This is a genomic window from Paenibacillus hunanensis, assembly GCF_014645615.1.
GTDB lineage: Bacteria > Bacillota > Bacilli > Paenibacillales > Paenibacillaceae > Saccharibacillus > Saccharibacillus hunanensis.
The window spans coordinates 346029-403699 of record NZ_BMMB01000006.1; the positions used below are offsets into that span (position 1 = coordinate 346029).

47 protein-coding genes and 1 other RNA gene (2 of these 48 cut by a window edge) are annotated in these 57671 nt (G+C 46.1%); 45 read left to right on the forward strand and 3 right to left on the reverse strand.

What is annotated here, in order from left to right:
* The 20 genes from IEX62_RS15040 to thiI form a co-directional block, all read left to right on the forward strand.
* Positions 1 to 22, forward strand: partial view of an HD family phosphohydrolase gene (locus tag IEX62_RS15040; protein ID WP_188776352.1) — the 3' portion only. Its footprint begins 2225 nt before the window's first position; the window shows 22 of its 2247 coding nt (coding positions 2226-2247); its start codon lies off the left edge, out of view; the stop codon is at positions 20 to 22.
* Positions 19 to 516 (forward strand): rRNA maturation RNase YbeY, encoded by a 498-nt coding sequence (ybeY, locus tag IEX62_RS15045; RefSeq protein WP_188776353.1) that lies wholly within the window; start codon positions 19 to 21, stop codon positions 514 to 516. Before IEX62_RS15040 ends, ybeY begins: the two co-directional genes overlap by 4 nt.
* On the forward strand, positions 516 to 893 hold the full coding sequence (locus tag IEX62_RS15050) for a diacylglycerol kinase family protein (RefSeq protein ID WP_188776354.1): 378 nt from the start codon (positions 516 to 518) through the stop codon (positions 891 to 893). Before ybeY ends, IEX62_RS15050 begins: the two co-directional genes overlap by 1 nt.
* Positions 894 to 1349: 456 nt before the next feature.
* A complete protein-coding gene (cdd, locus tag IEX62_RS15055) occupies positions 1350 to 1760 on the forward strand; it encodes a cytidine deaminase (protein ID WP_188776355.1) in 411 nt (136 codons plus the stop codon).
* A gap of 73 nt (positions 1761 to 1833) precedes the next feature.
* Positions 1834 to 2736, forward strand: a complete 903-nt coding sequence (gene era / locus IEX62_RS15060) for a GTPase Era (RefSeq protein ID WP_188776356.1) — start codon at positions 1834 to 1836, stop codon at positions 2734 to 2736.
* 394 nt (positions 2737 to 3130) lie between these two features.
* Positions 3131 to 3880, forward strand: coding sequence for a DNA repair protein RecO (recO, locus tag IEX62_RS15065; protein ID WP_188776357.1), 750 nt, complete (start codon positions 3131 to 3133; stop codon positions 3878 to 3880).
* Positions 3881 to 4906: 1026 nt separating this feature from the next.
* A complete protein-coding gene (gene glyQ, locus IEX62_RS15070) occupies positions 4907 to 5785 on the forward strand; it encodes a glycine--tRNA ligase subunit alpha (RefSeq protein WP_188776358.1) in 879 nt (292 codons plus the stop codon).
* A gap of 2 nt (positions 5786 to 5787) precedes the next feature.
* Entirely contained in the window at positions 5788 to 7863 is a 2076-nt protein-coding gene (gene glyS / locus IEX62_RS15075) for a glycine--tRNA ligase subunit beta (protein ID WP_188776359.1), read from the forward strand.
* 282 nt (positions 7864 to 8145) lie between these two features.
* Positions 8146 to 8625 carry a YaiI/YqxD family protein gene (locus IEX62_RS15080; RefSeq protein ID WP_284446255.1) on the forward strand — a complete coding sequence of 160 codons (480 nt, stop codon included), beginning with the start codon at positions 8146 to 8148 and terminating at the stop codon, positions 8623 to 8625.
* A gap of 42 nt (positions 8626 to 8667) precedes the next feature.
* A complete protein-coding gene (gene dnaG / locus IEX62_RS15085) occupies positions 8668 to 10518 on the forward strand; it encodes a DNA primase (protein WP_188776361.1) in 1851 nt (616 codons plus the stop codon).
* 41 nt (positions 10519 to 10559) lie between these two features.
* A complete protein-coding gene (rpoD, locus tag IEX62_RS15090) occupies positions 10560 to 11687 on the forward strand; it encodes an RNA polymerase sigma factor RpoD (protein WP_188776362.1) in 1128 nt (375 codons plus the stop codon).
* Between the two features lie 205 nt (positions 11688 to 11892).
* Complete coding sequence (locus IEX62_RS15095) at positions 11893 to 12723, forward strand: hypothetical protein (RefSeq protein ID WP_188776363.1); 831 nt, start codon at positions 11893 to 11895, stop codon at positions 12721 to 12723.
* The gene (locus IEX62_RS15100) at positions 12720 to 13490 is read left to right on the forward strand and encodes a tRNA (adenine(22)-N(1))-methyltransferase (protein ID WP_188776364.1); all 771 of its coding nucleotides are present in this window, start codon (positions 12720 to 12722) and stop codon (positions 13488 to 13490) included. The genes IEX62_RS15095 and IEX62_RS15100 overlap by 4 nt, the downstream gene beginning before the upstream one ends.
* Entirely contained in the window at positions 13466 to 14581 is a 1116-nt protein-coding gene (locus IEX62_RS15105) for a Nif3-like dinuclear metal center hexameric protein (RefSeq protein ID WP_188776365.1), read from the forward strand. Before IEX62_RS15100 ends, IEX62_RS15105 begins: the two co-directional genes overlap by 25 nt.
* Positions 14582 to 14880: 299 nt before the next feature.
* An RNA gene (gene rnpB, locus IEX62_RS15110) (RNase P RNA component class A) lies at positions 14881 to 15290 on the forward strand.
* A gap of 613 nt (positions 15291 to 15903) precedes the next feature.
* Positions 15904 to 16404, forward strand: a complete 501-nt coding sequence (locus IEX62_RS15115) for a YpuI family protein (protein ID WP_188776366.1) — start codon at positions 15904 to 15906, stop codon at positions 16402 to 16404.
* Positions 16405 to 16793: 389 nt separating this feature from the next.
* Positions 16794 to 17573, forward strand: a complete 780-nt coding sequence (locus tag IEX62_RS15120) for a GNAT family N-acetyltransferase (protein WP_188776367.1) — start codon at positions 16794 to 16796, stop codon at positions 17571 to 17573.
* Positions 17574 to 17876: 303 nt separating this feature from the next.
* Positions 17877 to 18755, forward strand: coding sequence for a lytic transglycosylase domain-containing protein (locus tag IEX62_RS15125; protein WP_188776368.1), 879 nt, complete (start codon positions 17877 to 17879; stop codon positions 18753 to 18755).
* Between the two features lie 400 nt (positions 18756 to 19155).
* Positions 19156 to 20304 carry a cysteine desulfurase family protein gene (locus IEX62_RS15130; protein WP_188776369.1) on the forward strand — a complete coding sequence of 383 codons (1149 nt, stop codon included), beginning with the start codon at positions 19156 to 19158 and terminating at the stop codon, positions 20302 to 20304.
* Between the two features lie 6 nt (positions 20305 to 20310).
* Positions 20311 to 21546: a tRNA uracil 4-sulfurtransferase ThiI gene (gene thiI, locus IEX62_RS15135; protein ID WP_188776370.1), complete on the forward strand. Its 1236-nt coding sequence runs from the start codon at positions 20311 to 20313 to the stop codon at positions 21544 to 21546.
* A 151-nt stretch (positions 21547 to 21697) separates the two neighbouring features.
* Here the strand turns inward: thiI and IEX62_RS15140 are convergent, their stop codons facing one another.
* Positions 21698 to 22378 carry a TerC family protein gene (locus tag IEX62_RS15140; protein WP_188776371.1) on the reverse strand — a complete coding sequence of 227 codons (681 nt, stop codon included), beginning with the start codon at positions 22376 to 22378 and terminating at the stop codon, positions 21698 to 21700.
* Positions 22379 to 22889: 511 nt separating this feature from the next.
* On the opposite strand from IEX62_RS15140, the gene IEX62_RS15145 reads away from it, so the two are divergent.
* The 4 genes from IEX62_RS15145 (at position 22890) to IEX62_RS15160 (ending at position 28591) form a co-directional block, all read left to right on the forward strand.
* The gene (locus tag IEX62_RS15145; protein WP_188776372.1) at positions 22890 to 23390 is read left to right on the forward strand and encodes a hypothetical protein; all 501 of its coding nucleotides are present in this window, start codon (positions 22890 to 22892) and stop codon (positions 23388 to 23390) included.
* A gap of 162 nt (positions 23391 to 23552) precedes the next feature.
* Positions 23553 to 25400 (forward strand): translational GTPase TypA, encoded by a 1848-nt coding sequence (typA, locus tag IEX62_RS15150; RefSeq protein WP_188776373.1) that lies wholly within the window; start codon positions 23553 to 23555, stop codon positions 25398 to 25400.
* Positions 25401 to 25625: 225 nt separating this feature from the next.
* Positions 25626 to 26771, forward strand: coding sequence for an LCP family protein (locus IEX62_RS15155; RefSeq protein WP_188776374.1), 1146 nt, complete (start codon positions 25626 to 25628; stop codon positions 26769 to 26771).
* A 482-nt stretch (positions 26772 to 27253) separates the two neighbouring features.
* Positions 27254 to 28591 (forward strand): PhoH family protein, encoded by a 1338-nt coding sequence (locus tag IEX62_RS15160; RefSeq protein ID WP_188776375.1) that lies wholly within the window; start codon positions 27254 to 27256, stop codon positions 28589 to 28591.
* A 401-nt stretch (positions 28592 to 28992) separates the two neighbouring features.
* Here IEX62_RS15160 and IEX62_RS15165 read toward each other — a convergent pair whose 3' ends face one another.
* On the reverse strand, positions 28993 to 30129 hold the full coding sequence (locus IEX62_RS15165) for a hypothetical protein (protein WP_188776376.1): 1137 nt from the start codon (positions 30127 to 30129) through the stop codon (positions 28993 to 28995).
* A gap of 128 nt (positions 30130 to 30257) precedes the next feature.
* Here IEX62_RS15165 and IEX62_RS15170 point away from each other — a divergent pair, with 128 nt between their 5' ends.
* The 6 genes from IEX62_RS15170 to IEX62_RS24030 all read left to right on the forward strand — a co-directional run bounded on the left by IEX62_RS15170 (position 30258) and on the right by IEX62_RS24030 (position 37632).
* Entirely contained in the window at positions 30258 to 31307 is a 1050-nt protein-coding gene (locus tag IEX62_RS15170) for a ketopantoate reductase family protein (RefSeq protein WP_188776377.1), read from the forward strand.
* The gene (locus IEX62_RS15175) at positions 31307 to 31699 is read left to right on the forward strand and encodes a DUF3397 domain-containing protein (RefSeq protein ID WP_188776378.1); all 393 of its coding nucleotides are present in this window, start codon (positions 31307 to 31309) and stop codon (positions 31697 to 31699) included. Before IEX62_RS15170 ends, IEX62_RS15175 begins: the two co-directional genes overlap by 1 nt.
* A gap of 199 nt (positions 31700 to 31898) precedes the next feature.
* Positions 31899 to 33566, forward strand: coding sequence for a peptide ABC transporter substrate-binding protein (locus IEX62_RS15180; protein WP_188776379.1), 1668 nt, complete (start codon positions 31899 to 31901; stop codon positions 33564 to 33566).
* Positions 33567 to 33990: 424 nt separating this feature from the next.
* Positions 33991 to 34923 (forward strand): ABC transporter permease, encoded by a 933-nt coding sequence (locus IEX62_RS15185; RefSeq protein ID WP_188776380.1) that lies wholly within the window; start codon positions 33991 to 33993, stop codon positions 34921 to 34923.
* A gap of 48 nt (positions 34924 to 34971) precedes the next feature.
* Positions 34972 to 35844, forward strand: a complete 873-nt coding sequence (locus IEX62_RS15190; RefSeq protein ID WP_229685836.1) for an ABC transporter permease — start codon at positions 34972 to 34974, stop codon at positions 35842 to 35844.
* Between the two features lie 21 nt (positions 35845 to 35865).
* Positions 35866 to 37632 (forward strand): ABC transporter ATP-binding protein, encoded by a 1767-nt coding sequence (locus tag IEX62_RS24030; RefSeq protein WP_188776381.1) that lies wholly within the window; start codon positions 35866 to 35868, stop codon positions 37630 to 37632.
* A 297-nt stretch (positions 37633 to 37929) separates the two neighbouring features.
* Here the strand turns inward: IEX62_RS24030 and IEX62_RS15200 are convergent, their stop codons facing one another.
* Positions 37930 to 38367 (reverse strand): hypothetical protein, encoded by a 438-nt coding sequence (locus tag IEX62_RS15200; RefSeq protein ID WP_188776382.1) that lies wholly within the window; start codon positions 38365 to 38367, stop codon positions 37930 to 37932.
* 341 nt (positions 38368 to 38708) lie between these two features.
* Between IEX62_RS15200 and bshC the strand changes: the two genes are divergently transcribed.
* The 15 genes from bshC to ftsZ form a co-directional block, all read left to right on the forward strand.
* Positions 38709 to 40355 carry a bacillithiol biosynthesis cysteine-adding enzyme BshC gene (bshC, locus tag IEX62_RS15205; RefSeq protein ID WP_188776383.1) on the forward strand — a complete coding sequence of 549 codons (1647 nt, stop codon included), beginning with the start codon at positions 38709 to 38711 and terminating at the stop codon, positions 40353 to 40355.
* 196 nt (positions 40356 to 40551) lie between these two features.
* Entirely contained in the window at positions 40552 to 41814 is a 1263-nt protein-coding gene (locus IEX62_RS15210) for an adenosylhomocysteinase (RefSeq protein ID WP_188776384.1), read from the forward strand.
* 281 nt (positions 41815 to 42095) lie between these two features.
* Entirely contained in the window at positions 42096 to 42920 is an 825-nt protein-coding gene (locus IEX62_RS15215; RefSeq protein WP_188776385.1) for a DUF2785 domain-containing protein, read from the forward strand.
* Between the two features lie 352 nt (positions 42921 to 43272).
* The gene (gene mraZ, locus IEX62_RS15220) at positions 43273 to 43710 is read left to right on the forward strand and encodes a division/cell wall cluster transcriptional repressor MraZ (RefSeq protein WP_188776386.1); all 438 of its coding nucleotides are present in this window, start codon (positions 43273 to 43275) and stop codon (positions 43708 to 43710) included.
* A gap of 21 nt (positions 43711 to 43731) precedes the next feature.
* Complete coding sequence (rsmH, locus tag IEX62_RS15225) at positions 43732 to 44700, forward strand: 16S rRNA (cytosine(1402)-N(4))-methyltransferase RsmH (protein ID WP_188776387.1); 969 nt, start codon at positions 43732 to 43734, stop codon at positions 44698 to 44700.
* Between the two features lie 16 nt (positions 44701 to 44716).
* Positions 44717 to 45127 carry a hypothetical protein gene (locus IEX62_RS15230; RefSeq protein ID WP_188776388.1) on the forward strand — a complete coding sequence of 137 codons (411 nt, stop codon included), beginning with the start codon at positions 44717 to 44719 and terminating at the stop codon, positions 45125 to 45127.
* Between the two features lie 17 nt (positions 45128 to 45144).
* Positions 45145 to 47589, forward strand: a complete 2445-nt coding sequence (locus IEX62_RS15235) for a penicillin-binding transpeptidase domain-containing protein (protein WP_188776389.1) — start codon at positions 45145 to 45147, stop codon at positions 47587 to 47589.
* A 169-nt stretch (positions 47590 to 47758) separates the two neighbouring features.
* Entirely contained in the window at positions 47759 to 49243 is a 1485-nt protein-coding gene (locus IEX62_RS15240) for a UDP-N-acetylmuramoyl-L-alanyl-D-glutamate--2,6-diaminopimelate ligase (RefSeq protein ID WP_188776390.1), read from the forward strand.
* Positions 49244 to 49248: 5 nt separating this feature from the next.
* Complete coding sequence (locus tag IEX62_RS15245; RefSeq protein ID WP_308422650.1) at positions 49249 to 50649, forward strand: UDP-N-acetylmuramoyl-tripeptide--D-alanyl-D-alanine ligase; 1401 nt, start codon at positions 49249 to 49251, stop codon at positions 50647 to 50649.
* A gap of 4 nt (positions 50650 to 50653) precedes the next feature.
* Entirely contained in the window at positions 50654 to 51625 is a 972-nt protein-coding gene (mraY, locus tag IEX62_RS15250) for a phospho-N-acetylmuramoyl-pentapeptide-transferase (RefSeq protein WP_188776392.1), read from the forward strand.
* On the forward strand, positions 51625 to 53097 hold the full coding sequence (gene murD / locus IEX62_RS15255) for a UDP-N-acetylmuramoyl-L-alanine--D-glutamate ligase (protein ID WP_188776393.1): 1473 nt from the start codon (positions 51625 to 51627) through the stop codon (positions 53095 to 53097). Before mraY ends, murD begins: the two co-directional genes overlap by 1 nt.
* A 147-nt stretch (positions 53098 to 53244) precedes the next feature.
* Entirely contained in the window at positions 53245 to 54372 is a 1128-nt protein-coding gene (gene murG / locus IEX62_RS15260; protein ID WP_188776394.1) for an undecaprenyldiphospho-muramoylpentapeptide beta-N-acetylglucosaminyltransferase, read from the forward strand.
* A gap of 100 nt (positions 54373 to 54472) precedes the next feature.
* A complete protein-coding gene (locus tag IEX62_RS15265; RefSeq protein ID WP_188776395.1) occupies positions 54473 to 55273 on the forward strand; it encodes a cell division protein FtsQ/DivIB in 801 nt (266 codons plus the stop codon).
* Between the two features lie 412 nt (positions 55274 to 55685).
* Positions 55686 to 56942, forward strand: a complete 1257-nt coding sequence (gene ftsA, locus IEX62_RS15270) for a cell division protein FtsA (RefSeq protein ID WP_188776396.1) — start codon at positions 55686 to 55688, stop codon at positions 56940 to 56942.
* A 59-nt stretch (positions 56943 to 57001) separates the two neighbouring features.
* On the forward strand, positions 57002 to 57671 hold the 5' portion of the coding sequence (gene ftsZ / locus IEX62_RS15275; protein WP_188776397.1) for a cell division protein FtsZ. 470 nt of this gene lie beyond the right edge of the window; 670 of the gene's 1140 nt are visible here — the first part of the coding sequence; the start codon lies at positions 57002 to 57004; its stop codon lies beyond the right edge, outside the window.

Genomic DNA, 57671 nt, shown 5'->3' on the forward strand with positions numbered 1-57671 from the left:
TGTAAAGGAGAACAAGGCATGAGTTTACAGCTCGCATGGGAAAATGAGCAAACAGAATATGAAATTACAGATAAGCTAATCGGTCTGCTGGAGCAGATTTTGCAGGAAGCCGGTAAGCAGGAAGGCGTAACCGAAGGTGAAGTTGCGCTGACTTTTGTAGACGATGAGGCGATCCATGAGCTGAATCTGGAATATCGTAATATCGACCGTCCTACCGATGTGCTGTCCTTTGCGATGAATGAATCGCTGGATGATGAGCCGCTGATTCATTATGGAGAAGGCGTTCCAGAGGCAGAAGGCGAGCCCGAAACAATGCTGGGTGATATTATCATTTCCATTCCGCGCGCCATTGTACAGAGTGAGGATTACGGACATTCGGTTGAGCGTGAGCTGGGCTTTCTGTTTGTGCATGGCTTCTTGCATTTACTCGGCTATGACCATCAGGACGAGGAGAGCGAAGCAGAAATGATGGGCAAGCAGGAGCAGGTATTGCAGCAGATCGGATTGACTCGCTAATGAAAAAGAGGACGTGGAGAGCCGTATTTTATTCCGCAACTGAAGGTGTGATTGCAACCTTCCGTACCGAGCGCAACTTTCGCGTTCATGTGCTAGCGACATTTGCCATCATTGCCGCCGCATGGTTTTTCCATGTAAGCGTGCTTGATTGGCTGCTGTTAACGCTTGCGATCGGCATGGTACTTGGTGCGGAGCTGATGAACACCGCCGTAGAGGCTGCCGTCGATCTCGTCTCTCCCGACTGGCATCCATTTGCCAAAAAAGCAAAAGACGCCGCCGCCGGAGCAGTCTTGATCGCATCGTTAACAGCCGCAGTCATTGGAATCATCATATTCTGGCAGCCCGTCCTGCAATGGCTAGCGACACTGTTCGGTTAGTAGCTAGCAGCTGACAACTGCTATGCAGCTTGCAAGTTACCGGTACCATGCGTATCGATAAGCGATTGATTCTACGATATACAGTATGCGAATAGATGAAATACGACTTCAACGCGTGCCATCTATAAAGCCCCTTGCCTTAGTCTATAGTACACTTCTTAAAATGCTCATTAGAAACCCTCTTGGGTTAACGAATAAGCATTTAAGGAAGTATATACTAAACTCAGGCAAGGGGCTTTTATAAGCTGAAATAATGATGTGCTTACCTCCTTATGCCTTCTTGGAATGATTATCTCTTACAGAAAGCATCTCCATAAACTCTTCAAATTCGAAATCTCCCGTAAACCCTGTCCGAATCCCCTCAAATGATGTAAAATAGAAGTAAACCCTTTTGGCGTCCGGCTGATCAAGCGAACGCCTTCATGCACCTATTCGATTGTGTACTGGAGGAACAACATGGAATCATCCCAATTGCTGCAAGAGGCGATTATTGCCCGTGCAAAAGCATATGTACCTTATTCCCATTTTTCCGTTGGAGCTGCGCTGCTGGATGAGGATGGCAACGTGCATCACGGATGTAATATTGAAAATGCAGGCTATTCTCCAAGTAACTGTGCAGAACGTACGGCGTTATTCAGCGCAATCGCACAGGGGCATCGTCCTGGCTCCTTCCGTATGCTAGCGGTTGTAGGGGATACCGATGAGCCGATTGCACCGTGCGGTGTATGCCGTCAGGTTATGGTAGAGCTGTGCACGCCAGATATGCCGGTATTGCTCGCCAATATGAAAGGCGATACACGCATGACGACTATTGCTGAGCTGCTTCCACACGCATTTGGACCGTGGAATTTAAGCGAACCTTCTTGATCGTTTTGGTTGAACGATATACTAATACAGGTATCTCTATCGCAATAGCAGATACCGATGAACGGAGTGTACTATGTCAAAAAAATCTTTTAAATCCGGTTTTGTCGCGATTGTCGGCCGTCCGAATGTAGGCAAGTCAACGCTAATGAACCAGGTGATCGGACAAAAGATCGCGATCATGTCCGATAAACCACAAACAACACGCAACAAAATTCATGGCGTCTATACGACAGACGACATGCAAATCGTATTCCTTGATACACCAGGCGTGCATAAGCGTCAATCCAAGCTGGGCGATTACATGAACCAGACGGCATTGAACACGTTGAATGAAGTGGAAGCAGCGCTGTTCCTGGTGGATGCAGCCGAAGGTCTGGGCGGCGGTGACCGTTTTATTATCGAGCATTTGAAAAAAGTCAAAACACCAGTATTCCTCGTATTGAACAAAATTGATCAGGTGAAGCCGGAAGATTTGCTGCCGCTGATCGATAAGTATCGTTCCCTGCACGAGTTTGCGGAGATCGTCCCAATCTCGGCTAAGCTGGGTAATAACGTCAATACCTTGCTGGAGCAGCTCGGTAAATATTTGCCAGCAGGTCCACAATACTATCCAGACGATCAGGTAACTGACCATCCAGAGCAATTCGTTTGTGCAGAGCTGATTCGTGAGAAAATTTTGCAAATGACACGTGAGGAGATTCCACACTCCATCGCCGTTACGATCGAAGATATGTACACGCAGGAAAATGGAGTTGTGAATATCTCAGCTGTCATTTTCGTAGAGCGTGATTCCCAGAAAGGGATCATTATCGGTAAACAGGGTGCCCTGCTGAAGGAAGTCGGCAAGCGTGCACGGATGGATATCCAGAACCTGCTCGGTTCCAAAACATTTTTGGAGCTATGGGTGAAGGTGAAAAAGGATTGGCGTAACCAGGATCGTGTGTTGAAAGACCTCGGCTTCCATAAGGACGCGTAAGCAAGGAAGAACGAACAGATAGTATAAAGAACGACAAGCGGATAAATACAGTCAAAAGTGATAAACAGACTGGATCTGCGATATTATCGCACCACGTACAATTGAACAAATTGCCATAACAAAAAGCTTCTTTTCTTATAGAAGCTACCGGAAGAGCCAGTAGCTGTTCATGTTATGCGATGGAAGGGAAACAGGGCATGTGATTGAAATGCCCTGTTTCTTTCGCTTAATTGGTACCTCGTTCATCTGTACCGAAGATAAGCCAGCATCATTTTTTTCAACAATAAGACAATCGCTCACGTATACGGCAAGCCATCTCATTTTAGAACGAATCGATCTCACACGATGGCGTGAACGACATACGATAGCGATCAACGAGATCGGAGGCTAGCGTGTGCTATACCGAGTGCAAGGAATCGTAATCCGCAGCATGGATTATGGTGAAGGCAATAAAATCATTACACTATGCACGGAGACGCACGGCAAGATTGCCGTGTTTGTTCGTGGAGCGAGAAAAGCTAAAAGTCGGCATGCTGCGCTGGTACAGCCTTTTACGTATGGCGAATTCAACTTTTTACGTAGCGGCACAAACATGGGCACGCTTAATCAGGGCGAAGTGATCGAATCCAACCACAAGCTACGTGAGGACATTATCCTTGCCGCTTATGGCGCCTATGGTTGCGAGCTAGTCGATAAAGCGTTACTTGATAACGAAACCGGACACTTCTGGTTTGATCAGCTCAAAGCCTATTTATCTTTTCTAAGCGAAGGACGAGACCCCGTCATCCTCACCGCTCTGTTCGAAATGAAAGTGCTACAAGCCGCAGGCTACGGCCCGCAGGTCGATGCGTGCATGTTCTCTGACGAGACCGAAGGCGATTTCTGGCTTAGCGTGCGTCTGGGCGGCATCCTATCCAAACGCGAACGCCGCCAGGACCCCGCAGCAATCGCACTTTCTCCAGGCGTACTGCGCCTACTGCGATTATTTGCCAGACTCGACATTCGCCGCCTCGGCAATATCGACGTACGCGAGGAAACAAGAGCCGAGATCAAGCAGATTATGAGTGCTTTCATGGAAGTACAACTTGGCTTAAAGTTAAAATCCCGACGCTTTTTGGAACAATTAGAGAAGTTCGAGATGTAATCAGTCGAAGGTAGTTGATTGTAGTTATATGATTCGTAGTCATATAATTCATAGTGATCGTAATGAGACTAGTATGTAATAGCAGTAACGAGATGTAGTACCTAGACCAGGTTAAAGATTAACTTTGTCCATGTACTGGCACGTCCATAATTCAGTAGTTGAAGCGAATTAAAGGTCGAAATGAATTCCAATCAAGGTACTGATATTCAGATAGCGATTTGCCTAAAGAAAAAAGGAACCTGTCTCTTCGCATTTTTCCCTATACAGGCATATGATGCTATAAATAATGCTGAAATTTTTCAATAACGCCCCATAATTTTGTCTGAGGTTCTGAGGTTCTGAGGTTCTGAGGTTCTGAGGTTCTGAGGTTCTGAGGTTCTGAGGTTCTGAGGTTCTGAGGTTCTGAGGTTCTGAGGTTCTGAGGTTCTGAGGTTCTGAGGTTCTATACGCAACTTATATGATGCGAGAAGCACAGAACGAAGGGAAGGAAATAAGGGGAAAGGACGATTTTGGAGGTGCGGGAATCTACATTAACAATCTAATCTAGTAGATTCCCGCACCTCCACTGAGTCCGTCCCCTTATTCCTTAACGAAGTGGTGTCTGCATCCCAACACAAGTTAGCGCAATAGACTGCTATCATCCAGCCGCCGTATTGACGAACGATGTCAATTCCGGTATGATCAATTCTATATTGTGGCGCTAATGGTGCCACACATGATGCATTGACCGGAAAAGTAAGCTAACGATATTCGTCCCAAGCGAATCAGGGATCGTGGGAGCCTGATGACGACCGATAGCCGAATGGCATCCGCGAGCATATGAGCTGAATACGGAAAAGTGGATGACATGCCCAGCATGTCTTCAAGTAGGGTGGAACCGCGGGAAATGAACCTCTCGTCCCTATGTCTGTGACCAGGCGTAGGAACGGGAGTTTTTTGCGTGCGTTGCAGATAAAGATGCCGTTTCAGCGTCACATTTGCCAACCCGGCACCTATAACGAAGATAATGGAAAAGGAGTAATGTCGATGAATTTCCAGCAAATGATTTTGACGCTGCAAAACTTCTGGGCTGCGCACAACTGTATTATTGTGCAGCCGTATGACACTGAAAAGGGTGCAGGTACAATGAACCCGATGACCTTCCTGCGCTCTATTGGCCCTGAGCCATGGCGTGTAGCTTATGTAGAGCCTTCCCGCCGTCCTTCTGATGGTCGTTATGGCGAGAACCCTAACCGTCTGTACCAGCATCATCAGTTTCAGGTGATTATCAAGCCGTCTCCAGATAATATCCAAGAGGTGTATTTGGAAAGTCTGCGTGCGCTTGGCATCGAACCGCTGGATCACGATATCCGTTTTGTTGAGGATAACTGGGAGAACCCGACACTCGGCTGTGCCGGTCTGGGCTGGGAAGTATGGCTGGACGGTATGGAAATTACGCAGTTTACGTATTTCCAGCAAGTCGGCGGAATCGAAACAAGTCCGGTATCCGTTGAGATTACGTACGGTATGGAGCGTTTAGCTTCTTACATTCAGGAGAAGGAAAATGTATTCGATCTGGAATGGGTAGAAGGCATAGCTTATGGTGATGTATTCCATCAGCCAGAGTTCGAGCATTCCACGTATACCTTTGAAGTATCCGATGTGTCCATGCTGCTAGGCCTGTTTAGCACCTATGAGCAGGAAGCTAAGCGTGCGATGGAATTAAATCTCGTATTCCCAGCATATGACTATGTACTGAAATGCTCGCATACCTTCAACCTGCTGGATGCACGCGGCGCGATCAGTGTCACCGAGCGTACAGGCTATATCACACGTGTCCGTAATCTGGCGCGTCAGATTGCTACGACATATCTGGAAAGCCGCGAGAAGCTTGGCTTCCCGATGCTCAAGAAGGGAGAGGTATAATCATGGCAAAGGATCTATTGCTTGAAATTGGTCTGGAAGAAGTGCCTGCTCGCTTTTTGCGCGCAGCAATGAACCAGCTGCTCGATAAAACGGTAAAATGGCTGGATGATTCACGTCTGGCACATGGCGATGCCAAAGTATTTGCCACTCCACGCCGATTGGCAGTATGGGTAAAAGATGTAGCCGAAAAGCAAGAAGACATCAACGAAGAAGTAAAAGGCCCTTCCCGCAAAATTGCACAGGACGAAACAGGCAACTGGAGCAAGGCTGCACTGGGCTTTGCACGCAGTCAGGGTGTGGACCCTGCTGACTTCACGTTCCGCGAAGTGGGCGGCGTTGAATACATTTATGCACAAAAGAGCAGCATCGGTGCAAGCACCGACAGTATTGTTGCGGATGCGCTGCACCAGATCATCACGTCCTTGACATTCCCGAAAAACATGCGCTGGGGCGATCATGATTTCCGCTTTGTACGTCCAATCCGCTGGATGGTCGCACTGTGGGGACATGAAGTGATTGACTTCGAAATTACTGGTGTGAAAACAGGCCGCACAACGCGTGGACATCGCTTCCTCGGTACGGACACTGAGATCGCTGAGCCAACGCTGTATATGGAAGCCCTGCGCGAGCAGCATGTTATCGCAGACGTAGAAGAGCGGCAGGCGATGATCAGCGCGCAAATCGCTCATCTGGCAGCCCAGAAAAACTGGCATATCGATGTGAAGGATGATCTGCTGGAGGAAGTATTGTTCCTCGTTGAGACACCGACGGTACTGTACGGTACGTTTGATCCAGCGTTCCTGAACATTCCACAGGATGTACTGATCACATCGATGCGTGAGCATCAGCGCTATTTCCCGGTGCTGGATAGCGAAGGGCAATTGCTTCCATTTTTCGTAACGGTACGTAACGGTAATGACCGCGCACTTGACGTGATTGCAAAAGGTAACGAAAAAGTATTACGCGCACGTCTGTCCGATGCGAAGTTCTTCTACGAAGAAGATCAGAAGCTGAAAATTGCAGACGCTGTAGCGAAGCTGGATAATATCGTTTTCCATGAGGAAATTGGTACGCTGGGTGAGAAGGTTCGCCGTGTACGTCAGATTGCTGATCAGCTGGGTGCTGCACTACAGGTATCTCCAGAGCAAGCCGCAACGATTAGCCGTACGGCTGATATTGCCAAGTTCGATCTGGTTACACAGATGGTGTACGAGTTCCCTGAATTGCAAGGTGTGATGGGTGAGGATTATGCACGTAAGGCTGGCGAGAGCGAAGAAGTGGCACGTGCTATTTTCGAGCATTATCAGCCTCGGTTCTCCGGCGATAGCGCACCTGCATCGCTGACAGGCTCGATCATTAGCATCGCTGAGAAGATCGATACGATCGTAGCCTGCTTCTCGATCGGAATTATTCCTACTGGCTCGCAAGACCCGTATGCATTGCGTCGTCAGGCAGCAGGTATCGTACAGATTCTGCTGGAGCGCGAGCTTCCGCTGACATTGGAGCAAATCTTTGACATTACCTTGAATATTCATGAAAATTTAAGGAATATGAAACGTTCTTCCGATATAATACGTATAGATTTAAATGAGTTCTTCGGTCTGCGTGTGAAAAAGCTGCTGTCCGAGACACTCCGCTATGACGTGGTTGACGCTGTCATTTCGGCAGGCTTTAGCCATATTGGTTCCGTTGTAGCGCGCGGTAATGACCTGATGAAGGCTGTACAAGAAGTCCCTGACTTCAAGCTGACTATCGAGTCATTTGAACGCGTATCAAATCTGGCGGCGAAGTCTGCAGGACATACCGTGGACGCTGCGCTCTTTAGTGAAGCAGGCGAACGCGATCTGTATGCAGCATGGGAATCCGTCACTAGCAATTACAATAGCTTAATGGATCATAACAAGACAGGTGAAGCACTGGCACTACTGGCAACACTTCGTCCGGCGATCACGGCGTTCTTTGATCATATTATGGTTATGGTCGATGATGAGGCTGTACGTGAGAACCGTCTTGCTTTGCTCGCGGCGATCGATCGCGACGTGAAGCGGTTTGCAGATTTTTCAAAGCTGGTTAAATAGACAATACAGGAGCATAAGCGCCTGTTGCACCAATTGAATTTAGAAGTGCATAGCCTAATGAAGCATGCGGTCATGCTTGCCAGCTGGCGAACCTGACTGCGGTAGCTTGCTTCTAGCAGCATGCATTTCATACTCACTCATACTTGGATACGGAACGACTATTTTACACGGTCGTTCCGTATTTTCCGCTTTGTGAACGAACGTATGCTCCGTGACCGATCATGTCAGCTCGTGGTTAAGAGATGAAGTCGTCTATCATGGTATATGGAAAGGAGAGGTCATTTGCCATCTGAAATAAAGGATCGTCCCACGATCGTTGTTGACGGCGATGCCTGTCCCGTCAAAGCGGAAATCGCCGAAACGGCGCGCGCATTTGAGGTGCCTGTATTGATCGTATCCTCGTTTGACCATCGTATTCAAGCGGAGGAAGGTGTACGCGTTATACAGGTTGATCGTGGCGACCAGAGCGCAGATCTTTATATTGTGAATCATATCCAGCCTGGCGATATTGTGATCACACAGGATTACGGACTGGCTACGATTGCGCTGGCAAGGCGTTGCCTTGTGTTGTCCTTTCGCGGTATGGAGTTTCATGCGGATAATATCGAATTTTTGTTAGCCCGGCGTCATGCGCAGGCAAAGGCACGTCGTCAGGGCAAATATGGCAAGGGTCCACGTCCGCTTACTCATGAGGATCGAAAAAATTTCCAAACAGAGCTAGCAAAACTTTTAACAAATAGGCAGGAATTTCGTTCTGACTAGCGAATATTATGTATCGTGCGAAAAGAGATGAAGGTGGTAACGATGAACACCGGACATAGCGGTGGTATTCCTGAGGAAGTCATTGAAGCTGTATTACAGCATAATGACATTGTCGATACGGTAAGCAAGTATGTTCATCTGACCAAACAAGGAAAGTATATGAAGGGTCTCTGCCCGTTTCATTCTGAAAAGACGCCTTCGTTTACAGTAACACCTGAACGCCAGATTTTTTACTGTTACGGATGTGGCGCTGGAGGCAATGCAATCAAATTCCGCATGGAAATTGAGGGTCTGTCCTTTCCAGAAGCGGTCAGATTGATGGCGGAAGAATCGCATGTTCCTTTTCATGATAATAAAGGAACCGCAGTCTCTCCGCAAAATAAGGAGCTGGAGCGATTGCTCCAGGCGCATGAATGGGCTGCTAAGCTATTCCATTATCTGCTGAAAAATACGGAGCATGGCAAAGCTGCAATGGATTATCTACGTAACCGCGGGTTTGGTGACAAGCTGATTGATCAATTTCAGATTGGCTATGCACCGGATCGTTGGGACACGTTAGTGCAGTTTTTTGAAAAACGTTCCTTTGATCTACAGGAGATGGAAAAGGGTGGACTGTTATCATCGCGTCAAAATGGCTCCGGCTATGTGGATCGTTTTCGCGGGCGAGTGATGTTTCCAATTATGAACCGCAGTGGCAGGGTTATTGCCTTTGCAGGAAGAATACTTGGAGACGGTCAGCCCAAATATTTGAATTCACCTGAAAGTCGTCTGTTCAACAAGAGCCGCACACTGTACAATTTGAATCTTGCTAAGGGAGCGATTCGCAAGCAAGGGCAGGTTGTACTCATGGAAGGCTTTGGTGATGTGATTGCCGCATGGGATGCAGGGGTACAACATACTGTGGCGACGATGGGAACCGCATTGACTGAAAATCATGCTGCGCTCATTCGTACGCTGACCGAGGAAGTCGTTGTTTGTTATGATGGCGATAATGCCGGTCAGGCAGCTGCATTGAAAAGTATCCCGATTCTGGAGGGAGCGGGTCTGCATGTAAAGGTGTCGGTGTTACAAAATGGACTGGATCCAGATGAGTACATCAAAACCTACAGCAAGGAACGTTTTGTAGACCAGATCATTCATGGAGCTGTATCTACTACCAAGTTCAGACTGATCAATGTTAAGAAACACCATAATCTGCTTGAAGAGGATGGCAAAGCTGCCTACGCCCAGGAAGCAATCGGGATTATCGCCCAGCTTGGTTCACCGACCGAAAGAGAAGTTTACCTCAAGGAGTTATCCACCGAGGTTGGTGTATCCCTGGAAAGCCTCAAGCAGGACTGCAATCTGGCTCGTCAAACGTATAGCCGTAAGCAGGCACAGAGTCAGAGCAATAACAGTAACCGCAGTAATGGGGCTGATGCGTCAGGCAAACCGTTCCGAGGCGGCTCGCGCAAGCAGACTGGAGCGCCAACACTGCTGCCTGCTTATCATGTAGCAGAGCGGCGTTTGCTCTCCATCATGCTTCAGGATGGAGAGGCTGCAACCTATGTGAGTGACCAGCTGGGTGACGGATTCAATATTCCAGAGCATGCGGCGCTGGCAGCGTATATTTATTCTTATTATGCGCAGGGCAAGCCGCCCGATATTAGTCGGCTTATCGCCTCGCTTCAAGACGATCGGTTGGAAAAAACGGCAACGTCCATCTCGATGATGGATGAGCCGCTCGATACAAGTCTTCGGGGAATGGATGATTACATTCGTGAGATCAAGAAGTTCCCCAAGCAGAAGCAGATCGAGCAAAAAAGAGAAGAGATGCTGCGTGCAGAGAAATCCGGTGATTTCCTGCGTGCTGCTCAAATTGCAAGTGAGATTATCGCCCTGGAACGTGGATAGTCGTTCGGTACGGCTAGTTGCAGGGAGGAGGGAGTCGAAAGATGGCGAACGATCAGCATACTGAATTGGAAACCGAATTAACATTGGAACAGGTTAAGGAGCAGCTCATGGAAGTGGGCAAGAAGAGAGGCTCCTTGAACTACAAAGATATTACGGAGAGACTGGCTGCATTTGACCAGGATGCCGAGCAAATTGATGAATTTTACGAGCAGTTGGGTGATAACGGCGTTGAAGTAATCAATGAGGGTGACGAAGAAGTTCGTCGTGATTCCGACAGTGATAACGAAAACGGCGATAACGAGTTTAGCTTTGACGATGATCTGGCATTGCCGCCAGGTATCAAAATCAATGACCCGGTACGTATGTACCTGAAAGAAATCGGTCGTGTTCCGCTGCTGTCTGCTGACAGCGAGGTAGAGCTGGCTAAACGGATCGAGCAAGGTGATGAGGAAGCAAAACGCCGTCTGGCAGAAGCCAACCTGCGTCTCGTAGTTAGTATCGCGAAGCGCTATGTCGGTCGTGGTATGCTATTCCTGGATCTGATTCAGGAAGGTAATATGGGTCTGATCAAGGCGGTTGAGAAGTTTGACCATACGAAAGGATACAAGTTCAGTACGTATGCAACATGGTGGATTCGTCAAGCGATCACCCGTGCGATTGCCGACCAGGCAAGAACGATCCGTATCCCGGTTCATATGGTTGAAACGATCAACAAGCTGATCCGTGTATCCCGTCAGCTTCTGCAAGAGCTGGGACGCGAGCCGTCACCAGAGGAAATTGCAGCAGAAATGGAACTGAGCGTTGAAAAAGTACGCGAAATCATGAAAATCGCACAGGAGCCCGTATCGCTGGAAACACCAATCGGTGAAGAAGACGATTCTCACCTGGGCGACTTCATCGAAGATCAGGATGCATTGGCACCTGCTGATGCAGCAGCTTACGAGCTGCTCAAGGAGCAACTGGAAGATGTACTCGATACGCTGACAGAGCGCGAAGAAAACGTACTGCGTTTGCGTTTCGGCTTGGATGATGGTCGTACGCGTACACTCGAAGAAGTAGGTAAAGTGTTCGGCGTTACCCGCGAGCGTATTCGTCAGATCGAAGCCAAAGCTCTGCGCAAGCTGCGCCATCCAAGCCGTAGCAAACGTCTGAAAGATTTCCTCGAATAGAATGGAATGGATTTCAGTTCGTTATACGAGCTGAATCGTATACAAGATGCCCCCTGTCTACATGGCAGGGGGCATTTTATTATGTGCGAGCACTGAGAAAGCCTTTACTTTTCACACCATTTCAGCGATATATAAAGAGATAGGTTGTTCGGCGCATTCAGGGGGAACGCGCCATACTAACACGATGCGGAAGTGGGGGACAGGTGTGAATCAGGATCGACGCACTGTGATTTTGGATGAAATTGAATACTGGCGTGAAAATCGGCTGCTGCCGGAGCATTATTGTGATTTTCTATCCAATCTATATGATGTGGATCATGAGCATGATCGCGGAGATAAGAAGCTGTTATCGATGAGCTCGCTCAAGCAGGGTAATCTTCGTACATGGCTGTTTATTTTCTTGATGCTGTGTTTTATTTGTCTGGTGGTGCTGTATTTTTCGGCATTCCCGTTTTTGATGCAGCTGGTCTCTGTGCCGATTTTTGCAGCGGTATGTTACATTAGTGGCATTCGTCAACAAAAGCGTAATCCAGTCGCCTCCTCTGTACTGCTGGCGATCGGTAGCTTTCTGCTGCTTGGACTTGGAATCATGATTATCCATGAGCATCGATTGGAACCGACATTTTGGATTCCCGTACTCGTTATTGGCTGTGCGATCATCTGGTGTATAATGGGGTATGTGATATCAAGTCCGATTTTGCTGTATATTGGCTTTGGTGCACTTGTGCTGCTGTATGGCGGTTTCTTTGCACAGGTGAAGCCAGATGCGTCATGGATCATGCTGCAGGCATTGTGGTTGCCGCTGAGCATGCTATTTGTGTGGTTTAGCTGGCTCGTGCATCATCGTGGACGTAAGCTGGCAGCTGTATATTTTACGAGCGGCGTAGCGATCTGGTTTATGCCAGAGGTGGATGAGACGCTGCTGCGCGGACATATGCCAGATATTTTCGCAGTGTTATGTATTGTGAAAATTGCACTGGCGTGTATATTGCTATTTGTATTACGAAAAAAATGGATAGTGTGGGTGACTGCATGAAATTATCAACAAGATTAACGCAAATTGCGGAGCAAATTCCGGCAGGAAGTCGATTGGCAGACATTGGTTCTGACCATGGCTTACTACCGGTATACGCAGTACGGCAAGGGCTCGTAACAGAGGCCATTGCTGGAGAAGTCAATCAAGGGCCGCTTGACGCCGCTCAGCGTCAGGTGAACGAAGCAGGTCTGGGTCATGTGATTCAGCCGCGCCTGGGAAATGGACTGGCTGTGCTGGAGCCAGGCGAAGTGGATGTGATTACGATTGCTGGTATGGGTGGTGCGCTGATCGTGACGATTTTGTCCGAGGGCATCGCCAAACTGGCAGGTGTATCACGTTTAATTTTGCAGCCGAATGTGGGCGAGGAATTCGTACGCCGCTGGTTGCTGGAGCAGGGCTGGTATTTGTCCTCTGAGCAGATTTTGGAGGAGGATGGTCGTACATATGAGATTTTGGCGGCCGATCGACTGGAAAATGCGAAGCAGCAAAATGAAGAGCTCTATCGTACTCGCGTGCTGGAAGGCGAGCAGGGGTTGAGTGTGAGCTTGTCGGTAACCGAGCTGGTTCAATTTGGACCGTATCTGTTAGATGGAGCTGACCCGGTATTTTGCGAAAAGTGGCAGCAGGAGATTCTCAAGCTCGAAAAGGTAAAAGCTTCGGTAGAGCGCTCAGACAATGATGAATCCAGACTCAAGGCAGCCGCCTTGCAGCAGCAGATCAAGCTTGTGAAGGAGGTACTAGCATGCTTGCCAAAGGACAAACTGTAATTCAATATATGGAGCAATTTGCACCAAAGTCAATCGCAGTACCCGATGACCGAATCGGCTTGCAGCTCGGATCATTGCAAAAGGAGATTACTGGTGTACTCGTTGCACTCGATGTTACCGATGCCGTTGTGGATGAAGCGATTGCGAAGGGCGCGAATCTGATCATCGCTCATCATGCGATCATTTTCCGTCCGCTCAAAAGCCTGCAAACGAGCACGCCAATGGGCAAATTGTATGAGAAGCTGATCAAGCATGATATTGCCGTATATATTAGTCATACGAATCTGGATATCGCTGAGGGCGGTGTGAATGATTGGATGGCAGATGCACTTGGCTTGCGTCAGACCGTTCCGATTGAGCAGACGTCTTCGGATGATTATTTGAAGCTGGTGACATTTGTACCCCAATCGCATCTGGATGCGGTTCGTTCGGCTGTATGGGCAACCGGAGCTGGACACATCGGTGCGTATAGCCATTGTGGCTTCACTACAGCAGGCACGGGTACTTTTTTGCCAGAAGAGGGAACCCAGCCGTTTAGCGGCGAACAGGGGCGTTTGGAGCATGCCTCCGAGGTACGCTTTGAGACGATTATTCCGTCCAGCTTGAAAAATAAAGCAGTACAGGCGCTGATCAAGTCTCATCCGTATGAAGAGGTAGCCTATGATCTGTATCCGCTCGCGTTGCCAGGCAAAGCCTATGGACTGGGACGTGTAGGAAAGCTGGATGAACCGGTCACACTGGCTGAGTTTGTGAATACCGTTAAGCAGGGACTGGATGTAAAAACGGTACGCGTGGTCGGCGATCTGGAGCGTACTGTGAAAAAGGCAGCAGTGCTCGGCGGCTCAGGCAGCCGATATGTAAATGGCGCTCTGTTCAAAGGTGCTGATGTGATCGTGACAGGCGATATCGACTATCATACTGCGCATGATGCGCTTATGGCAGGCATCGCGATTATCGATCCAGGTCACAATACCGAAAAGATCATGAAGCCAGGCGTTGCTGGCGTGCTGCGTGCTCGTCTTGAAGCTGACAAATATGATACACCAGTATATGCCTCCGAGATCGATACCGAGGTATTTCGTTTCGTATAAATGTTTGGTATAAATCACAGTAGAGCTGCATCTATAGTACGGCTGGTTACCATCATGATCTCTATCGATCTGTACATGGAAAGTCAGACCGCCATATAGTATCGAGGTTTATGTATCAAGGTTTACTCGGTCGCAAAATTTTAGGCTGTGGAGTCGCATGCAGCAAAGCTGATTACGAGCTTGATCGCTTCATGATACACCTTTAAAATATTTTCAAAATTGAGCTTCGGATGCAAATAATAAAAAATACTTGCCACGTTATGAGAACGATTATATAATATGGAGTGTTGCGTTTGCGGAAAGTTTAACAGACAATCGCCGGTAGCTGAGAGGCTGCGGGAGGAAAGTCCGGGCTCCGTAGGGCAGGGTGCTGGATAACGTCCAGTCAGTGCGAACTGAAGGATAGTGCCACAGAAATGGACCGCCGATGGACGGAGCAATCCGTCACAGGCAAGGATGGAACCGAGGTGTAAGAGACCCCGAGGAACGCTGGTGACTTCGTTCCTGGTAAACCCCATCTGGAGCAAGACCTAAAGAGATACAGCTTTTCTTCACGGAAAAGCAGCCTTTGCCCGAGGTGTATCGAGGTTGGTCGCTGGAGCCAGTCAGCAATGGCTGGCCTAGATAGATGATTGTCGCCAAAAGTGGGAGGGTAGTTCCCGTCTGAACCACAAATGGCACAGAACCCGGCTTATGAGAAACTTTCCCAACTGACGCCACGTAATTAAAGATGTATAGGGAAGCCACCTTGTTAGCGATATCGCTTGCTTGGAAGGCGATACCGTTTTGGCTGCCAGATTTACCGAGTAGACTGGCATGCACAAAACATGTAACTTCCATATTTGCTGGATCAGGGCGGTGCGTCCTTCATGATGAAGAGCGCACCGTCTTTTTGCTGAGTTTATTTCCTTTGCATTCATTATTGTAAAGTCTAAGACTTGTGAATGAGCAGGGCAAATAGGTGATATTGATTTGTTAGCATAGGTAATTGGATCGATTAATCTTTTTAATCAGACCTGCCATACATCTTGATTGTTAAGAGAATTCAAAGTAATCTATATGATATCAAACCATTCATTAGCTGATATATTGATGCAATAGGTTTTCATCATTGTAAACGCTGGTTAAAAAATGAATAAGCCGCGCAGTCCAATGCTTGAAATGTCAAATCAGTTGTGGTTTCGGGTACGCCGTCCTGCTGCTTGCGCAAGCAAAGTTACCACTTTGACTGCATTTATGGTAGGATGTAATGTAAATCAGGGTTAAATTGTATGACAACACGACCCGGTTTTTAAGGAACCAATTAAGGGGGAGCTACAGATATGTCAGCTGCAAATGTCCACAAATTGAGTGAAAGCACACGGGAGAAGTTGAAACCAGCCATTGAGAAACTGGAGGAGTTTTTGAACGAATACTCCTTGAACGCTCTGGCATCTGAACAAGGACAGGACACATTGCCTTTTTACAAAGGCTTTTTGGCGGACCTTCGCCATTTGCTCGTATTTTCCGAAGTATCCTATGAAAAGCTTGGAGTCGTGCTGCGTCGTGCTAACTTTGACGTTGATTCTGCGGAAAAAGCGCTATACAGTACGTATCATCAATGCGTGAACAGCTTTTTTTATCCCAAAAATGAGTGCTATTCCGAAGATGGACGTTATGCTTATACTGGTCAGGAAGCGATCCGTTTCCGTCAAACACCTGTAAAACCGGTACGAGACATTATTCTTGAAGTGACCAGAACATTTGAAGAGCTGCGCGATGATCTGGCTTATTACGAAAGTGATTACCTGACACAGCGCCGTATGAACCAGCGCCACGCGTAAGTGTAATAACGGCGAAGAGATGGATGCTCTAAGCCACTTTAATTCGCAATCGATCTGACAAAGGATGCCTGTATAGGCATCCTTTTTTTGCAGAGCTTGTGAGAGTTTAAATGGATAAGACATCTGACTACGTTGAAGCACCATTCACAATATTAGCTAGCAAGTAATGTGATAAACGGTCATTTAGCATAGCAACACATAGAATATATGGCATTCGATTCCATAGTTAATCTGCCTGATTGTGTATAGCTTTATGTATGATTTACCTTCATTGATATTACACAATATAGATATAAAAGTTATCATATGATCCTTTTTACCAGCTTTTTGTTACTACATAGGTATACATAATAGGTATACTTAGAAAACGCGATGAAAGGAAGTCGTTCATGAGGTATCCATCGTTTGTTTATTCTGTTCAGCACGGTATCGCAAAAGGTCATATTCGATCCGTTCATTTTAACGATAGCGCTAATGAGCATGACATACATAAGCCATACTCAGCAATAGCTGTAGATTCAGAATACAACTGGTTTTACCTGGGAGGGAGTGAGGCATCAAGCTCCTTTTTTAAAGAGCAGCTTGATGCGGGCTGGCGCCAGCAGATGAACAGCGCACAGATGGTGGTCATCTTTTCACAAAATGAGCACTGGGATGCTGTCATCGAAGCCGAAATGAAAGATATCCTACATCCAAAGGAGCGTTATGCCTTCACCTACGAGTCATCTGATGAGGAGCAAGCAGCCGAAATTACCCGTCAGTTAGCGCAATTACTGCCGGAAGGATATGAACTTGCAAAAATTACACCGTCTCTTATTCAAAAAAGCGAGGGATTTGACGAAAAGTATATTAAGAGGTTTTGGCATACGATGGACAATTATGTGCAGCATGGCTTTGGATACTGTATTTTGCATGAAGGAAATTCAGTATGTGAATGCATTTCGATTGCTGCTAATCCGGATTGTGCGGAGATTGATATTCATACCGCTTCACCCTATCAGCGAAAAGGTCTGGCATTTCTAGTCGCGCAGGCATTTATCGCAGAAAGCTTACACAGAGGGATTCAGCCGAGATGGGACTGTAACGCAGCTAATGAGGCATCGGCAGGATTAGCACGTAAGCTCGGGTTTGTACCTAGCTTGAACTATCGCATGTGGATTAAATCTTGAGCGATTCAGACAGCCATTAGCATTACATTTTCAATTGAATGTGAGGGAATTGATGAATAGTTGCTCATGCTGAGCACGGCTCGAATGAAAAGCAACAGCAATGGAGGATGGAGCTCACTAGGAAGATCAGGTTGGTTGCTAGGTTCATCCATTGCAATAATCGCCGAAACTTCCCATAGTCGCTTTGCATAGAACATAGTACACTAAAGTCAACGCTATACGATCAATAGCCTTTGGACTTGACGGCTTCTTTATACATTTACGAACTACATTTCATAACTAAGGACAGGAGATACACAGTGTATGCAAATTGATGCCAACACAGCCAAGCAGCTGCTTGAGCTTCGTTATTTGAACGCCTCGGGCGGAGGCAGTACCGGTGGGATGGATGTCAATACGAATGATACCGATGAGCTGTTTCAGATGATGCTGGATCAAAACATGGGTACAACCAATGATGCTAGTGGCTCCGGCTCTAGCATTACAAAAATGGCAAGCCTGCTTGCAGATGGCAATGCGATGTCTGTAACGGGCAATACGTATGGCGGTGCAAGCGCATTGGATGCGAGTACACCGAGCACGTCTGCTGGTGATCCGTGGTCGAATTTTGACCAATTGCCAGAGGTAGACCCATCTAACTCCACAACAACAGCGCGTCTACTAATGAATGGTGGTAGCATACCGACTAGCGCTGGCAGTATTGGTGGTGCAGACGGTACGAGTGGATTGTCCAGTTTGCCTGGCGCTGATGACCACGGAAGTAAAGCTACCGCATATAATGAATTCATTAGCACTGCCAGCAGTAAATACGGTATCCCTGAATCACTGATTAAGGCAGTCATCGATGTGGAATCGTCCTTTAATCCGAATGCAGGCTCAGGGGCGGGCGCGAAAGGTCTGATGCAGCTGATGGATGGTACAGCAGCTGGACTCGGTGTGAGCAACTCTTTTGATCCGGCGCAAAATATCGACGGGGGAACGAAGTACCTGTCCTACCAGCTCAAGCGCTATGACAATAACATCAAAACAGCCCTTGCAGCATACAACGCAGGTCCGGGTCGCTTGCAGCGTCTTGGTATCTCGAACGATCAGGAGTTGATGGCGAAATTCAATCAATTGCCAAAAGAAACGCAGCGCTATATTGGTAAAATTGAAGCGGCTCAGCAGAAGTACGCGCTTTAATACTCTCGAATCATACAAGCTAATCTGTATGCCGATAGCTCTTTCACATCACGATCTGTTTCTATACAGCCGGATGCACCGCATGGTGCCATCCGGCTTTTTGTATGAAGCGTAATGATGCTAATTCTCAGTCAACTCACTGGATGCGATCATTATTTTAAAAGATAGAAGTTTCGATGAAGAACAGCAGCAGGAGACGCGATGGCGCTTAATTTATGCTATAATGATGAGTAGCATGTTTGATCCGGATATCCATTCGGCTGGGGATGCTTGTTGAAGCTCCAGCTATCTGCTTGATACGAATGACACAATGACAGAGGTCAAAAGGTGGAGCGCAGGCGAATCCCTTTTTGATCTTTTTATATGTATACGTGAATAAATAATGATGGAGGAATGTCTGATGAAATATTTTGATTATGCCGCCACGACACCTCCTTACCCTGAGGTTGTACGCGCAATGGGCGAGATGATGCAGCAGCACTATGGTAATCCATCGTCCCTGCATCGTTACGGTGAAGAGGCAGATCGTCTGCTTCGTCGCGCACGTGAGGTCAGTGCAGGTGTGCTGGGTGTACAACCCGGTGAACTGATCTGGACATCAGGCGCAACAGAGAGCAATAATCTTGCTTTGAAGGGGGCGGCGATGCGTCGTGGACGTCTTCAAGGACATATTATAACGACAGCGATTGAGCATGCTTCTGTATATGAGGCATGTCGTCAGCTCGAGCAGCTTGGATTTGAAGTTAGCTATCTCGATGCTGAACCGAATGGAACGATATCGTTGGAGCGCATTCAGGCAGCCTTTCGCGAGGATACGATTCTATTTAGCATGATGCATGTCAATAATGAAACAGGTGCGGTACAGCCTATAATGGAAGTGGCACGCTGGATCAAGAAGTATCACCCACGCACGATTGTACACGTAGACGGTGTGCAGGGCTTTGGACGCCTTGCGCCTTTTCCACTAGGAGAAGGTAGCATCGATCTGTATAGCTTGTCTGCACATAAGCTGCGTGGACCACGCGGTGTCGGCTTACTGTATGTAAAACAGGGTACAGAGCTGCTACCGTTGCTAGCTGGTGGCGGACAGGAGAATGGCTATCGCTCAGGTACAGAAAATGTAGCTGCTATCGCAGGCATGACCAAAGCGTTACGCCTTTCCGCAGAGAAGCAAACGACGCAGGAGCAGCATTTACGTCTTCTGTCAGCTGAGCTTCGCCAGCAGATTCGGACGATTCCCGGTCTGCTGTTGACCGAGGTTAGGGAAGTGGCACCGCATATTGTGCACTTTACGTATCCGGGCATGAAGGCAGAGGTTGTGCTGCATAGTCTGGAGCAGCAAGGAATGCTCGTATCGACTCAATCTGCATGTGCATCCAGACGAGCGAAGCCGAGCCGTGTATTACGTTCAATGGGAATGGATGCAGAAGCAGCGATGAGCGGTATTCGCATCAGTCTCGGCGATGAGCATACCGCTGAAGATATTACACAACTGGTCGCTGCTTTGCGACAGACGGTGCAGGCATTGCGACCGTTGGAGAGGAGATAACACCTTATGATCGGACATATTGATCGCCTGATGCTTCGTTTAGGTGAGATTACACTAAAAGGTAAAAATAGAGGACGATTTGAGAAAACAATCGCTGAGCATGTGCGCGAGGTGCTTCGTCCGTATCCGCAGGCAAAGCTCCAGCGTGAGTACGGCAGAATGTATGTGGATACAGGTGGTGTCCCAGCCGAGCAGCTCATTGAACGTTTGAAAAATATATTTGGAATCGTTGATATTATTCCAATTAAGCATACCGAGCCGGAGCTGGAAGCGATCATTGCCGCTGCGGTTGAGCTGGTTGGTGAATACGATCTCCAGCAAGAGACATCGTTTAAAGTGAATGCACGCCGTGTATGGAAGGAGTTTGCACATTCCTCACAGGATATGAACCGTCTGATCAGCTCGCCTGTATTGCGTGCGTATCCGTTACTCAAGGTGGATGTACGCCAGCCAGATATTGAGCTACGCGTCGAGGTGCGTGAAGGGATTGCGTATATTTACAGCCAGATCATTCCTGCTGCGGGGGGCTTCCCGCGCGGAAGTAATGGTCGTGCCATGCTGATGCTGTCGGGTGGGATCGATAGCCCGGTAGCAGGCTGGCACGCGATGAAGCGTGGTCTCGAGATTGAATGTGTGCATTTTCATAGTTATCCGTTCACCAGTGAACGTGCACGCGAAAAGGTCATCGATCTGGCACGTGTACTATCCAGCTACGGTGGTAAGGTTCGGCTGCATGTTGTACCCTTTACCGAAATTCAGACCTCGTTCACAACCACACGTCAGGATAATCTGATGATCACGTTGATGCGCCGTGCGATGCTACGGATTACAACCCGTCTGGCCGAGCAGCAAAAAGCACTGGCGATCGTGACTGGTGAAAGTCTGGGCCAGGTCGCAAGCCAGACGCTGAACAGTATGAATGTGATCGAGCGTGCAACGGATCTGCCAGTGCTGCGTCCACTTGTTATGCAGGACAAAGACCAGATCATCGAAACCGCACAGCAGATCGGAACGTATGAGCTATCGATTTTGCCATACGAGGATTGCTGTACGTTGTTCGTTCCACGTTCACCCGCAACGAACCCGAACCGCCGTGTCGTGGAAAAGGTCGAGGAAAACCTGCCGCTGGAAGAAATGATCGAGCGTGCTGTCCAGCAAACAGAGGTGCTCGATATTACACCGAGTATGCCTTCAGCATTATCTACGACAACAACCGAGTCCACCGATTCGGATTGGTTTTAATACCATTTAATTGTGATATAAAAAATGCCCCGATCCCTTAGCTTGATAAGGATCGGGGCATTGCTATGACTGTTAATTGCTATAGCTATCGAATTAAAGATGAACACAATAGACAACATAATAAAAGAACAAATCGGTCTTATCTTCGCTTTTATTCACTGGTTTCGCTAGTAGTCTGTCGATTTTTCAAATACCCTGCTAGTAGCACTCCAATCATAACAAATGCGATAAAGATCCACGTCCATAGCGGATGAGCGCCAAAGACGGATTGTAATCGACTTTCCTGTGTGATCATATGGGATGCGGTATACGCGAGCACTGCGCTCCCTACATAGATAATCCATGAGAATCGATTTGTTAATTTGATGAAAATGGTGCTTCCCCACACGACAATCGGTACACTAATACATAAGCCAATAATGACGAGCACCACATGCTGGTTAGCAGCACCTGCAACTGCAATTACATTGTCCAGTCCCATCGCGGCATCGGCAATAATAATCGTCCAGACTGCACTCCATAGCGAGGTGCCAGCTTTGACTTCCTTGTGATCTTCATTATCCGTTAGCAGCTTATACGCGATTGCGATCAGTAATAGACCACCAACAGCGAGCAACCATGGAATTTGCAGCAGCCAGATGACTGCTACCGTAGCGGCAATACGAATAATGACCGCGCCACCCATTCCGTATAAAATTGCTTTTTTCTGCGTTTGCTGAGGCAATTTGCGTGCGGCAAGGCCGATAACGATGGCATTGTCTCCGGCGAGAATAAGATCGATAAAAATAATATTCAACAGCGATAGCCAGAATGCAGGCTGTGTTATATCCATTACATTCACTCCTTCATTCAAATGAAAATGATTAATCCTACAGGGTAGCTGTGTACAGAGGTAGTGAATGCAATTCAGATGGATATCGTTATAAACAGGCATAATAGAATGCCAGCTAGATACCGATAATAGAAAGGCAAGCAACTACTGGAAATTATTCATATGAACTATGTTCCTTGACCGACATGTCGTATGTTAAAGCATACGTATTGGCAAGTAGTCCGGTTGCACATATATAATGAGCAAAGAGAAGTTTTGTTGTTTGTATAATGAGTCGAATGAGCAAAAGAGTTGCTTATTGTTTTAGAGGTGGAGCAGGGAACATGTATGTTGTTACTAAGGTGAGCAAGGAGGTCGCTTGCTTTCATAAGTCGAAAGTCGAGCAAGGAGAACGCTTGCTCTTATAGGTCGAGCAAGAAGAACGCTTGCTCTTATATGAATTAATAATAACCCGCTCTTTTATAGAGCTAAACGCAGATATCGAACAAAGGACAGAAGGAGGCGACATACTGTGAACAATCGTAATCAAGGCCTTTTTATTGTGCTGCTTATTGGTGCAGGTATTATTATTTTGCTAGGAAAGCTGGGGGTATTTGCATTTTTGGGGCGAGCTTTTTGGCCGCTGCTTATTTTACTGCCAGGGATCATCTTACAGCTTGCCTATTTTAGTCGCAGTATTTCGTCGTATTGGCTCATACCAGCTGGTATGCTGACGGTATATGGTGTGTTGTTTTTCCTATGTAATACATGGGGCTGGGGCTTGATGGATGTGCTGTGGCCATTGTTTATTGGTGGTGTGGCACTGGGACTGTATGAATATTATACGATGTCTCCGGTTCGTCTTGATCAGCGCATTGGCTGGGTGTCCTTGTTGCTTGGAGCGCTAACGATTGTATTATTGCTAGTGAATCTGCTCGGCTCTGCATTACTTTATGTGATTGCGATCGCGCTAATCGTCGCTGCAATCTGGTTATTTTTGGGACAAAATAAGTCCGGTAGAATGCGCAGATAACAGTAATTTTGCTTGATTTATGGGATTTATAACGTATAATAAATAATGAATCAATTTGCGAATGACGGTTTTCAGTAATTTCATTTAATATTTCATAACAAAATGTAGAGCGTCGGCTTCATTGACCGACGCTCCTTTTATGGAGAGGATTTGGAGAATTTTATGCATTTGAGAGAAAATATCCGCAATATCGCTATTATCGCCCACGTTGACCATGGTAAAACAACACTGGTTGACAAGCTGCTTCAGCAGTCAGGCATTTTCCGTGACCACGAAACTTTGCAGGAGCGTGCGATGGACTCCAACGATTTGGAGCGCGAACGCGGTATTACGATTCTGGCTAAAAATACAGCAATTACCTATAAAGAATATCTGATCAATATCGTGGATACTCCGGGACACGCCGACTTTGGTGGCGAGGTAGAGCGTATTATGAAAATGGTTGACGGCGTATTGCTCGTTGTTGATGCATACGAAGGTTGCATGCCGCAAACAAAATTCGTTCTGCGTAAAGCACTGGAGCACAACCTGACTCCAATCGTTGTCGTAAACAAAATCGACCGTCCAGCTGCACGTCCAGCTGAAGTAATCGACGAAGTACTGGAACTGTTCATCGAGCTCGGCGCGAACGATGAGCAACTTGACTTCCCGGTTGTATATGCTTCTGCATTGAACGGTACATCCAGCATGGAAGACGATCCTGCCAAACAGGACGACAACATGCAAGCTATTTACGATACAGTTGTAACGAATATTCCAGCACCAACAGAAGATACAGAGCAACCACTGCAATTCCTCGTAACCCTGATGGACTACAACGAATACCTGGGACGTATTGCGGTAGGTCGTGTTAACCGTGGTATTATCCGCCAAGGTCAACCTGTAACAGTTATCACGCGTGAAGGACAGAAAAAGTCCGCTCGTATCGAGAAGCTGTTTGGCTTCCAGGGTCTGAAGCGTGTTGAGGTTGAGCAAGCGGGTGCAGGTGATATCATCGCAATCGCAGGTATCAAGGACATCAACATCGGTGAAACAATCGCTGATCCACAAAATCCAGAAGCTTTGCCAGTTCTGAAAATCGATGAGCCAACACTGCAAATGACATTCCTCGTTAACAACAGTCCATTTGCTGGACGTGAGGGTAAATGGGTAACATCCCGCCGTCTGCGTGATCGCCTGTTCAAAGAGCTGGAAACAGACGTGAGCTTGCGTGTAGACGAAACAGAAAGCCCGGATGCTTATGTTGTATCGGGTCGTGGTGAGCTTCACCTTGGTATCCTGATCGAGAACATGCGTCGTGAAGGCTATGAGCTGCAAGTATCCAAGCCTGAAGTTATCGTACGCGAAATTGACGGCGTACGCATGGAGCCAATCGAGCGTCTGATGATCGACGTTCCTGAGGAGAGCATGGGTTCGGTTATGGAAAGTCTCGGAACACGTAAAGCCGAGATGGTTAACATGATTAACAACGGTTCGGGTCAAGTTCGTCTGGAATTCTTGATTCCAGCTCGTGGTCTGATCGGTTATCGTACGTACTTCCTGACACTGACTCGTGGTTACGGTATTATGAACCACGCATTTGATAGCTATGGTCCACTCGTAGCTGGTCAGGTTGGCGGACGTCACCAGGGTGTACTCGTTTCCAGCGAAAATGGTTCCTCTACACTGTACGGTATCCTGTCTGTTGAGGATCGCGGTACACTGTTCGTTGAGCCAGGCGCTGAAATCTACGAAGGTATGATCGTAGGTGAGCACACACGTGATAACGATATCGTCGTTAACATCTGTAAAGAAAAACAATTGACTAACGTTCGTTCGGCGACAAAGGACGATACGGTTAAAATGAAAACTCCACGTCTGTTCTCCTTGGAGCAAGCACTGGAATATCTGAACGATGACGAATACTGTGAAATCACACCAAAAGCGATTCGTCTGCGCAAAAAGATTCTGAACAAGAGCGAGCGCGAGCGTGCAGAGAAACACCGTAAAATGGCGGAATCTGGCCGTTAAGTTGCAATTGTAACCTGAATTGTTCATTATATTAGGTGGCTGTATCGTAACGCTTTCATGAGAAGCGCTGGCGATCCAGTCACCTTCCCTTATCTGGAAAGATAAGACGTTTGCTTCGTGGTCGCTGTGTTCGTCAGAGCTTATGTACATAGCAAGCTCAGGCAACATTTGGATGCACGTGGTAAGAGCCAAACGATAAATACGATGGAACAGGTGTTGAGAGCAATGAGTACGACTACAGGGGGACTGCCGCCACGCGCGGGGAATAAGGCTCAAAAAGCCAGCAATCCCAAGTCCAAAAAGAAACAAAAGAAAAAAGTGAGTGGCTTCAAGCGCTTTATGCAAATCGTACTGATCGTATTGTTGCTAAGCGTTGTTGGAGTAATGGCGTATGCCGGCTATCTATACTATCAGGTGGAAAATATGTTTGACGGTAAGGGAGGCGGCGCAACGCCTAATTCCGGTATCGTCGATACAAGAGTACCTCCGAAGTCTGCTAAGGAAAAGCCGATTACGATGATGCTGCTCGGGACGGATTATCGTAAGCAAACCGGTACACGTCTAACGGACGTTGTGATGGTCGCTACGCTGAATCCGGATACGAAGTCAGCGACGATTGTATCTCTGCCGCGTGATACGTACTTCCAGCTGGAAGGCTACATTCCGAACAAGCTGAACTCCTATTATCCGAAGTTTTATGCAAAGGATAAAAAGGACGGTACGAATAATGCGATGCAGGAAATGCAGACGATGCTCGGCAAATATCTTGGCGTTGATGTCGATTATACGACTGTTATCAACTTCAAGGGCTTTAGCGATGTGGTCGATGCAGTAGGCGGTGTTGATGTAAACGCAGCGATGAATATGTGTTATATCGATAATGCCGATGGTACGAACATTAATATCAAGGCAGGTCCTCAGCATTTGGACGGGGAACAAGCTCTTGGTTATGTACGTTATCGTCACTCCGGTAGCGGCTGTAGTCCACGTACGAAGGAATCGAGCGACTTTGACCGTAACAAGCGTCAAAATGAAGTTCTAAATTCGATCGTAGACAAAATTCAGTCGTTTAATGGAATTACCAAGCTGAGCTCGATCATCCAATCAGTAGACGATAATATGGAAACTGATATCGAGGGAAGCCAGTTCACAAACCTGCTCACCACATACTGGAATATTCCAAAAGCGAATATTAAGTACATGCCGGTGACGGGCGATTGGCGCAGTCCGTATGTGTATATTAACGAAACGGAATTAGCGAATGCGAAGCAGGCTTTGCAGGATGAGCTGAATGGTACGGCTACACACGCGGATCAGTTTGATGGTACATCAACAGGTGAGACGAGCGGTAGTCAGACATCAGCCCAATAAATAGATAGACATCATTCGATAAATGATGTTGGAATGACTGGGATGGAGGAGTATGAACGATACGAGCTACAGGCTTGCTAATCGTTCATGCACCTCCATTTTGCTATGTATTCCGGGTGTAATGGTTTCATTTTACATGTGTAGCATTTATGATATACTATCTGTGCACCTACCTTTAATGACAGCAAAGCAGTGATTGGGGGCCTGACCATGCGGAATCGAATTCATATCTGTACGATGTGGAAGCAGGTCATGCTGTGTACAATTGCAGACTGTTTAGTTATGAAGCTGTGTAAAGGCAGTGTGTTTTCATCATGCTTGTTCGCAATCATTTCTTTCGATAGGAAAAGTCTGGCCTGTTAGCGGGTCAGACTTTTTGGCGTTCATGAAGAGGAGGGTGAGGCTTGGCGATTCAGGAAGCGGGAAGCATAAGCTGGAGGCATCAGAGATCACAAACAATTCGTACCCAGGGGGGACTCTCCATGAAAAAGATTTTTGTATTGGATACCAATGTGCTTCTTCACGATCCGAATGCCATTTTCGCTTTTGAGGAAAATGATGTTATTATTCCCGCTGTTGTATTAGAAGAAATCGACTCCAAAAAACGCAACGCTGATGAAATTGGGCGTAACGCTCGCGGCGTTTCTCGTTCACTCGATGCTCTTCGTACGATTGGCCATCTGCATGATGGTGTACAACTGGAAACCGGAGGCACACTCCGTGTGGAGCTGAATCATCGTAGCTTTGCCCGTGTTCAAGAAATGTTTGGTGAGATTACAAACGATAACCGCATTCTGGCGGTTGCGCTGAATTATAAGCTGGAAGAGGAAGAAAAGCACAGTGATCGTAGCGTCATTCTTGTAAGTAAGGATGTGCTCGTTCGAGTTAAAGCCGATGTGCTGGGCGTGCAGACAGAGGATTATTTATCAGATCGTGCAGCTGAACCGAATGAGATGTACACCGGATATACGACGATAAAGGTGCATCCGTCGGTCATTGATGATTTTTATAATCATCGATATTTATCTGTACAGGCATTGCAGCTTCAGCAGGGCTATTCGTTTTATCCTAATGAATTCGTCATTCTCAAGGATGAAATGGGTAGTGCCAAGTCTGCTCTACTCAAAGTAAATGCAGATGCGAATCGCCTGGAGCCACTATTTCTTAGCAATGAGCCGGTCTGGGGCATTGCCGCTCGTAATGCGCAGCAGCGAATGGCGCTGGAGTTACTACTGAATGATGATATTCCACTGGTGACGATCACAGGTAAAGCAGGTACAGGTAAAACATTGCTTGCCCTTGCTGCTTCTCTATCTAAAGTAGAAGACGAACAAAAATATAAAAAGCTGTTGATCGCTCGTCCTGTCGTGCCAATGGGTAAGGATATCGGTTATTTACCGGGCGAAAAGGATGAAAAGCTTCGTCCGTGGATGCAGCCAATCTATGATAATTTGGAATACCTGTTTGACACGAAAAAAGCAGGCGATATCGATAAAATTCTGATGGGGATGGGTAGCATTCAAGTTGAAGCGTTGACGTATATCCGAGGACGCTCGATTCCGGGGCAATTCATCATTATTGATGAAGCACAAAACCTGTCGCGTCATGAAGTAAAAACGATCGTTTCTCGTGTCGGTGAAGGAAGTAAAATCGTCCTTGTTGGTGACCCTGATCAGATTGACCATCCGTATCTGGATTCGATCAGTAATGGTTTAACTCATGTGGTCGAGCATTTTAAGCAAGAGGGCATCAGTGGTCACATTACACTGGAAAAAGGCGAGCGCTCCAAGCTGGCTCAACTGGCTGCTGATCTACTATAGGAGAAGTATAAGATGTATGTTTTTCTTTAAATATAATCTAGGTGGTGTCTGAAAACTCGATTCAGGCTACCTTTAAATCGCATTATCCTTTTAATTCTTGTAAAAAGAAAAAGATGGAACTTTTTTAGCAAAAAGTATAGCAAAATGAAGTATAGTGTAGAGCTTTTAGACACGCCCTAATAAAAATCCCACTGTTTCGTATGAAGCGAAACAGTGGGGTTTTTTGATACATAGACTTTTTGATACATAGACTTTTTGATACATAGATTTTTTGATAGACAGACATTATAATCTATAATCTTGATTGAATTGTATTCAGCAATCTCATTAATCTTACCAAGCCCACTAAGTCTACTAAGCTCATCAAGCCTAGTATTTGATCCAAATGTCTGAATATCCTGTTACAACGACAATTCTAGCTCAATCTGCATTTGTCCAGCCGACATTTGCACACTTTTCGCCTTTAAATAAGAAATAATCTGCCCTGGATAAAAGCCAAGATCGAACTGATCCTCAAGCTCCTGTGCCGTTGTATCCGGTAGCTGAAGCCCATTGAACACCAGCTTGTCTACTTGAAACCGAATAGCATTTTGTGGCTCATTCTCTACAATATATCTTCCATCGATGACTAGCTTCAAATTACCCTCCTGACCATTCACTGTAATCCCCTGATCGGTAAAATGAAACTGAAAGCTGTCCGGTAATCTACCCTGATCATGAAGGAATTGATTGAGCTGTTGTTCAGTGATTGTAATCGTATAGCTGCGTCCACGAATCTGAATAGCATCTGGTTCCGATTTGAGGAAGCTTGGAAACTCATTCATCGATTGAGCCAGACTGTTAAAATACCCACGAACCTCGTACAACCCGATATTTTCCCAGTAATTATTCATCTCTTGCATAAGCTGACGTACGATTGTCGGATTATCAGAGGAAGCGACGCTAGAATCAATCTGCTGGCGAAGCTGTGCTACGCGCTGCTTTTGCTGCTTGAGATTTACACCAATCTGCTGTAGCTCGTTTGATGTTCTTGTCAGCTCCTGCTGCTTACTTAGCATCTGGTTATATTGCTCCTGATAGCTGGTCATAATATCATGATCATGGTCAATAATCATGCGATAATATTCGTAAAAGGTAAGCATACCTGATAAACTGCCAGTATTTAGCAGAGCTAGCCAGAGCTGATCCCGTTCGCCTGTATAGTAGGCGATCAGCACACGATCCGACTGTGCACGAGCAGAGTTTAGCTCTTTTTGCTGTACAATGAGCTCCTGTTGTAGCTGACTATACTGCTTGCGGGCTGTTTGTTCCTTTGCTCCGACGCGTGCAATCTCATGATCCAGCTCCTGAGCAGATAGACTATTTTCAAGCAATTGACGCGTCTGTTCATCAATATGATCAATAGAAGGCGCATTGGACGAAGCAGCTTGGATACTGTTCGCTGCGCTCACATGGAGCGGCTGTAGTGTTTCGGCAAACAGAAGAATACACGTCAGCAGAAGGCAGCCGATGCGTAGCTGTCGTTTAAATGGTTTCATGAATCGCCGCCTCCCTGTATAATAGATGATTAACTGCACTTTTTTTGCTGACCGATTATAACTAATGATACGAATTAACATATCCAGCATTCTTATTGTAGCGTAAGATTGGCAGGGAGGGAAACAACATGCGTATAGATATTGTGGGTGGAGGCTCACTGGGGCTTCTTTTTTTTAGTAAGCTGGCATTATCGTGGCAGACGGATTCAGAATATTCAGGAGCACAGTCCCACAAGCTACATTTATGGACAAGAACAAAAGCGCAAGCTGAGTATATTCGCGAGGAAGGTATCGCATTTCAAGAGGGGCAGGATCAGCCGGTACATTCACTGGTGCCTCATTCTATTCCAGGCTGCTTGGTAGCGGCAGTAGAGGAAAGCGTACTCACAGCTAATTCAGATCAGGGCATCATCACCGAGAAAGCTGATCTCATTTTACTAACCGTAAAGCAGCAGCATATCCATTCAGAATTGATCCAATGGTTATCCGAAAGAATGCATAAAGATACTCTCATTATTACGATGCAAAACGGATTAAGAACCGATTCAATATGGCCAGGCGCATGGCAGGTTTATGTTGGTGTTACGACAGAGGGAGCAAAGAAACTCTCACCTGTCTCTGTAGTGCACTCAGGACATGGACAAACGTATATAGGCAATGGAGCGACATTGTATGGTTCTTCGGCAGTATGCGGGCAAGCAACGACGATGGACGGTTATGAAGAAGGAACTATTGCTTTTTTATTAAAATCATTAACAAAAGCAGGATTTATAGCGACTTTGTCGAAAGATATAGAGATAGAGGTCTATCGGAAACTGACAATTAATGCGGTCATCAACCCGCTTACAGCGCTGTGGCGTGTCTCCAATGGAGAGCTTCTCGCAAGTGAAGCACGCATAGCGATCATGCGGCAGTTATTTGATGAAGCCATAGCAGTGTATGGCAAAAACGATATAGGATGGTCAGAAGCCTGGTGGAATGATATCTTACAGGTATGCCGTGCAACAGCAAGCAATACGTCATCTATGCTAGCTGATGTATTGAACCATCGTTCCACAGAGATCGATTGGATCAATGGAGCGATCGTTGGTTTGGCGCAGCGTGTCCAGATAGAGGCCCCTGCGCACGAATGGATGTGTAAACTAATTGAATCATTGACAGTAGAGGAGGCCGACTGATGGGGGGACTTTTCGGGTGGTTACTAAATGGTGCTATATTTCTAAGCCTGGTGCCATTCATCCCGTTTGTAGCCGCATACCTGATCGCGATACTACGTAAAAAAACGAAGAAACAGGCTGTTGCCATTGCTATGGATGTGACAACACCCTTTTTGTATATCTCGGTCGCTGCGCTATTCAATACGATCTTTAATAGTAAGCTTGGCTTCTATATCTTTTTACTCATTTTGTTGCTGGCGTTAGGTCTGATTGGTAGTGCGCAAAACCGTTTAAAAGGAAAAGTTGATTTTCAGCGTTTATTCCGAGCCGTATGGCGATTATCATTTTTCTTTTTGAGCTTAGGTTACATCGTGCTGCTAATTATTGCTATTTTGCAATACATAACACGATAATCATGTCGAAAATTGGAATATTCTTGCTGCATGTCAGGTATTCGACCGTGTCATGAAGCATAATTTACTGTATAATGTGACAAAAATGTTGAAAAAAACGAAAAAAAACGTTTTTTTTAAGTTTAAGATATAGATTTTTTTGACCACTGGTTGTATAATCTAAAAGCATATACCACATTTTTTAGGGGGAAACTGCTAGATGAAAAAGAAAAGTTGGTTAGTACTTATGGTACTCGTACTGGCTTTCGGGTCATTGCTCGCAGCTTGCGGCAGCTCCGGAAACAGCAGTACAGGTACAAGTGGAGAATCAGGAGAAGGAACAACAGCATCGCAGGATCTGCGTATTAACATGAGTGCTGAACCACCTACTTTTGATCCAGCTCAGGCAAAAGATAGCCAGACAAACACTGCTCTGAAGCTGATGTATGAAGGTCTGACACGTATGGGCGCCGATGGTAACCCGGTTCCTGGTGTCGCTGAGAAATGGGACGTTTCCGAAGACGGTTTGAAATATACTTTCCACCTTCGTGCAAATGCAACTTGGAACAATGGCGACCCTGTAACAGCAGAAGATTTTGCTTATGCTTGGGAGCGCGTACTGAGCCCTGAAACAACTCCAGCATCTGAATATGCTTACCAGCTTTACTACCTGAAAAATGGCGAAGCGTTCAACACTGGTAAAATCAAAGATTTCTCCCAGGTTGGCGTGAAGGTTGTTGACGACAAGACACTGGAAGTAACTCTGGCAGATCCAGCTCCTTACTGGCTCGGTCTGACATCCTTCTACACTTACTATCCTGTAAACAAGAAGAACGTTGAAGCTAATGCTCAGTGGGCTGCAAAAGCAGACACTATGGTAACTAACGGACCGTTCACTCTGACTACATGGACAACAGGTCAACAACTTGCTTGGACGAAAAACGACAAGTATTGGGATAAAGATAACATCAAGCTGAACACAATCACTGCTTCCCTGGTTAACTCCGGTGCTACTGAGTACTCCAGTTACCAAAGCGGACAGCTTGACTACGCTGGTCAACCAACTGGTGAAATTCCAACAGATCAAATTGCTGCTGCTAAACAACAATTCCCGGATCAATTCCAAGCTAAGGGTATTGCAAGTACGTATTACTATGAATTCAACAACAAAGAAAAACCTTTCGATAATGCAAAAATCCGTAAGGCATTTGCAATGTCTATTGATCGCAAGGCGCTTGTGGATAATGTAACACTGGGCGGACAATTACCAGCATATGGTTTCGTGCCTCCAGGTATCAAAGGTCAGAACGAAGAATATCGCACTGAGTTTAAAGATAGCTACTTCACAGAAGATGTAGCACAAGCTAAACAATTACTTGCAGAAGGTATGAAAGAAGAAGGTTATACTACATTACCTCCTGTAACTCTGATCTACAATACGCTAGAATCCCATCAAAAAATTGCTTTGGCAATTGCTGATATGTGGAAGAAAAATCTTGGTGTTGATGTGAAAACAGAAAACCAAGAGTGGAGCGTATTCCTAAATAATCGCCAAAGTGGAAATTATCAAATTGCCCGTGCTGGTTGGACTGCGGACTATAATGATCCAATGACATTTATGGATCTGTGGTTAACTAACGGTGGTAACAATGATGCTAAATACAGTAATCCAGCTTATGACAAATTAGTTAAAGACGCAAAATCAACTCAAGATAATACGAAGCGTATGGCTGATATGTCGCAAGCAGAAAAAATGCTTATTGAAGATGATATGGCAATTATGCCGATTTATTATTACACTAATATTTCTTTGGTTAAACCTAACCTGAAAGGTGTAAGTATTGATTTCAGCGGATCAGTTGACTTCACACGTGCATATTTCCAATAATTTAATAAAAATTAGCAGTTAGATGATTGCTGCGGGATATATGTGGTTGTTGTTGCCATATATATCCCGCTTTTATGTGTGTTTTACGTTTTACCATATATTTCTTTTTCTAACGTTGAATATTGCAGGTATTGCACTTGTTTCTTTTTATATAGAGAGTATAGAAGGTGACGAGCATGTGTTCATTTTGCAAAAGTAAAACTTGAAATATATCAAGATTATTGGTGTAAAGAGCATATTTCTTGTTCGTCTGAAATTAGAGTTGCTTTTGGGTTGTATGCTTTTAAAAGTAACTTTCTTTTTCTCATATGAGTTAATAATATTCTGTATTTTACACAACTTGTAATGCGGATTTAATAATCTGTAGAAGAAATAGAATGGTTTTATGTAAAATCTACAATGGACAAAGGAGGGTTCCAGAAAAATGGCTAGGTACATTGCAAGCAAATTTTTCTTTACGTTGGTATCTTTATTCGTACTGATATCATTGACATTTTTTCTGATGAAAATTATTCCGGGTGATCCGTTTATGTCCGAGAAGGCAATCCAACCACAAATTAAAGCCCGCTTAATGGCACAATATGGATTAGATCAACCTATTCCGGTGCAATACGTACGATATTTAGGGAATATTATCCAAGGCGATCTAGGTGTCTCGATGAGATATCAAAATCAGGATGTTACTGGACGAATTGCACAAACATTCCAACCTTCCCTGCAAATCGGTATTTTTGCGATTATTATTTCTATTATCGTCGGAATTGTACTTGGTATGATTGCAGCTTTGTATCATCGTAAATTGATTGACCACATTGCCATGGTGCTTGCTATTATTGGTATAGCGGTTCCAAGTTTTGTACTTGCAACATTAATTCAATATGTATTTGCACTTAAGCTCGGTTGGTTTGATGTCATGGGCTTTAGTAAACCAAGTGACTTTGTATTGCCTGTTGTTGCACTTGCTGTTCAACCGATTGCATTTATTGCCCGTCTAACTCGTTCTAGTATGTTGGAAGTACTTAATTCAGAATATATTAAAACAGCTAAAGCTAAAGGTCTGAATGGGTTTACAATCATGACACGCCATGTACTACGTAATGGCGTACTGCCTGTTGTAACTTATGTAGGTCCAATGACTGCAAACGTTATTACAGGTTCCGTTGTTATTGAGCAGATTTTCGGCATCGGCGGCATCGGTAAAGTATTCGTAGAAAGTATCACAAATCGTGATTACACTATGATTATGGGTGTAACAATTTTTTATGGTGTTATCCTGATGTTAGCTCGGTTTGTAACAGATATTCTATATGTTCTGGTTGATCCTCGTATCAAACTGACAGGTAAAAAGGGGGCTTAAACATTGGCAGCGAATGAAAAGAAAACTCCAAATCCTACGACTGCTGATGTGACGATAGATCCAACTACACAGCAAAAAAGTATGTCGCTTCTTCAAGATGCAATGTATCGTCTCGTGAGAAATCCCGTAGCAATGATTAGTCTAGGTGTATTACTTGTCATTATTATTATGGCACTTGCAGGACCTCACATGGTTCCTTACAACTATTATAGCAATGATCTAATGAATACGAATAAGCCACCTTCAGCTGAACATTGGTTCGGCACCGACAATCTTGGACGTGATATGTGGGTTCGTACTTGGAGTGGCGCTCAAATTTCATTGCTTGTTGGTTTCTCAGCAGCTTTGATTGACTTGATCATTGGTGTCATTTATGGTGCTATTATGGGTTACAAAGGCGGAAGAACAGATGAGGTTATGAATAAAATTTCAGAAATTTTATATTCTATTCCTTATCTGTTAGTCGTCATCTTGTTACTTGTAGTTATGGAGCCTGGTTTGAAAACTATTATTTTTGCACTTGCTGTAACAGGCTGGATAACGATGGCATGGATCGTTCGTGGTGAAATTATTCAGCTCAAAAATCGAGATTTCATTTTGGCTGCACGTTCTATGGGGGTAGGTGCTGGTCGACAGCTTTTCAGACACTTGCTGCCTAATGCACTTGGTCCGATCATTGTTACTGTAACATTATCTGTACCTAATGCTATATTTGCTGAAGCATTTTTGAGTTTCTTAGGACTGGGTGTGCAAGCCCCAATATCTTCTTTAGGTTCAATGATTAACGATGCGCTTCAAGGCTGGAACCTGTATCCTTGGCGTATGTGGTTCCCTGCTGGTCTGATCTGCTTGACTATGCTGGCATTTAACCTGCTTGGTGATGGTTTGCGTGATGCGCTTGACCCTAAACTGAAAAAATAATATCCATAGGAGGTGGGCTTAGTGGAGAAAATCTTAACAGTAAAAAACTTGAGCGTATCCTTCAATACTCGTGCCGGTGAATTTAAAGCCGTTAAAGATGTGAATTTCGAGATTGGAAAAGGGGAAACGGTCGGTATTGTAGGGGAGTCCGGTAGTGGTAAGAGTGTAACGGCTCAAACGATTATGCGGTTGATCCCTTCTCCGCCTTCTATTATTAAAAGTGGAGAAATAACATTTTTGGGCGAAAGCCTGCTGAGCAAAACCGATAAGCAAATGGAATCGATCCGTGGTAAAGATATCGGTATGATCTTCCAGGATCCGATGACTTCGCTTAACCCAACGATCAAGGTGGGTAAGCAAATTACTGAAGTTTTGCGTAAGCACCAGAAAATGAATGCGAATGAAGCGAAAGCATCAGCGCTCGAAATGCTGAAGCTGGTTGGGATCAAAAATCCTGAAATTCGTTTCAATCATTATCCGCACCAATTTTCCGGTGGTATGCGTCAGCGTGCAATGATCGCGATCGCTCTGGCTTGCCGTCCATCGCTGCTGATTGCCGATGAGCCGACTACAGCGCTTGATGTAACGATCCAGGCACAGATTCTTGATCTGATGAAGGATATGCAGCAAAAGCTGGGCACTTCGATTATTCTGATTACGCATGACCTTGGCGTTGTAGCAGGTATGTGTGACCGTGTCGTTGTTATGAAGGAAGGGGATGTTGTCGAAACTGGCACAACCTCTGAAATCTTCAAAAATCCTCAGCATCCGTACACGAAGCGTCTGCTGAATGCATTGCCTCGTCTGGATGAGCCGAAAAAGCCAAAACTGGCTTCCGGTATGGCTGGTTTGGACCCAACGCGTCCGCTCGTTGAAGTAACCAACCTGCGCCAGCATTTCAATCTGGGCAAAGGCAATATTTTGAAAGCTGTTAATGATATCAGCTTCAAAATCTACGAAGGCGAAACGCTGGGCGTAGTTGGTGAGTCGGGTTGCGGTAAGTCGACAACGGGTCGTACGATGCTGCGTCTGTATGAGCCAACGGGTGGTAGTGTGAAATTTAACGGAACGGATATTTTCAGCCTGTCTCCACGCAAAATGAAAGCGATGCGTAAAGATATGCAGATGATTTTCCAGGATCCGTATGCATCGCTTAACCCGCGCTTTAACGTTATGGATATTATCGGCGAATCGCTGGATATCCACGGTCTGGCTGGTAGCCGTGCCGAGCGTAAAAAGCGTGTAGAAGAGCTGCTGGATATGGTTGGTTTGAACCCGAGCCATGCACTGCGTTATCCGCATGAATTCTCCGGTGGTCAAAGACAACGTATCGGTATTGCTCGTGCACTTGCAGTTAATCCAAAATTCATCATCTGTGACGAGCCATTGTCGGCACTCGACGTTTCGATTCAGGCACAGGTTGTTAAATTGCTGGAAGAGCTGCAACAGCGTCTCGGTCTGACGTATCTGTTCATCGCGCACGATCTGTCGATGGTGAAGCATATTAGTGACCGTGTAGCTGTTATGTACATGGGTAAAATTGTAGAGCTGGCAGAAAGTGAAGAACTGTATGCTAACCCACTGCATCCGTACACTAAGACTCTATTGTCTGCAATTCCGATTCCAGATCCAGAGGTTGAAGTTAACAAACGCAGAATTCTATTACCAGATGAGCAACAAGCACCAGTAGAGTCGGCTAATCCGAACGCATCGAAAGATCCATTCGACCTTGAAAATTCTGAATTGATTGAAGTTTCACCAGGTCATTGGGTTGCACAAACAGTCTAATTCCGAAATTTTTTCTTGATTAAATGCACCTCTAAAAATGAACATTAGAAACCTTAATGGTAAACTAATGAGCATTCTGAGGTGCATTTTTGCATTGATCAAGCCTATAATATCTTATTTGCATTATGGGTTTGAATGAAATTAGAAGTGAAATCGCTATTCAATGAATGGCAAACGATTAAAAAATAATTATGCAGAGAGGCTCTTTTTTAAATGAATACATTGAAAATGTAAAAAACAGACGCCAGTAAAATACCAGCATCTGTTTCTTTTGAAAAATGATTTTTTAAACAACTGTTACCCTTGGTTGGGTTGATAAAAGTGATAGCCAGGAATAGAGTTGGAAGTAGTACTTTTTACTTTGGAACTGTCTACTTGAATTTGAAGCAGTGAAACACCTCCAGTGTTTAGATAAGCTACACTTTTAATAGCCGCTCCAGTATAGTATTTTCCAATAACATTTTTAAATTCAGGTGAACCTTCTGCAATGAACTCTTCTCCATCACCACTGCATTTGTAATAAGCCCATTGTTCGTTATTGTTTAATTTTTTTCCCGTTTTATAATCTGTTACTGATGTTACTACTCCTTTTAAATACATATGATGACCATCAGAATATGTAGCACAACTTGAGTTTGCTGCTGATGCTACATCAGCTAAGCTCACACTACTAGTTAAACCAACTGCAAAAGTTACTGCTAATAAAGCTTTACCTACTTTGAAGTTCTTTTTCATTACTATTCCTTCTTTCTAAAGTAAATTGTACTACTTTGTTGCTGCACACAGAATAACATCCATTCCATTTAATCACAAATATGAAAATCAAAGCATAGTGGAGTTATCCAGAATTAAGTGTTACTTGTAGAGTGGAAAATAATTAAATTAATTATTATAAGAAGAATTTTAATGATTGACAGACTAATACTAAAATAATATCATATAAACTTTGTCTTTAATCAATAGATAACTGTATTAATTTACAGCTTAATGCTTTGACTAAACGGATATACTTTCGTACAATCAAATAAGGTTTAGAAAGTTACAATAAGTAACAACGATGAGGAGGCCCTTACCCCATGAATGTAGTTCCGGAGAGGCTACCTGCGAATCAACCGCTAGCAGAGCGGTATATGAATGATTTTGCATCGGTAAGCAGCTTGTACAATATGAATGTAACTGATCCGCAGACCTGGATTCAGCGTGCCGCCTGGCTGGATCAGCAAGAGCACTCCCGGATTGAACGTGGAGCGTTGGTTGACTGCCTAACGCAGTACAACCTTACACATAATGAGCATGAGGCTGTACAGCAATCGCTTGAGCTATTGCGTCAGCCAAATACACTGACAATGGTAGGTGGACAGCAAAGTGGCTTGTTCACTGGGCCTTTGCTGGTGATTTATAAGGTCGTTACATTGATTCTGTCCGCGCGTCATGCAGCAGAGCAGTTGGATCGCCCAGTCGTACCTGTATTCTGGATTGCTGGTGAGGATCATGACTGGGATGAGGTCAATCATACGTATTTGCCAGACGAGGATGGTCAGGCTGTGCGGATTCGTATGGAGCATGAGCGTGGTGGACATTCGCCAGTGAGTCGCACACTGATTACAGAGGAGCATATCGCTCCAGTGCTACGTCAATTTGAAGGCTTGCTACCGGATACGGAGCACAAAGGCGAATGGATTGCAGAGCTGGAACGATGTATGCGGCAGTCCGACAATCTCAGCAGTGCATTTGCACGTCAGCTAGGTCGTCTGTTTGGACGCTTCGGACTCGTTCTTCTTGATTCGGATGCGTCTCAGCTGCGTGAATTGGAAAAGCCCGTATTTCGCCGCATTATTGAACAGAATGACGGTTTGACAGAAGCATATCTTGCGGCTTCTCGTGAAGTGCGTGAGGCTGGTTATGATGAACAGGCAACGGTTGCAGAGGACGGCGCCAATCTGTTTTATATTCATACAGATGAAGTTTATACGGCAGAACGTTTGCTGCTGTTCAAGCGTGATGGACATTTTACCGATCGCAAAGGTCTGGTTACTTTTACAAAGGAAGAGCTGCTGGAGCTTGTAGAGCAGCATCCTGAACGTTTTAGCAATAATGTACTGACTCGTCCATTGATGCAGGAATCCCTGTTCCCTGTGCTGGGTACGATTCTGGGTACAGGTGAGATTGCTTACTGGGCATTGACGCGTCAGGCATTCCAAACACTGGGTATGCAAATGCCACCGATTGTACCGCGGATGTCCTTTACCGTTGTGGAAGATAAAATTCAACAGCTGCTGACTCGCTTTCAGCTATCCTTTGATGATGTGCGTGAACGCTTTGCTGACATTCGGCAGGAATGGCTGGAAGCACAGGAGGATTATAATCTGGATCAGCGCTTTGCTGAGCTGAAACGTCAATTTGCAGCATTGTATGCTCCATTTGTAGAAGGGCTGGCTGAGGTGGATGCTTCGCTGCCGCATATTGCTGATACGAATCAGCATAAAATTGAAGCACAGATTGATTACTTGCATCGCAAAAGTCTCAACGCTGTAGAAAAACAGCATGAGGTTGGCCTGCGCCGACTCGATCGCATCGCACATTCGCTGTATCCGTTCGGCAAGCCACAGGAGCGGACGATTAATAGCTACTATTATATTGGCCGCTATGGTGAGCGCTGGTTGGATCAGTTGCTATCGCTGGAGCCAGACTTGAACGGTGGGCATCGACTGTTGTACATGTGATCGGTGAAGTAACATTCTCCTGCATATCGATTGCTATCCACACATACTGGGGTATCCATTTGAAAGTCAGGTATCATAAACGAATCGAGCAACCGGTATGAATTATCGGTTGCTTTTCTATGCATTAAACGATTAAATGGAAGTATTGATTAAATAAAAGATGACTGGATCATCTGAATAGTGGAGGAACGAAAAGATGACATTGCCGTCCATTGAAAAAAGTATTGTAGCCGACATGGCGTTGGCTCCAGAGGGACACCGTAAAATTGAGTGGGTTTCTGCCCATATGCCTGTATTGAACCGCATTCGCGCAGAATTCGAGCGCGATCTGCCGTTTAAAGGACTAAAAGTAACGATCTGTCTGCATCTGGAAGCGAAAACAGCTTACCTGGCAAAGGTTGTACAAGCCGGTGGTGCGGAAGTAACGATTACAGGCAGTAACCCGCTGTCCACACAGGATGATGTGTGTGCTGCACTCGTTGAAGATGGAATTACTGTATTTGCGAAATACAATCCAGATCCTGTCGAGTACAAATCACTTGTACTGCATGCGCTGGAAACAAAGCCTGACCTGATTATCGATGATGGTGGCGATCTGATCACGCTGATGCATGGAGAGCGTCCAGACCTGCTGGAAACGATTCGCGGTGGAGCCGAGGAGACGACAACAGGTATCATTCGTCTGAAAGCATTGCAGAAGGAAGGTACGCTGACACTACCGATGGTAGCGGTCAACGATGCCTATTGTAAGCATCTGTTTGATAACCGCTACGGTACAGGTCAGTCTGTATTCGATGGTATTATCCGTACGACAAACCTGATGATCGCCGGTACAACGGTCGTTGTTGTTGGCTACGGCTGGTGTGGTAAAGGTGTAGCGATGCGTGCAAAGGGTCTCGGTGCAAATGTAATCGTAACCGAAGTGGATGCGATCAAAGCAGTAGAAGCTCATATGGACGGCTTCCACGTGATGCCGATGAGCGAAGCCGCGAAGAAGGGTGATTTCTTCATTACGGTTACAGGTAACAAAGATGTGATCACAGGTGAGCACTACGATGTAATGAAGGACGGCGCGATCGTATGTAATGCGGGTCACTTTGATGTAGAGGCTAACAAGCCAGACCTGGCTGCTCGCGCTGTATCGATCCGTACGGCACGTAAAAACATTGAGGAATATAAAATGCAAGACGGACGCCGCATCTATCTGCTGGCAGAAGGTCGCCTTGTCAATCTGGGCGCAGCGGATGGTCATCCAGCGGAGATTATGGATATGACGTTCGCGCTGCAAGCTGTAGGGCTGCGTTATGTGAACGAAAATTACGAGCAGCTTGGTGCTGGCGTAATCAATGTCCCTTACGAGCTAGACGAGCAGGTTGCACGTTATCGTCTGGAAAGCCTCGGTATCGGTATCGATTCGCTGAGCGATGCGCAGAAGAAGTATCTGGATAGCTGGTCTTAAGTTTCGTATAAGTTAATATTTCTTTTTAGTTAGAGAAATGATAATCATGGAATTACTTTGAAGCTGAAAAGAACGAGGTATTACAAATGTCTGGTGACGCAGCGCAAGTCGCACGTTACCAGACATTTGTTTCATGATTACTTATGTTATTTGTACAACGTAAAGGTGCGCGTCTGATTAAATACATAGTATGTATTAACAGGGGATATATCTGCTTCTACAATTGCCTTCTATAGTAATCATTTAACTACATAAAATTAATTTAAAAATCGGAGTATAACATGAATACAAAAGAAACTCTTAACAAGCTTAAGCAGGATACCACTATGATTCAGCATGCTGATATTGATTCTATGTTAGCATTGATGTTTGCTGAAATAGGTTCAACTGATGCAGAACTTCGAGATAGTATCATATATAGCTTATTTTCAGAAATGATCGTATATCAACCATTAACTATTCAACAACTACATGAGATTAGAGAAAAGGCTTTAAGTCATGAGGGGATGTTTTACAAAATAGGAGAACGAAACACTGACTCTGTATTTACCCGTTCCTTTTCCGTTTTACTTCTACCTCTATTATTAGAGCGTAATAATCGCGAGTATTTTCTAGTAGAAGACCAGATTCAAGAAATAAAGCAGGCTATTTTACGATATTTAAGTGAAGAGAAGGATTTTAGAGGGTATATTGCTGAAAAAGGATGGGGACATGCACTAGCTCATATTTCGGACGCAATAGAATCTATATCAGAGCATAGATGGACAGTATTAGAATCTTCAAGCATATTGGATCGACTGAAGACGATTTTGCAATCCGATGATACGATATTGACCAATCAGGAAGAGGAAAGAATATTAATTGCCATTATGCCTATGATCATACATCAGTTGATCGATAAAAGTATATTGGAGGGCTGGATTCAGTCATTAGCTGATTTTGAATCTACAAATGACACTGCAAAAGATTATGTGATTTTGCATAACACTAAAACTTTCTTGAGTGCACTATACTTTAGATTGAAAAAACATCCTTCTTTACATACTGATACTAATCTTATAGAAAACGCGTTCGATCAATTGAAGCAAAGGTTTTATTTGAGTTAGGCTGAATGTCATTTTATCGATATACATAAAAAGTAAATTCACCTGTGCAGTTGGCGTCAAACACGTACAATAATCGCCCCACAACTATGGCAATACGTCTCTTTACATGTTTTAAAACGCAAACTCTAAGCAAAAAGCCTGAGCCTTCCGATATAAAGGGTTCGGGCTTTTTGCGTATTTTTTTGCAAAGCAATATGCTGCATTACATAAATGATTAAAAAAGATTGCTTTTTTTCAAAAAAAATAGCAGGATGAGAAGGATTTTGATTTTATATGAAGAATCTATTATGCTAGATAGGTGGTGGAAAGTGGTGCAAAGTGGGGAACGATGGGTAAAAGGAGTGAGCCGCCAATGTTCATGGGAGAATTTCAGCATAACATTGACGACAAAGGTCGGATTATCATCCCGGCTAAATTCCGTGATTTACTCGGTTCATCGTTCGTAATTACCCGAGGACTGGACCACTGTCTTTTCGTCTATCCAATGGAGGAGTGGTCTCTATTGGAACAAAAGCTCAAATCGCTTCCGCTCATGAAAGCGGATGCCCGCGCGTTTACCCGATTTTTCTTTTCCGGTGCAACAGAAGGCGAATGGGATAAGCAGGGTAGGGTGAATGTGCCCGTTAACCTGCGCCAATATGCCAGTCTGGATAAAGAATGTATTATCATCGGAGTATCAAGCAGGGTAGAGATATGGAGCCGCTCCGTTTGGGAGCAATATTATAACGAATCAGAACAATCATTTAACGAAATTGCTGAGAAGCTGGTTGATTTTGATCTTGATCTGTAATCGTCTAGGAGGTTTAACAACTTGTTTCATCACATCACTGTATTAAAAGAAGAAGCGACAAATGCACTGGAAATCAAGTCTGATGGCATTTATGTCGACTGTACGCTCGGGGGAGCGGGGCACAGCTCAGTTATTGCAGCTGCCCTGGGAGCAGGCGGCAGACTAATTGCATTTGATCAGGACGATACGGCCTTACGCAATGCTGAACATGTACTTGCGCCTTATAAAGACCGTGTGACCTTGATCAAGAGCAATTTCCGTCATCTAGAGGAGAAGCTTTTGGAAGCGGGAGTTCCGACGGAAGACGGAGTTCCGCAGGTCGATGGCATCCTGTTTGATCTTGGCGTTTCTTCACCTCAATTTGACGATGCCGAGAGGGGATTCAGTTACAATCACGATGCCAAACTGGACATGCGGATGGATCAATCCATCGAATTGACAGCACGCACGATTGTGAACACATGGCCCGAAGAAGAAATCGCCCGCATCTTATATCGATATGGGGAAGAGAAGTTCTCGAAGCGCATCGCTTCTGTCATTGGCAAGCAGCGTGCCATCGCACCGATCGAAACGACCGGGGAGCTGGCGGAGCTAGTCAAGGAAGGTATACCAGCAGCCGCGCGTAGAACGGGCGGTCATCCAGCGAAGCGTAGCTTCCAGGCACTGCGTATTGCGGTCAATGATGAATTGGGAGCCTTTGAAGATGCATTGCATCAATCTGTACGTTGTCTTGCACCAGGCGGACGAGTGTCTGTCATTACGTTCCACTCGTTAGAGGATCGTTTGTGTAAGCAAATATTAGCTGAGTATCTGGAAAAGAATGTAGCACCACCCGGATTTCCCGTTTATGTGAGTAATGGCGGCGTGCTAAAGCTTGTGAATCGCAAGCCGTTGCTTCCGTCCGATGAAGAGGTCACAACAAACAAGCGCGCAAGATCAGCCAAATTGCGAGTCGCGGAAAAGGTGGACAAAAACCAACAAATTCAATAGGCAAGGAGACGGGATTATGGCTTATACGAGAGGAAATCTGGCCGTTCAGGAAAAACCGGCTGACAAGGTTGTCCGAAAGTATCGGCAGACGACGAAGGTTGTTGTACGTCGTGCACAGCTTCCGGTGCAGGAAAAGATGCTTTATTTAGGAACGGTGCTATTTTGCATCGTAATCGCTGGTATCGTGTTGTGGCGCTATGCTTACATCTATGAAGTCAATAAAAACATACAGAATATGGCAAGTACCACGGCCACACTACAGAAGCAGATTACGCAAAACGATCTGCGCAAGCATCTGCTTGAAAATGAAGTGGTGGAGCGCGCAACCGCGCTGGGGTACATACAGCCTGTGGACACTGATCCAATTCAGGTATCCCGTCAAAAGGGAACATCAACCTCGTCAACCGGCACTCAGGATAGCAAGTAAAGCGAGGGATAATGGCAGTGAATAAAAGAATACGACTTCGCACTTTGTTCGTAGGAGGGTGCATCGCCCTCTTTTTTGTTGTCCTTGTGATGCGCGTCTTCTGGCTTCAGGTCGTTCAAGGCTCGGAGTGGCATGAGCGTGCAGTCGAAAATTGGACAACCGATAATGTGATCAAAGCCAAACGGGGTACGATCACAGACCGGAATGGTAATGAGCTGGCGATTGATGCGCCAGCTTATAATGTTGTGTTGAATCCGAAAGTTATCGCTGAGCTGAATGTAAAGGATGATATTGTCAGCGGTCTGCATACGATCCTTGGCACCGATGAGAGCGAGCTTCAGAAGCAGGCGACGTCTGTGGATGATAAAGGTCAGCTTCGCATCTGGCGCGAACTTAACAAAGGTGGACGTCAAATTCCGCAAAATAAAGCGGATGAAGTCAATGCATTAATTGCCAAGCTTAAAGAAAAGACAGGCAAGCGCTATGATGTAGGGTTATCGCTATCTGAGGATTCCAAGCGATATTATCCGAAAAACGAGCTTGCTTCCCATGTGCTCGGTTATACCGACAAGGAAGGCAAGGCAGTTGCTGGGATCGAAGCTTATTACGATCAGCAGCTTAGAGGGGTTAATGGTAAGATCTCGTATGAGAAGGATCGTCAGGGTGATAAGCTGCCAAATTCGAATGATGTGTACACGCCTGTTAAAAATGGCGACAATTTGAAGCTTACGATTGATGAGACGATCCAGTATTATACCGAGCAAGCGATGAAAGAAGCGTACAAGCAGCTGCAACCGAAAAGTATTACGGTCATTGCGGCTGATCCGAATACGATGAATATTCTAGCGATGGCGAATTTGCCGACCTTTGATCCGAATAAATACAATGAAGTGACAACAGAGGACTATGGCGAGTTTACCAACCTGGGCATCAAGGCAATCTACGAACCAGGTTCAACCTTCAAAATTGTCACTCTATCAGGTGCAGTGCAGGAAAATCTGTTCAATCCCGAAGCCACCTACCAATCCGGTACGATTCGTGTGGGCAGTACAACACTGCATGATATTAACCGTGTGGGCTGGGGACCGATTACGTATTTGGAAGGCTTGAAGCGCTCTAGTAACGTAGCTTTCGTTAAGCTCGGCTATGAGATGCTGGGAGCAGAGCGATTGCGTAAATATATTGATGCGTTTGGATTTGGTGTAAAAACAGGAATCGATCTGCCAGGTGAAGTATCTGGTGCGATTACATTCCGTCCAAATATTAAGACCGAGGTAGCCACAGCTGCGTATGGTCATGGACGCGTGCAGGTTACACCTTTACAGCAGCTTTCCGCAGTAGCGGCTGTTGCGAATGGTGGGAAACTACTAACTCCGCATGTCGTGCAATCCATCACTGACCCGAATACAGGGGTCACAACCGATACACCCGTTCATGAGATTCGTCAGGCGATTACTCCAGAAGTGTCTGCCAAGGTACGTGGTTATCTGGAGCAGGTTGTATCGGACCAGCAGATTGGTACGGGTCGCCATGCTTATATCGAGGGCTATCGTGTTGCAGGTAAAACCGGTACTGCCGTAAAGGTTAAAACGGATGGCTCTGGACAGTATGACTATACAAAGCAAGTCGTATCGTTTATCGGCTTTGCGCCAGCCAATGATCCGAAAATTGCCATGATTGTTGTTGTTGACCAGCCGTCTAACTCCAAGCTTGGTGGTGGTACCGCAGCAGCGCCAATTTTCAAACAAATCGTTAGCCAGGCTCTGCCTTATATGGGTGTACCAAAGGTGAGCGAGGATGATAGTAGCAAGGCTAAAACAACTGTACAGCAGACACAGGCGATCTATACAGCACCTGTATTAACAGGCAAGCCGCTGGATCAAGCCAAGAAAAATCTGCTGGCAAAAGGCATTTCGTATAAAGTGGTCGGCTCTGGCAACAAGGTCGTGAAGCAATATCCGGCAGCAGGGGCAACGATGGGAAGCGGACAAAGCATTTACTTGATGACTGAAGAGCCTACTCAAATGGCTATTCCAGATCTGAAGGGTGAGTCGCTACGCGATGCGCTTGAAATCTTGAACTTGATGAAGGTAGAGGTGACGACGACAGGCGAAGGCTATGTGGCGGCTCAGGTGGAATCCGAATCAGGAGGTCGCCGTTCCATTACATTGACGTTGAAGTCAGCAAAGGCTACCATTACGGGTGTAGACGATGAGGATGAAAGCCAGTCCTCCGATCAGAAGACAGATGATGCGACCAAGGGTGATACAGATCAGGATAAGGCTAATCATTCGTCCGATGCCAAATCGACGGATACGAAAACCGATGAAGGTTCATCCGGCAGTAGTCAGAACGAATCCCAGTCGGACTCGGAAGCCACATCTGGTAGCTCATCTGATACAGGTTCTGGCTCCAAACCAGCTTTGAATATTCCGGAGCCGGAAGGTGCACCAACGAACTAATGTATGGGTAAGACAGGATCAGGTGATATTTTGCCCGATACAAGGGTGTGAAGGCATCATATACATTTGATTGATGATAACCCGGCAGAATCAGTCATCACAGGAATGTCTCCTGAATGGCTTGAGTTTTGCCGGGTATCGTTATTAATTTTGGAAAAGAGGAATGAATATGCTGTTATCGGAGGCGTCCAAGCTGTTGATAACGTCCCGGATTCAAGGTGATCCGGCAACACAATTTTCCGGAATGGAGGTGGATTCGCGAGAAGTTCAGCCGGGTGATTTGTTTATTTGCTTGCCCGGGTTGACAGTAGATGGTCATGATTTTGCAGCACAGGCGATTGATAAAGGGGCCTGTGCACTCGTCGTTGAACGAGAGCTGCCTATTGAGGTGCCTCAATTGATCGTGTCTAGCTGTCGTCATGCGATGGCTGTTCTGGGAGATGCCTTTTATCAGCATCCGAGTCGTAGACTGCGAATGATCGGAATTACAGGAACAAACGGTAAGACCACAACTTCTTATCTGATTGAGCGTATTATGAATGACCATGGTGTGAATACCGGTCTGATCGGTACGATCGAGATGCGTTATAACGGTCAGGCTGTACCTATGCCGCGTACGACTCCAGAGGCATTGCTATTACAGCGTATGCTGGGGCAAATGGCTGATTCGGGCGTAGAAGCCTGCGTGATGGAGGTATCGTCACATGCGCTGGAGCAAGGACGTGTGAAGGGGACAGATTATCGCACAGCTATTTTTACGAACATTAGTCAGGATCATCTGGATTACCATAATACGATGGCAGACTATATTGCCGCTAAAGGGTTGTTTTTCAGCCGACTTGGCAACAACTATGCAGAACCAGAGCAGCGCAAATATGCTGTTCTCAACATAGATGATCCAGCTTCTGATTATTATCGCCGCATTACAGCTGCTGACGTTATTACATATGGAGTCGAACAGCCGGCGGATGTACGTGCAACCCATATTCGTATTACCTCAACTGGAACCAGCTTCCATCTGACCACCTTCCGTGGAGAAACGGATGTGACGCTGAAGATGGTGGGTACATTCAATGTATACAATGCGCTAGCTGCGATTACAGCAGCTTTGATCGAAAATGTACCGCTGGAGCATATCCGTCAGAGTCTGGAAAATATCCCGGGTGTAGACGGACGGGTAGAGCTAGTTGATGCAGGACAGCCCTTTGCTGTCATTGTAGACTATGCACATACCCCGGATGGCTTGGATAATGTATTATCTACGATCAAGGAGTTTGCTGAGCAGCGCATTCTAACTGTATTTGGCTGTGGTGGCGATCGAGATCGCACGAAGCGTCCACTGATGGGCAAGGTTGCCGCGAAGTACAGTGATTATACCTTTATCACATCCGATAATCCGCGCACGGAAGATCCTGAATTTATTCTCACCGAAATTGAAGCAGGGCTCAAAGAAGATCGTATTGAGACTGACCGCTATGAGCTGATTGTAGATCGCCGTACCGCAATTCAAAAAGCGGTTGAAATGGCGCAGCCAGGCGATGTACTATTGATTGCGGGCAAAGGCCATGAAACGTATCAGGTCATCGGGAAAGAAACGATTGATTTTGATGATAGGCTGGTAGCCAAAGAAGCGATAAGGGGTCTTTTGAAGTGATAAAAATGACGATTGGGCGCATTGCAGAGATGTGCGGCGGAAAGCTGAACGGAGCTGCCGAAGCGGTCTCCCACGGAGTAGTGATTGATTCACGTCAGGTGTACGAGAATTGCTTATTTATACCGATTATTGGCGAACGCGTTGATGGTCATGATTTTGTAGCCGATGTGCTGTCCAAAGGAGCATCAGCTGCACTGTGGCAGCGTGATCGCGGCGAAGCGCCAGCAGGCAATATTATCGTTGTCGATGATACGCTCCAGGCATTACAGCAGCTCGCAAGTGCCTATCTGGAGCAAAGTGAGGCCAAGGTGATCGGTGTCACAGGCTCTAACGGTAAAACAACGACCAAGGATATGGTAGATGCACTACTCAGTCAGGCGTATCGTGTGCATAAAACACAGGGCAATTTTAACAGTCATATCGGATTGCCATTAACGATTCTAAGCATGCCAGAGCATACCGAAATGATCATTTTGGAAATGGGCATGCGTGGACGTGGTGAGATCGAGCTATTGTCTCATATTGCGCGTCCCCATGCTGCCATTATTACAAATATCGGTGAATCGCATCTGGAGCTACTCGGCACACGTGAAGAAATTGCACGTGCAAAGATGGAGATTGTTAGCGGTCTACGTCCAGATGGATTGTTTGTCTATCATGGCGATGAGCCACTGCTGCATATGCTATTAAACGAGCCAGAGCTACGTGCGCAATCCATGCAAAAGATTGCATTCGGTGTAAACGAATCGAATGATTGGCAGGTTACGGGTGTGATGTCACGTGGACGTTCCACGATATTTACAACAAATGTGCACGAGGATGAAGCGTGGACACTGCCGCTACCAGGATTGCATAATGTCACCAATGCACTCGCAGCGATGGCGATTGCGGTACATTATGGAGTCACACTCGAGCAGATTCGTACGGGCTTATCGGAGTTGAAGCTTAGCGGTATGCGTATTGAGCAGGTAGAGGGTGCAGGTGGTGTAACACTACTGAACGATGCCTACAATGCAAGCCCAAGCTCGATGAAAGCAGCGCTGGATGTACTGGATGGGATGAAGGAGCATCGTCGTCGTATCGCTGTACTGGGTGATATGCTAGAACTGGGTACGGATGAGCAGGTATATCACGAGCAAATGGGAGCGTATGCTGCTACTCGTGTTGATCTGTTATTCACTTACGGTGAACGTGGACGTTATATTGCAGACGCTGCGCGCGCACAAATGTCGCCAGAGCTTGTGTATGACTACACATCCAAGCCAGAGCTTATCTCTGCTCTGCTGGAGACGGTGCAGCAAGGAGACGTTGTGCTGTTCAAAGGGTCCCGAGGAATGAGACTGGAAGAAGTTTTACAGGCGCTGATGCCTGATTCAATAAGCAACGCAGAAGCGCTGGAGGAATAACAAAATGGATTTTCAATTATTACTATTAGCGGCAGCCGCCTCATTTATTTTATCGATCATTGCGATGCCGATTCTGATTCCGGTGTTGCGTCGGATCAAGTTCGGACAACAGGTTCGTAACGATGGGCCGCAAAGTCATTTGAAAAAAGCGGGAACGCCAACGATGGGCGGGATCGTCATCATTTTGGCGGCAACGGTTGTATTTATCAAATTTTCGGTCATAGATACGAATTTCTGGGTGCTGCTCACAGCAACGGTCGGTTTCGGATTGATCGGATTTTTGGACGATTATATCAAAATTGGACTTAAGCGTTCGCTAGGTCTGACAGCAAGACAAAAGCTAGTGGGACAATTGCTGTTCTCCGCCATTATCTGCTTCTTGTTGATCCATAAGGGACATAGCACAGCGCTGAGCATTCCAGGTATGGATGTTACCTTTGACTGGGGGCCATGGTTCTACTATCCATTCATCGTGGTGATGCTGCTGGCGATCAGTAATGCAGTTAACTTTACCGATGGGGTAGATGGTCTGCTATCTGGTGTGAGCGCAATCGCATTTGCAGCGTATGCTGTAATCGCGATTCAGATGTCTTCGCCAGCAGCGGCGGTATGTGCGGCGGCGATGATTGGTGCTGTACTGGGCTTTCTCGTGTTCAATGCTCATCCAGCAAAGGTCTTCATGGGGGATATGGGTTCGCTTGGTATCGGCGGCGCGATTGGCGGTATCGCTATCGTAACGAAAAATGAACTGTTGTTCCTGATCATTGGTCTCGTATTTGTCATCGAGCTGCTATCCGTTGTGATACAGGTCGTATCGTACAAAACACGTAATGGAAAGCGTGTCTTCAAGATGGCGCCGATTCACCATCACTTTGAACTATCCGGCTGGTCAGAGTGGCGCGTTGTAACGACATTCTGGGCAGTAAGCCTGATTCTGGCTGTGATCGGAATTTATATTAGCAAGGGGTTGTCGTAATGAATGCTCCTGAAACATATCAAGGTCTGCCGGTCGTTGTAATCGGATTAGCACGTAGTGGTGTGGAAGCAGCGAAGGCGCTTCACCGTCTAGGTGCGATTGTTACTGTAAATGATCTCAAGCCAAGAGAACAGTCGCCAGAAGCGGCAGAGCTGGAGGGACTGGGGATTGAGGTCATTTGTGGTGGACATCCTGATGGATTGATTCATGCTGACGTTGCACTTCTTGTCAAAAATCCAGGTATTCCTTATACTGCTCCGCCGATCAAGCAGGCGCTGGAGCTTGGACTGGAAATCATTACTGAGGTCGAGCTTGCGTATAAGCTGTCTGATATTCCAATGATCGGTATTACCGGATCGAATGGTAAAACGACAACCACCACCTGGGTGGGCAAAATGCTAGAAGCGAGCAATCTGCATCCGATTGTTGGTGGAAATATCGGTATTCCGCTCTGTCAAGCGGTTGCCGAAGCTGATCCAGCTGTAAAGCCAACGATTGTTGCAGAGCTAAGCAGCTTTCAGCTGAAAGGCACACAGGACTTTAGACCACGTATTGCCTGTCTGCTAAATGTCGCCGAGACCCATCTCGATTATCACGGCTCGATGGATGATTATGTGGAATCCAAACGCAAAATTTTTGCCAATCAGACTACTGGCGATACAGCCGTCTTAAACTGGGATGACAGCTATTGCCGTAGCATTATTCCATATATGGAAGCCGAGCATATTGTTCCGTTTTCCATTTACGAGGAGCTGGGGGCAAGCATCACTGCCGCATCGGCTAGTGCAAAAGCTCCTGCTGCTGCACTGTATGTAACGCCTTCTTTTATCGAAGGTGTCGATGATGAGCTAGAGCGTACCATCATGTATATCGATGGACAAACGGAGATTGCGATCATCCCTGTACATGAGCTAGGCATTCCCGGACGTTACAATGTAGCGAACGCGCTGGCTGCCTGTGCGATGGCAATCGCCGCTGGCTGTAAGCCAGAAGCGCTGGCTGAGCCATTACGCGCATTCCGCGGTGTTGAGCATCGACTGGAATATGTGCGTCAGCATGATGGAGTGGATTACTATAACAATTCCAAAGCGACCAACGCGAGAGCAACGATAATGGCGCTGTCGGCATTTCAGGATCAGGATATCGTCCTGATTGCAGGTGGATTGGATCGCGGCTCGGATTATATGGAGCTTATGCCTACCTTCCAGAGTGGAGTTAAAGGAATCGTGCTGCTTGGACAAACGCGCCATAAGCTAGCACAGGTTGCCGAGCTGGCTGGCATTGCGGATATTGCAGTAATCGATGAAGCTGAAGACACAGTCGCTGCCATCGAGGGCGCAGTACTAGCTGCAAGCAAGATGGCAAGCAAGGGTGATATTGTGCTATTATCTCCAGCATGTGCAAGCTGGGATATGTTCACATCGTATGAAGTACGCGGTGACCAGTTTAAAGCCGCAGTGCACAAGCTGTAATACACATTGGCAGACAAGGATGTATATCAGGCAAAGAGGCATGTAATAAACGGCTTAGCTTCTCTCCTGATCCATCTTATCTTATATACCATAGCTTTAGAGTTGCGATGAGTGATATACCATTCCATTTCGAAAGGGGGTTCGATTATGCGAATTATTTTAACCGGAGGCGGTACAGGTGGACATATCTATCCTGCGCTGGCGATTGCTGAGCAATGCAGAGAGCAGGGCATCAAAGCTGAATTTCTGTATATCGGCGGTAAACGGGGATTGGAAACGAAAATTGTGCCTGAGGCCAAAATTCGTTTTGAATCCATCGACATTACCGGATTCCGAAGGAGTCTGTTTTCGCTTGAAAATATTAGAACAATTAATCGCTTCATTCAGGGTGTGAAAATTTCAAAAAAGCTCATCCGTGAATTTCGCCCTGATATTGTGATCGGTACAGGTGGTTATGTATGCGGGCCTGTCGTGTATGCGGCAGCCAAGCTAGGCATCCCTACTCTAGTGCATGAGCAAAATGCGATTCCAGGCTTAACGAATTTATTTTTAAGCGGATATGCCAATACGGTAGCGGTAAGCTTTGAAGATGCATTGCCTCGCTTCAAGCGCGCCAAGCGTGTACTATTTACCGGTAATCCGCGTGCCACGATGGTTCAGCATGCTGACCGTGAACGTGGGCTTGCCTCACTGGGACTGCCTGCTGATGCACAGATTGTGCTGATGGTTGGCGGTAGCCGCGGTGCCAGAGCGCTCGTAGAGGCGATGGTACAGGCTGCACCACTGCTAGAGCAAAAGCCGGATGTGCATTACGTATTTGTGACCGGTGAAATTTATTATGATGAGATCTATGAGCGCATTGAGGAAGCGGTTGAGACCATTCCGACGAATCTGCACGTACTTCCGTATATTCCTAATATGCCGGAGGTGCTAGCAGCGACATCGCTGTTAATCGGTCGTGCAGGTGCCTCATCACTGGCGGAAATTACGTCGCTGGGCACACCGTCAATCTTGATTCCATCTCCCAATGTAACCAACAATCATCAGGAGGCGAATGCGTTAGCTTTGAAAAAAGCCGGTGCAGCCGAGATGCTGCTGGAGCGTGATCTGAGCGGACAATCGCTCGTCACCATTGTAGATCGCATCATGAATGATAAGCAGGAGCGCAAGCGAATGTCCGAAGCTTCATCGGCGCTAGGAACGCCACAATCTGCATTCCTGTTACTAGAGGAAATGCAGCGTCTGATTGCTGAAAAGAAAGCAGACAAGCACTGAGCAGAGCCTCTACGGAGCATGATCGTGCTTACCGATGAACGGCAGCAAGGGGCTGCACATCTGTCGAGTGAACCGAAATACGAATTACTGGAGAACTGCCATGCCTAAGCAAAAATTGATTGTATTACCGAAAAATGAACCTTCTGCCCAGATCGGACCGTCCTCCAAACGTAGACGAGGCTTTAGCCCACGCACCAGGTGGATTGTCATCCTGAGCATTTTGTTTGTTGTTGCGCTGGGTATCGTATTCTGGTTTTCGCCGATCGGCAAAATATCGCAGATTACGTTTACCGGCAATGCCTTTACCTCCAAAGAGGATTTGTTATCTGTGACACGGCTTGCCAAAGGGGATGCCTTCTATGGGATCTCGGCAGCGACGATCAAATCCAGATTAAAAACGATTCCGGCAATTGAGGATGCGACGATTACGAAGGAATTTCCGGGCAAAATCGATATTCATGTTACCGAATATCCGGTTGTTGCCTATGAACTGGCTACATCTGGCGAGCTAACGGCTATTTTGCAGAACGGTTCCTCCGTACGTGCAGATGATCGCGGCGTCGCTGTAGAGAAGCCTGTGCTTACCCAGTGGGCGGATTACCAGAAGGAAAAGGTGGCGCTGTGCAAGGTGCTGGGCACGATTCCGAATGAGCTAACGTCAGACATATCAGAAATTATGCCATCGCCAACTCCATCGTTTCCCGATCGTATTATGATCTATACGCGTTCTCAGTTTGAGGTCATTACGAGTATTTCACTCCTGGCAGACAAGGTCGAGTATTTGAATCAGGTCATTGAGACACAGCCACCGGGTATTATCACGATGCTGGAAGCCGATTCATACACACCATTTGTTCCACAGGACGCGGAAGGCGAAGCAGACGGTACAGGAACACAATGATATGTATAGCGGTTCTATCCGTGATGTAAATGCTGCTTGTAAGCATCGATTTGCCTGTAATCGCGCTGGATATGATGTCGGCACTTTCTGTGTAGCCGGAAAAATGCTAGAATAAGTTTGGCAGATATTAAAGTTTTGTAAACTTTGAATCCCATATGGTTCAGCCATGAATGTGTAACGGTACAATCGTTCTTTTTTCTTTAAACTTTTACAGCTTCATAGGGAATCTAAAGTTAACAACAGATATTAAAAAGTTTGCAGAAAAAAGAGGGAAAGTATGGACCATGTTGAATACTACTGTAGAGAGCAATATTAAAAAATGTTTTTCGGAAATTGAATTTCCAGTTCGATTCAATCGGTCGGAATTAAGGAAATTCGCCATTTTATGGAATTTGCAGGAGGTGCCAGGGGCTTGAGCAACAATGACATCATTGTTAGTTTGGACATCGGTACATCCAAAGTTCGTGCTATTATCGGGGAAATTAACAATGGAACCTTTAATATTATTGGAGTTGGATCTGCCGACTCGGAAGGGATTCGCAAAGGCGCAATCGTGGATATTGACCAGACTGTGCAATCCATCCGAAATGCAGTTGATCATGCTGAGCGTATGGTCGGCATTCAAATATCTGAAGTAATCGTGGGTATTTCCGGAAATCATATCGGACTTCAAACGAGCCATGGAGTTGTAGCCGTATCCAACGAAGATCGTGAAATTGGCGAAGAGGATATCGAACGGGTGCTGAAGGCTGCGGAAGTCATTGCACTTCCTCCTGAACGTGAAATTATCGATGTTGTCGCCAAACAGTATGTCGTGGATGGACTGGAAGGAATTCAGGACCCACGCGGAATGATCGGCGTACGACTGGAAGTAGAAGCTACCATCATCACTGGCGCGAAAACCTCTATTCACAATTTACTTCGCTGTGTGGAAAAAGCAGATCTGCATATTAAGGATCTGGTGCTAATCTCTCTTGGTGCAGGTCAACTGGCTCTGTCCAAGGATGAAAAGACGATGGGTGCTGTGCTTGTAGATATCGGCGCGGGCTCATCCACAATCGCGGTATTCGAGGAAGGAGCGCTTAAAGCAACATCCACGTTGCCGATTGGCGGCGAGTTCGTAACGAATGACATCGCATACGGACTTCGTACTCTGACGGAGAATGCCGAAAAGGTGAAGCTGAAATATGGCTGTGCACTTGTTGAAGAAGCGGCAGCAGATGTCGTGTTCAAGGTGCAGCGTATCGGCAGCAATGTCGATAAGGAGTTTACCCAGCAAGATCTGGCTGCTATTATTGAGCCGCGTGTACAGGAAATCTTCGAGCTGATTCGTCAGGAAGTTGTACGGCTCGGTTACCATGAGCTTCCTGGTGGTTATATACTCACAGGAGGTACAGTTTCGATGCCGGGCGTGCTTGAGATCGCTCGCGAGGAGCTGGCGGCTTCTGTACGGGTAGCAGTTCCTGATTATATCGGTGTACGCGATCCTGCTTATACAAGCGGAGTAGGTATTTTGTATAATGTAATCCGTAATATTCGCGGTGGCGGCAGTACGGCTGGTGCAAGCAAAAAGGCACCTGCACGCAACAAGGCCGCATCGACCCCGGAGAGCAGCGCAAAACCGGGCTTGATTGAACGGCTCAAAAACATGTTCAGTGAATTTATCTGATGAAGTTTATTCTAGCTGGAAAAGAGCCATTCATGGACATTGAGGGGGAGATGGGATAGATGTTGGAATTCGATTTTGAAATGGAAAGCCTGGCCCAGATTAAGGTCATCGGCGTAGGTGGCGGCGGAAGCAATGCCGTGAACCGTATGATCGAAAATGGTGTACAAGGCGTAGAATTTATAACGGTAAATACAGATGCACAGGCACTGCATCTGGCGAAATCCGAGCATAAGCTGCAAATCGGTGATAAGCTGACTCGTGGACTTGGCGCTGGCGCTAATCCTGAAGTAGGTAAAAAAGCAGCTGAGGAATCTCGCGATCTGATCAGCAACACACTCAAAGGTGCAGATATGGTATTCGTTACTGCTGGTATGGGTGGCGGTACAGGTACAGGGGCTGCTCCAGTGATTGCTGAGATCGCTAGAGAATGCGGCGCGCTGACTGTGGGCGTAGTAACTCGTCCATTTACCTTTGAAGGACGCAAACGCTTCTCTCATGCAGAGCAGGGCATCGAAGCACTGAAGGAAAAAGTAGACACACTGATCGTGATTCCAAACGATCGTTTGCTCGAAATCGTCGATAAAAAGACGCCGATGCTGGAAGCATTCCGTGAAGCGGATAATGTACTGCGTCAAGCGGTTCAGGGTATTTCTGACCTGATCGCTGTACCGGGACTAATCAACCTTGACTTTGCCGATGTAAAAACAATCATGACCGAGCGTGGCTCTG

What these genes read in the sequence shown, in the direction of transcription:
- ybeY (WP_188776353.1), top strand. Translation starts at nt 19, where the DNA reads ATGAGTTTACAGCTCGCATGGGAAAATGAGCAAACAGAATATGAAATT.
- IEX62_RS15050 (WP_188776354.1), top strand. Translation starts at nt 516, where the DNA reads ATGAAAAAGAGGACGTGGAGAGCCGTATTTTATTCCGCAACTGAAGGT.
- cdd (WP_188776355.1), top strand. Translation starts at nt 1,350, where the DNA reads ATGGAATCATCCCAATTGCTGCAAGAGGCGATTATTGCCCGTGCAAAA.
- era (WP_188776356.1), top strand. Translation starts at nt 1,834, where the DNA reads ATGTCAAAAAAATCTTTTAAATCCGGTTTTGTCGCGATTGTCGGCCGT.
- glyQ (WP_188776358.1), top strand. Translation starts at nt 4,907, where the DNA reads ATGAATTTCCAGCAAATGATTTTGACGCTGCAAAACTTCTGGGCTGCG.
- glyS (WP_188776359.1), top strand. Translation starts at nt 5,788, where the DNA reads ATGGCAAAGGATCTATTGCTTGAAATTGGTCTGGAAGAAGTGCCTGCT.
- dnaG (WP_188776361.1), top strand. Translation starts at nt 8,668, where the DNA reads ATGAACACCGGACATAGCGGTGGTATTCCTGAGGAAGTCATTGAAGCT.
- rpoD (WP_188776362.1), top strand. Translation starts at nt 10,560, where the DNA reads ATGGCGAACGATCAGCATACTGAATTGGAAACCGAATTAACATTGGAA.
- IEX62_RS15100 (WP_188776364.1), top strand. Translation starts at nt 12,720, where the DNA reads ATGAAATTATCAACAAGATTAACGCAAATTGCGGAGCAAATTCCGGCA.
- IEX62_RS15105 (WP_188776365.1), top strand. Translation starts at nt 13,466, where the DNA reads ATGCTTGCCAAAGGACAAACTGTAATTCAATATATGGAGCAATTTGCA.
- IEX62_RS15115 (WP_188776366.1), top strand. Translation starts at nt 15,904, where the DNA reads ATGTCAGCTGCAAATGTCCACAAATTGAGTGAAAGCACACGGGAGAAG.
- IEX62_RS15120 (WP_188776367.1), top strand. Translation starts at nt 16,794, where the DNA reads ATGAGGTATCCATCGTTTGTTTATTCTGTTCAGCACGGTATCGCAAAA.
- IEX62_RS15125 (WP_188776368.1), top strand. Translation starts at nt 17,877, where the DNA reads ATGCAAATTGATGCCAACACAGCCAAGCAGCTGCTTGAGCTTCGTTAT.
- IEX62_RS15130 (WP_188776369.1), top strand. Translation starts at nt 19,156, where the DNA reads ATGAAATATTTTGATTATGCCGCCACGACACCTCCTTACCCTGAGGTT.
- thiI (WP_188776370.1), top strand. Translation starts at nt 20,311, where the DNA reads ATGATCGGACATATTGATCGCCTGATGCTTCGTTTAGGTGAGATTACA.
- IEX62_RS15140 (WP_188776371.1), bottom strand. Translation starts at nt 22,378, where the DNA reads ATGGATATAACACAGCCTGCATTCTGGCTATCGCTGTTGAATATTATT.
- typA (WP_188776373.1), top strand. Translation starts at nt 23,553, where the DNA reads ATGCATTTGAGAGAAAATATCCGCAATATCGCTATTATCGCCCACGTT.
- IEX62_RS15155 (WP_188776374.1), top strand. Translation starts at nt 25,626, where the DNA reads ATGAGTACGACTACAGGGGGACTGCCGCCACGCGCGGGGAATAAGGCT.
- IEX62_RS15160 (WP_188776375.1), top strand. Translation starts at nt 27,254, where the DNA reads ATGAAAAAGATTTTTGTATTGGATACCAATGTGCTTCTTCACGATCCG.
- IEX62_RS15165 (WP_188776376.1), bottom strand. Translation starts at nt 30,129, where the DNA reads ATGAAACCATTTAAACGACAGCTACGCATCGGCTGCCTTCTGCTGACG.
- IEX62_RS15170 (WP_188776377.1), top strand. Translation starts at nt 30,258, where the DNA reads ATGCGTATAGATATTGTGGGTGGAGGCTCACTGGGGCTTCTTTTTTTT.
- IEX62_RS15175 (WP_188776378.1), top strand. Translation starts at nt 31,307, where the DNA reads ATGGGGGGACTTTTCGGGTGGTTACTAAATGGTGCTATATTTCTAAGC.
- IEX62_RS15180 (WP_188776379.1), top strand. Translation starts at nt 31,899, where the DNA reads ATGAAAAAGAAAAGTTGGTTAGTACTTATGGTACTCGTACTGGCTTTC.
- IEX62_RS15185 (WP_188776380.1), top strand. Translation starts at nt 33,991, where the DNA reads ATGGCTAGGTACATTGCAAGCAAATTTTTCTTTACGTTGGTATCTTTA.
- IEX62_RS15200 (WP_188776382.1), bottom strand. Translation starts at nt 38,367, where the DNA reads ATGAAAAAGAACTTCAAAGTAGGTAAAGCTTTATTAGCAGTAACTTTT.
- bshC (WP_188776383.1), top strand. Translation starts at nt 38,709, where the DNA reads ATGAATGTAGTTCCGGAGAGGCTACCTGCGAATCAACCGCTAGCAGAG.
- IEX62_RS15210 (WP_188776384.1), top strand. Translation starts at nt 40,552, where the DNA reads ATGACATTGCCGTCCATTGAAAAAAGTATTGTAGCCGACATGGCGTTG.
- IEX62_RS15215 (WP_188776385.1), top strand. Translation starts at nt 42,096, where the DNA reads ATGAATACAAAAGAAACTCTTAACAAGCTTAAGCAGGATACCACTATG.
- mraZ (WP_188776386.1), top strand. Translation starts at nt 43,273, where the DNA reads ATGTTCATGGGAGAATTTCAGCATAACATTGACGACAAAGGTCGGATT.
- IEX62_RS15230 (WP_188776388.1), top strand. Translation starts at nt 44,717, where the DNA reads ATGGCTTATACGAGAGGAAATCTGGCCGTTCAGGAAAAACCGGCTGAC.
- IEX62_RS15240 (WP_188776390.1), top strand. Translation starts at nt 47,759, where the DNA reads ATGCTGTTATCGGAGGCGTCCAAGCTGTTGATAACGTCCCGGATTCAA.
- IEX62_RS15245 (WP_308422650.1), top strand. Translation starts at nt 49,249, where the DNA reads ATGACGATTGGGCGCATTGCAGAGATGTGCGGCGGAAAGCTGAACGGA.
- mraY (WP_188776392.1), top strand. Translation starts at nt 50,654, where the DNA reads ATGGATTTTCAATTATTACTATTAGCGGCAGCCGCCTCATTTATTTTA.
- murD (WP_188776393.1), top strand. Translation starts at nt 51,625, where the DNA reads ATGAATGCTCCTGAAACATATCAAGGTCTGCCGGTCGTTGTAATCGGA.
- murG (WP_188776394.1), top strand. Translation starts at nt 53,245, where the DNA reads ATGCGAATTATTTTAACCGGAGGCGGTACAGGTGGACATATCTATCCT.
- IEX62_RS15265 (WP_188776395.1), top strand. Translation starts at nt 54,473, where the DNA reads ATGCCTAAGCAAAAATTGATTGTATTACCGAAAAATGAACCTTCTGCC.